General features: G+C 70.0%; 61 protein-coding genes and 3 tRNA genes (2 of these 64 cut by a window edge). 31 read left to right on the forward strand and 33 right to left on the reverse strand.

Annotated features, from left to right (window positions below):
* From ACZ5VD_RS01075 to ACZ5VD_RS01135, 13 genes are all read right to left on the reverse strand, one after another.
* Positions 1-366, reverse strand: partial view of a DUF5403 family protein gene (locus tag ACZ5VD_RS01075; protein WP_468679938.1) — the 5' portion only. The gene continues 33 nt to the left of window position 1, outside the view; 366 of the gene's 399 nt are visible here — the first part of the coding sequence; the start codon lies at positions 364-366; the stop codon falls past the left edge of the window.
* A complete protein-coding gene (locus ACZ5VD_RS01080; RefSeq protein ID WP_468679940.1) occupies positions 366-701 on the reverse strand; it encodes a phage head-tail adapter protein in 336 nt (111 codons plus the stop codon). The genes ACZ5VD_RS01075 and ACZ5VD_RS01080 overlap by 1 nt, the downstream gene beginning before the upstream one ends.
* The gene (locus tag ACZ5VD_RS01085) at positions 698-1,159 is read right to left on the reverse strand and encodes a hypothetical protein (protein ID WP_468679941.1); all 462 of its coding nucleotides are present in this window, start codon (positions 1,157-1,159) and stop codon (positions 698-700) included. The genes ACZ5VD_RS01080 and ACZ5VD_RS01085 overlap by 4 nt, the downstream gene beginning before the upstream one ends.
* Positions 1,160-1,235: 76 nt before the next feature.
* On the reverse strand, positions 1,236-2,297 hold the full coding sequence (locus ACZ5VD_RS01090) for a hypothetical protein (RefSeq protein WP_468679942.1): 1,062 nt from the start codon (positions 2,295-2,297) through the stop codon (positions 1,236-1,238).
* Positions 2,298-2,374: 77 nt separating this feature from the next.
* Positions 2,375-2,893 (reverse strand): hypothetical protein, encoded by a 519-nt coding sequence (locus ACZ5VD_RS01095; protein WP_468679944.1) that lies wholly within the window; start codon positions 2,891-2,893, stop codon positions 2,375-2,377.
* Between the two features lies 1 nt (position 2,894).
* Positions 2,895-4,058 carry a VG15 protein gene (locus tag ACZ5VD_RS01100; RefSeq protein WP_468679946.1) on the reverse strand — a complete coding sequence of 388 codons (1,164 nt, stop codon included), beginning with the start codon at positions 4,056-4,058 and terminating at the stop codon, positions 2,895-2,897.
* Positions 4,055-5,482, reverse strand: a complete 1,428-nt coding sequence (locus ACZ5VD_RS01105) for a phage portal protein (RefSeq protein WP_468679947.1) — start codon at positions 5,480-5,482, stop codon at positions 4,055-4,057. The genes ACZ5VD_RS01100 and ACZ5VD_RS01105 overlap by 4 nt, the downstream gene beginning before the upstream one ends.
* Before the next feature lie 32 nt (positions 5,483-5,514).
* On the reverse strand, positions 5,515-7,158 hold the full coding sequence (locus tag ACZ5VD_RS01110) for a terminase (protein WP_468679949.1): 1,644 nt from the start codon (positions 7,156-7,158) through the stop codon (positions 5,515-5,517).
* A 19-nt stretch (positions 7,159-7,177) separates the two neighbouring features.
* A complete protein-coding gene (locus ACZ5VD_RS01115; protein ID WP_468679951.1) occupies positions 7,178-7,606 on the reverse strand; it encodes a phage terminase small subunit in 429 nt (142 codons plus the stop codon).
* Positions 7,607-7,623: 17 nt separating this feature from the next.
* Positions 7,624-7,788 carry a hypothetical protein gene (locus tag ACZ5VD_RS01120; protein WP_468679953.1) on the reverse strand — a complete coding sequence of 55 codons (165 nt, stop codon included), beginning with the start codon at positions 7,786-7,788 and terminating at the stop codon, positions 7,624-7,626.
* Positions 7,788-8,012 carry a hypothetical protein gene (locus ACZ5VD_RS01125; RefSeq protein ID WP_468679955.1) on the reverse strand — a complete coding sequence of 75 codons (225 nt, stop codon included), beginning with the start codon at positions 8,010-8,012 and terminating at the stop codon, positions 7,788-7,790. The genes ACZ5VD_RS01120 and ACZ5VD_RS01125 overlap by 1 nt, the downstream gene beginning before the upstream one ends.
* A gap of 323 nt (positions 8,013-8,335) precedes the next feature.
* Positions 8,336-8,623 carry a hypothetical protein gene (locus tag ACZ5VD_RS01130; protein ID WP_468679957.1) on the reverse strand — a complete coding sequence of 96 codons (288 nt, stop codon included), beginning with the start codon at positions 8,621-8,623 and terminating at the stop codon, positions 8,336-8,338.
* 127 nt (positions 8,624-8,750) lie between these two features.
* Positions 8,751-9,257, reverse strand: coding sequence for a DNA cytosine methyltransferase (locus tag ACZ5VD_RS01135; RefSeq protein ID WP_468679959.1), 507 nt, complete (start codon positions 9,255-9,257; stop codon positions 8,751-8,753).
* A 391-nt stretch (positions 9,258-9,648) separates the two neighbouring features.
* Here ACZ5VD_RS01135 and ACZ5VD_RS01140 point away from each other — a divergent pair, with 391 nt between their 5' ends.
* From ACZ5VD_RS01140 to thyX, 17 genes are all read left to right on the forward strand, one after another.
* A complete protein-coding gene (locus tag ACZ5VD_RS01140) occupies positions 9,649-10,107 on the forward strand; it encodes a hypothetical protein (RefSeq protein WP_468679964.1) in 459 nt (152 codons plus the stop codon).
* An 875-nt stretch (positions 10,108-10,982) separates the two neighbouring features.
* Positions 10,983-11,369, forward strand: a complete 387-nt coding sequence (locus tag ACZ5VD_RS01145) for a hypothetical protein (RefSeq protein WP_468679966.1) — start codon at positions 10,983-10,985, stop codon at positions 11,367-11,369.
* Positions 11,370-11,452: 83 nt separating this feature from the next.
* Positions 11,453-12,091: a hypothetical protein gene (locus tag ACZ5VD_RS01150; protein WP_468679968.1), complete on the forward strand. Its 639-nt coding sequence runs from the start codon at positions 11,453-11,455 to the stop codon at positions 12,089-12,091.
* A gap of 158 nt (positions 12,092-12,249) precedes the next feature.
* Positions 12,250-12,714, forward strand: coding sequence for a hypothetical protein (locus tag ACZ5VD_RS01155; RefSeq protein ID WP_468679971.1), 465 nt, complete (start codon positions 12,250-12,252; stop codon positions 12,712-12,714).
* A 32-nt stretch (positions 12,715-12,746) separates the two neighbouring features.
* Positions 12,747-12,992, forward strand: coding sequence for a hypothetical protein (locus ACZ5VD_RS01160; RefSeq protein WP_468679973.1), 246 nt, complete (start codon positions 12,747-12,749; stop codon positions 12,990-12,992).
* Between the two features lie 77 nt (positions 12,993-13,069).
* Positions 13,070-13,609 (forward strand): antirestriction protein ArdA, encoded by a 540-nt coding sequence (locus ACZ5VD_RS01165; RefSeq protein ID WP_468679976.1) that lies wholly within the window; start codon positions 13,070-13,072, stop codon positions 13,607-13,609.
* 57 nt (positions 13,610-13,666) lie between these two features.
* A complete protein-coding gene (locus ACZ5VD_RS01170) occupies positions 13,667-13,948 on the forward strand; it encodes a hypothetical protein (protein ID WP_468679980.1) in 282 nt (93 codons plus the stop codon).
* A 60-nt stretch (positions 13,949-14,008) separates the two neighbouring features.
* Positions 14,009-14,194, forward strand: a complete 186-nt coding sequence (locus ACZ5VD_RS01175; RefSeq protein WP_468679983.1) for a hypothetical protein — start codon at positions 14,009-14,011, stop codon at positions 14,192-14,194.
* 16 nt (positions 14,195-14,210) lie between these two features.
* Complete coding sequence (locus tag ACZ5VD_RS01180; RefSeq protein ID WP_468679985.1) at positions 14,211-14,435, forward strand: hypothetical protein; 225 nt, start codon at positions 14,211-14,213, stop codon at positions 14,433-14,435.
* 30 nt (positions 14,436-14,465) lie between these two features.
* Entirely contained in the window at positions 14,466-14,861 is a 396-nt protein-coding gene (locus ACZ5VD_RS01185; protein ID WP_468679987.1) for a hypothetical protein, read from the forward strand.
* A gap of 24 nt (positions 14,862-14,885) precedes the next feature.
* Complete coding sequence (locus tag ACZ5VD_RS01190; RefSeq protein ID WP_468679989.1) at positions 14,886-15,470, forward strand: hypothetical protein; 585 nt, start codon at positions 14,886-14,888, stop codon at positions 15,468-15,470.
* 78 nt (positions 15,471-15,548) lie between these two features.
* Complete coding sequence (locus ACZ5VD_RS01195) at positions 15,549-16,250, forward strand: hypothetical protein (RefSeq protein WP_468679990.1); 702 nt, start codon at positions 15,549-15,551, stop codon at positions 16,248-16,250.
* Positions 16,251-16,276: 26 nt separating this feature from the next.
* Positions 16,277-16,840 (forward strand): deoxynucleotide monophosphate kinase family protein, encoded by a 564-nt coding sequence (locus ACZ5VD_RS01200; protein WP_468679992.1) that lies wholly within the window; start codon positions 16,277-16,279, stop codon positions 16,838-16,840.
* Between the two features lie 29 nt (positions 16,841-16,869).
* Positions 16,870-17,301, forward strand: coding sequence for a hypothetical protein (locus tag ACZ5VD_RS01205; protein WP_468679994.1), 432 nt, complete (start codon positions 16,870-16,872; stop codon positions 17,299-17,301).
* Between the two features lie 19 nt (positions 17,302-17,320).
* Entirely contained in the window at positions 17,321-17,572 is a 252-nt protein-coding gene (locus ACZ5VD_RS01210; protein ID WP_468679997.1) for a hypothetical protein, read from the forward strand.
* Positions 17,573-17,592: 20 nt separating this feature from the next.
* Positions 17,593-17,835 (forward strand): hypothetical protein, encoded by a 243-nt coding sequence (locus tag ACZ5VD_RS01215; RefSeq protein WP_468680000.1) that lies wholly within the window; start codon positions 17,593-17,595, stop codon positions 17,833-17,835.
* A 24-nt stretch (positions 17,836-17,859) separates the two neighbouring features.
* Positions 17,860-18,579 carry an FAD-dependent thymidylate synthase gene (thyX, locus tag ACZ5VD_RS01220; protein ID WP_468680003.1) on the forward strand — a complete coding sequence of 240 codons (720 nt, stop codon included), beginning with the start codon at positions 17,860-17,862 and terminating at the stop codon, positions 18,577-18,579.
* Between the two features lie 116 nt (positions 18,580-18,695).
* Here thyX and ACZ5VD_RS01225 read toward each other — a convergent pair whose 3' ends face one another.
* Complete coding sequence (locus tag ACZ5VD_RS01225) at positions 18,696-20,210, reverse strand: recombinase family protein (RefSeq protein WP_468680005.1); 1,515 nt, start codon at positions 20,208-20,210, stop codon at positions 18,696-18,698.
* Positions 20,211-20,310: 100 nt separating this feature from the next.
* Here ACZ5VD_RS01225 and ACZ5VD_RS01230 point away from each other — a divergent pair, with 100 nt between their 5' ends.
* The 3 genes from ACZ5VD_RS01230 (at position 20,311) to ACZ5VD_RS01240 (ending at position 22,118) form a co-directional block, all read left to right on the forward strand.
* Positions 20,311-20,697: an HAD hydrolase-like protein gene (locus ACZ5VD_RS01230; protein ID WP_468680936.1), complete on the forward strand. Its 387-nt coding sequence runs from the start codon at positions 20,311-20,313 to the stop codon at positions 20,695-20,697.
* A 163-nt stretch (positions 20,698-20,860) separates the two neighbouring features.
* Positions 20,861-21,448 (forward strand): hypothetical protein, encoded by a 588-nt coding sequence (locus ACZ5VD_RS01235; RefSeq protein ID WP_468680006.1) that lies wholly within the window; start codon positions 20,861-20,863, stop codon positions 21,446-21,448.
* 4 nt (positions 21,449-21,452) lie between these two features.
* Positions 21,453-22,118 (forward strand): class F sortase, encoded by a 666-nt coding sequence (locus ACZ5VD_RS01240; protein WP_468550587.1) that lies wholly within the window; start codon positions 21,453-21,455, stop codon positions 22,116-22,118.
* Positions 22,119-22,379: 261 nt separating this feature from the next.
* Here ACZ5VD_RS01240 and ACZ5VD_RS01245 read toward each other — a convergent pair whose 3' ends face one another.
* Positions 22,380-23,171: a GAF and ANTAR domain-containing protein gene (locus ACZ5VD_RS01245; protein ID WP_468680008.1), complete on the reverse strand. Its 792-nt coding sequence runs from the start codon at positions 23,169-23,171 to the stop codon at positions 22,380-22,382.
* A 174-nt stretch (positions 23,172-23,345) separates the two neighbouring features.
* On the opposite strand from ACZ5VD_RS01245, the gene ACZ5VD_RS01250 reads away from it, so the two are divergent.
* The gene (locus ACZ5VD_RS01250) at positions 23,346-24,365 is read left to right on the forward strand and encodes a glycoside hydrolase family 6 protein (protein ID WP_468680010.1); all 1,020 of its coding nucleotides are present in this window, start codon (positions 23,346-23,348) and stop codon (positions 24,363-24,365) included.
* Positions 24,366-24,515: 150 nt separating this feature from the next.
* Here the strand turns inward: ACZ5VD_RS01250 and glxA are convergent, their stop codons facing one another.
* The 3 genes from glxA to ACZ5VD_RS01265 form a co-directional block, all read right to left on the reverse strand.
* On the reverse strand, positions 24,516-26,453 hold the full coding sequence (gene glxA, locus ACZ5VD_RS01255) for a radical copper oxidase GlxA (protein ID WP_468680012.1): 1,938 nt from the start codon (positions 26,451-26,453) through the stop codon (positions 24,516-24,518).
* A complete protein-coding gene (locus tag ACZ5VD_RS01260) occupies positions 26,450-28,450 on the reverse strand; it encodes a glycosyltransferase family 2 protein (RefSeq protein ID WP_468680014.1) in 2,001 nt (666 codons plus the stop codon). The genes glxA and ACZ5VD_RS01260 overlap by 4 nt, the downstream gene beginning before the upstream one ends.
* A gap of 439 nt (positions 28,451-28,889) precedes the next feature.
* Positions 28,890-28,963: transfer RNA gene (locus ACZ5VD_RS01265), tRNA-Lys, on the reverse strand.
* 188 nt (positions 28,964-29,151) lie between these two features.
* On the opposite strand from ACZ5VD_RS01265, the gene ACZ5VD_RS01270 reads away from it, so the two are divergent.
* The 5 genes from ACZ5VD_RS01270 to ACZ5VD_RS01290 all read left to right on the forward strand — a co-directional run bounded on the left by ACZ5VD_RS01270 (position 29,152) and on the right by ACZ5VD_RS01290 (position 34,640).
* Positions 29,152-30,477, forward strand: a complete 1,326-nt coding sequence (locus tag ACZ5VD_RS01270) for a peptidoglycan-binding protein (protein WP_468550582.1) — start codon at positions 29,152-29,154, stop codon at positions 30,475-30,477.
* A 69-nt stretch (positions 30,478-30,546) separates the two neighbouring features.
* Complete coding sequence (locus ACZ5VD_RS01275; protein WP_468550581.1) at positions 30,547-31,656, forward strand: SPFH domain-containing protein; 1,110 nt, start codon at positions 30,547-30,549, stop codon at positions 31,654-31,656.
* Positions 31,657-31,801: 145 nt separating this feature from the next.
* A complete protein-coding gene (locus ACZ5VD_RS01280) occupies positions 31,802-32,407 on the forward strand; it encodes a lytic polysaccharide monooxygenase auxiliary activity family 9 protein (RefSeq protein ID WP_468550580.1) in 606 nt (201 codons plus the stop codon).
* 116 nt (positions 32,408-32,523) lie between these two features.
* Positions 32,524-32,964, forward strand: coding sequence for a hypothetical protein (locus ACZ5VD_RS01285; protein WP_468550579.1), 441 nt, complete (start codon positions 32,524-32,526; stop codon positions 32,962-32,964).
* A 59-nt stretch (positions 32,965-33,023) separates the two neighbouring features.
* A complete protein-coding gene (locus ACZ5VD_RS01290; protein ID WP_468680016.1) occupies positions 33,024-34,640 on the forward strand; it encodes an AMP-binding protein in 1,617 nt (538 codons plus the stop codon).
* A gap of 103 nt (positions 34,641-34,743) precedes the next feature.
* Here the strand turns inward: ACZ5VD_RS01290 and ACZ5VD_RS01295 are convergent.
* The 6 genes from ACZ5VD_RS01295 to ehuB all read right to left on the reverse strand — a co-directional run bounded on the left by ACZ5VD_RS01295 (position 34,744) and on the right by ehuB (position 38,985).
* Positions 34,744-34,817 (reverse strand) — tRNA-Lys (locus ACZ5VD_RS01295).
* Positions 34,818-34,937: 120 nt separating this feature from the next.
* Entirely contained in the window at positions 34,938-35,696 is a 759-nt protein-coding gene (locus ACZ5VD_RS01300) for an IclR family transcriptional regulator (RefSeq protein WP_468550577.1), read from the reverse strand.
* A gap of 209 nt (positions 35,697-35,905) precedes the next feature.
* Positions 35,906-36,682, reverse strand: a complete 777-nt coding sequence (gene ehuA, locus ACZ5VD_RS01305; protein WP_468680938.1) for an ectoine/hydroxyectoine ABC transporter ATP-binding protein EhuA — start codon at positions 36,680-36,682, stop codon at positions 35,906-35,908.
* Positions 36,683-36,692: 10 nt separating this feature from the next.
* Entirely contained in the window at positions 36,693-37,343 is a 651-nt protein-coding gene (ehuD, locus tag ACZ5VD_RS01310; RefSeq protein ID WP_468550576.1) for an ectoine/hydroxyectoine ABC transporter permease subunit EhuD, read from the reverse strand.
* Positions 37,340-38,074, reverse strand: a complete 735-nt coding sequence (gene ehuC, locus ACZ5VD_RS01315; protein WP_468550575.1) for an ectoine/hydroxyectoine ABC transporter permease subunit EhuC — start codon at positions 38,072-38,074, stop codon at positions 37,340-37,342. The genes ehuD and ehuC overlap by 4 nt, the downstream gene beginning before the upstream one ends.
* Positions 38,071-38,985 (reverse strand): ectoine/hydroxyectoine ABC transporter substrate-binding protein EhuB, encoded by a 915-nt coding sequence (gene ehuB / locus ACZ5VD_RS01320; RefSeq protein WP_468680018.1) that lies wholly within the window; start codon positions 38,983-38,985, stop codon positions 38,071-38,073. Before ehuB ends, ehuC begins: the two co-directional genes overlap by 4 nt.
* A 97-nt stretch (positions 38,986-39,082) precedes the next feature.
* Here ehuB and ACZ5VD_RS01325 point away from each other — a divergent pair, with 97 nt between their 5' ends.
* Entirely contained in the window at positions 39,083-39,577 is a 495-nt protein-coding gene (locus tag ACZ5VD_RS01325; RefSeq protein WP_468680020.1) for a DUF3830 family protein, read from the forward strand.
* 3 nt (positions 39,578-39,580) lie between these two features.
* Here the strand turns inward: ACZ5VD_RS01325 and ACZ5VD_RS01330 are convergent, their stop codons facing one another.
* The gene (locus ACZ5VD_RS01330; RefSeq protein ID WP_468680022.1) at positions 39,581-41,020 is read right to left on the reverse strand and encodes an amidase; all 1,440 of its coding nucleotides are present in this window, start codon (positions 41,018-41,020) and stop codon (positions 39,581-39,583) included.
* A 22-nt stretch (positions 41,021-41,042) separates the two neighbouring features.
* Positions 41,043-42,050, reverse strand: coding sequence for a D-2-hydroxyacid dehydrogenase (locus ACZ5VD_RS01335; RefSeq protein ID WP_468550572.1), 1,008 nt, complete (start codon positions 42,048-42,050; stop codon positions 41,043-41,045).
* A gap of 185 nt (positions 42,051-42,235) precedes the next feature.
* Between ACZ5VD_RS01335 and ACZ5VD_RS01340 the strand changes: the two genes are divergently transcribed.
* From ACZ5VD_RS01340 to ACZ5VD_RS01350, 3 genes are all read left to right on the forward strand, one after another.
* Positions 42,236-43,111 carry a maleate cis-trans isomerase family protein gene (locus tag ACZ5VD_RS01340; RefSeq protein ID WP_468680940.1) on the forward strand — a complete coding sequence of 292 codons (876 nt, stop codon included), beginning with the start codon at positions 42,236-42,238 and terminating at the stop codon, positions 43,109-43,111.
* Positions 43,108-43,839, forward strand: coding sequence for a maleate cis-trans isomerase family protein (locus tag ACZ5VD_RS01345; RefSeq protein ID WP_468680024.1), 732 nt, complete (start codon positions 43,108-43,110; stop codon positions 43,837-43,839). Before ACZ5VD_RS01340 ends, ACZ5VD_RS01345 begins: the two co-directional genes overlap by 4 nt.
* A gap of 715 nt (positions 43,840-44,554) precedes the next feature.
* Positions 44,555-45,676 (forward strand): LLM class flavin-dependent oxidoreductase, encoded by a 1,122-nt coding sequence (locus ACZ5VD_RS01350; protein WP_468550570.1) that lies wholly within the window; start codon positions 44,555-44,557, stop codon positions 45,674-45,676.
* Positions 45,677-45,817: 141 nt separating this feature from the next.
* Here ACZ5VD_RS01350 and ACZ5VD_RS01355 read toward each other — a convergent pair whose 3' ends face one another.
* Entirely contained in the window at positions 45,818-47,638 is a 1,821-nt protein-coding gene (locus ACZ5VD_RS01355; protein WP_468680026.1) for a putative bifunctional diguanylate cyclase/phosphodiesterase, read from the reverse strand.
* A 312-nt stretch (positions 47,639-47,950) separates the two neighbouring features.
* On the opposite strand from ACZ5VD_RS01355, the gene ACZ5VD_RS01360 reads away from it, so the two are divergent.
* Positions 47,951-49,213 (forward strand): M6 family metalloprotease domain-containing protein, encoded by a 1,263-nt coding sequence (locus ACZ5VD_RS01360; protein ID WP_468550568.1) that lies wholly within the window; start codon positions 47,951-47,953, stop codon positions 49,211-49,213.
* A 60-nt stretch (positions 49,214-49,273) separates the two neighbouring features.
* Here ACZ5VD_RS01360 and ACZ5VD_RS01365 read toward each other — a convergent pair.
* The 6 genes from ACZ5VD_RS01365 to ACZ5VD_RS01390 all read right to left on the reverse strand — a co-directional run.
* A tRNA-Lys gene (locus ACZ5VD_RS01365) sits at positions 49,274-49,347 on the reverse strand.
* A complete protein-coding gene (locus ACZ5VD_RS01370) occupies positions 49,338-49,934 on the reverse strand; it encodes a bifunctional DNA primase/polymerase (RefSeq protein WP_468550567.1) in 597 nt (198 codons plus the stop codon). The genes ACZ5VD_RS01365 and ACZ5VD_RS01370 overlap by 10 nt, the downstream gene beginning before the upstream one ends.
* A 162-nt stretch (positions 49,935-50,096) precedes the next feature.
* On the reverse strand, positions 50,097-50,462 hold the full coding sequence (locus tag ACZ5VD_RS01375) for a hypothetical protein (protein ID WP_468550566.1): 366 nt from the start codon (positions 50,460-50,462) through the stop codon (positions 50,097-50,099).
* Positions 50,463-50,566: 104 nt separating this feature from the next.
* Entirely contained in the window at positions 50,567-51,904 is a 1,338-nt protein-coding gene (locus tag ACZ5VD_RS01380) for an AAA domain-containing protein (protein WP_468680028.1), read from the reverse strand.
* A complete protein-coding gene (locus ACZ5VD_RS01385; protein ID WP_468680031.1) occupies positions 51,901-53,511 on the reverse strand; it encodes a hypothetical protein in 1,611 nt (536 codons plus the stop codon). The genes ACZ5VD_RS01380 and ACZ5VD_RS01385 overlap by 4 nt, the downstream gene beginning before the upstream one ends.
* A gap of 4 nt (positions 53,512-53,515) precedes the next feature.
* Positions 53,516-54,114, reverse strand: the final stretch of a protein-coding gene (locus tag ACZ5VD_RS01390) for a hypothetical protein (protein ID WP_468680033.1). 643 nt of this gene lie beyond the right edge of the window; 599 of the gene's 1,242 nt are visible here — the last part of the coding sequence; its start codon lies beyond the right edge, outside the window; it ends in the stop codon at positions 53,516-53,518.

A 54,114-nucleotide genomic window follows, 5' to 3' on the forward strand; every position in this document is an offset into this window, starting at 1 on the left:
GGGCAGGTTCGCCGCGCGGGCCAGGATGAACAGGCCCTCGGTGGCGGGGATGAAGTCGAGGTAGGTCTGACCCTCCCCGTCGTCGCGAACGACGAACTGCTCGGCGCGGCCGTACTCGATCGACATGGCGGCAGCCTTGCCGCGCTCGTCGTCGAGGATCACGTACTTGTCCACGTCGCCGTCCGCTACGTCGATCGAGGAGTGCCCCTCGGAGTACGAGGAGGTCTGCCGGGCCTGAAGGAGTAGCTCCTCCGCCCGGACCTTCACCTTGAACCGCTCCTCGTCGAGGGCGTCTTGTACGCCAGGAAGGACCGCGACCACCCGTTCGAGCTTCCGCTTCCCCTTGTACTCGTAGATCTTTGCCATCAGGGCCGCTCCCGAATGTCGATCGACCAGTGCCGGGTGCGGCGCTCGCCGTGGTGGTAGGCGGGCGGCGTCACGATGTCCCACATGCGGCCCTGGTACTCGACGCGGGACCACAGGGTGACGCCCTCGACATGGGCGTCCACGATCATGCGTGTCACGTTGATCTGCTGCTGGCCGGGAACCTCGGCCTTGCCGCTTCGCTGCGGGATGAAGGCCGCCTTGACCGTGACGGGGTTGTCCTCGTCCACGGCGATCACGGTGTTGCCCCGGTTGTCGACGTACTCCGTCGTCCGCCACACGCGGGCCGTCTGGCCGCGCCTTCGCTGAACGCTCACCAGGGGCTCACCGCGTCACCGAACAGGGGGAAGGTGTCGCCGCCGTAGTCCACCGGTACGTGTCCGCCGGCACCACTGTCAGGCAGCTTGGTGCCCCACGCGGAGACGACCACGCTGGAGATGCCGCGCTTGCGCCCGGCCAGTTCTTCCAGGAGTCGTATCTCCTCGCGCATGAAGTAGACGGACCCGGCGTCGCGGCCGTGAGCGTCCGACCAGGCGAGCGTCTCGTCCCCGGCCCGGCTCTGCGTGTAGCCGTTGGGGTTGCGCATGTACCGTGCGACGGCCTTCAGGACCAGCGTGCGCACCAGGCGCGGCACGGTCTCTTCGGGCCACTCGCGGCCGTACGTGGCCGCCAGGTCGGACGCGTCTTCCAGCGCCCCGGCTGCGATCCGCAGCTCGTCGGCGTCGAGATCCCAGTCGAGACGGCCCTTCAGCTCGTCGAGAGTGGCATAAGCCAAGTCCCGACCTCCTTTCCGAAAGGCCGGGGGGCCGCGCTCCCGGTCTGCCCCAGGTGACGCGGCCCCCCGTTCAGGATCAGGCGTTGGCCGGGTCGGTCTCAGCCTTCATGCCGGTCGGGGTCCACACCTTGGCGTCCGTGACGCCGGTGATCTTGGCCAGCTCGGACGAGGCCGCCGGGTAGTTCGAGGCGCCGTCGAGGGTGAGCTTGATGCCCCGGACGAAGTGCTCGCCGGTCGAGACGATCTCCTTCTCGTTCACCGCGTCCCAGCCGACCAGGACATCCGTCACCGAGCGGAAGCCCGCGTAGGTGTTCACGACGGAGCGGTCCTGCATGTAGAGCGGGTCGTAGTCGCGGACCCACCGCAGGGCGATGGACTCGAACGAGGTGGTCGCGCCGTAGGGAACCGACTGCGGGACCGAGGGGGCGCCGGACAGGAAGATGAACGCCGAGGACGCGAAGGCGTACGCAGCATCCGCCGGGATGGTCTGGTCGACCACGATGCGGAAGCCGAAGCGCTCACCGATGGTGGCGGTGCGGAGCGCGGTCTCGGCCTCGCTGTCGCCGACGTTCTGCGCCAGGTTGAGCTTGTCGTCGTTCAGGAGCGCCGACTCGAACTCGGTACCGACCAGGAGGTAGCGGCCCTCCTTCGGAGCGTGGAAGGCGTTCAGGACGCGGCGGGCCTCGATCAGCGCGCCCCGAAGATTCTGCCCGGCGTTGCCGATGACGGCGTTGTACGTCTGGCCGGTCAGGAGGTTGACCGCCCGGCGCTGGAGACCGCGAGCGACCGCCTTGGACTGCGGGCGCAGGAGCTTCGACCAGTTGTCGATGTCGAAGTCGTTCTGCTCGTCGGTGAGCTTGACCGCCGAGTAGACGTTGCCGCCGAAGGTGACAGCGATGGTCCGCTCGCTGTACTCGTCGAAGACGATCGGCGAGGTTCGGTCGTTCCTCCACCCGTAGTCGTGGAACGGGAGGATTCCCTCGACCTTCATCGAGATCGTGTCGTTCTCGGCGCCCTTGAACTGGTCGACGCCCTGCTTCTGGAACAGGTTCGGGATGACGAGTTCCTGCTCCAGCATGCCGACTGCGGCGTTGACGAGCTTCTGCGGCTTAACGACCTGATGCTGAGGGGTGGGCAAGGTGCTACCTCCGGGGGCATGAAGAAACCCCCGGCCGAGTCAGCACGGGGGTTGAGTAAGGGGGGTCATCGGGGGCGCTAGAAGCGCCGCGAACGCCGCGCGAGCTTGCGCGGGTCCATCTCTCCGTCGTCCTCGTCGTCGGACGGAGTCAGGCCGCCACCCAGAGCGGGCGGGGCGGCCGGGGTGACGAGTGCCTGAAGGGCCTTGGCGTCGGCTTCCAGCTCCTCGGGGGTGGCGCCGCGCAGACGCCCGGCCAGCTCCTCGGGGAGGTCGTACTTCCGGGCCACGGACGCGACGACGAGCGAGCGTTCCAGCTCGGCGTTCTTCGCCTTCACGTCAGCGAGAGCGGCCTCGACTTCTTCCGGGGTCTTGGCCTCGGAGAGCTTCGTCTCGGCGTCACGCAGTCGCGTGCGGTATCCGGCCGCCTCGCCACGGACCTTGGCCAGCTCCTTGCGCGCCCAGTCGGGCAGCTCCTCTTCGGGGCTGGATTGTTCGCCGGCACCGGCCTTGTCGTCCGGCTTCTGCTCCTCGTCCGGCTTCTGGCCGGGCGGAGTCTCGCCGGTCGGCGGGGTCTGGTCAGGCTTCTCTTCGGGCACTTCACGCCTCCGGGGCTGTGTCAGTGGACTGCCGCGCCTCCTGGGCTGCGGCTCTCTGCTTGCTGCGGATGAAGCGGCGCCATACGGTCACCGCGGCCTTTCCGCTGTGGCCCTTCGTGACCTCCGGCCACAGGGCCTCGTACTGCCGCGAGAGGGCGGTCAGTTCGCTGGACTGGTACTGATCCCGGTTCCAGACCGGCATCGCGTAGCAGTTGCAGTTGTCGTGGTATTTGTCGCCGTCGTTGAACAGCGCGGACTCGCGGCTCTTGTAGACCGGGCCCCGGCTGATCAACATGGCGCACCAGCCGCACGGGGTTCCTGTACGGGACAGGCGCACGTACCCGAGCGCCCGCCGGTCGCGGCTCATGTGGTTCCAGTTCGTTGACCGGGCGCCGTTCATCGCGACACGCGAGGCGGCTGCCGCCTGCTGCGCGCCCGCCTGGCGGTGAGCCTCGTCGGGGTCGGCGTCTTCGAGGGTCATGCGCCGGTCGAGGTTCGCCGTGCCGAGGGCTTCCAGCGTGATGCGGAGTTCCTCTTCGGCCTGGCGCTCGATGCGCTCCTCCGCCTCGCGGAGCCCTTCCAGCTCCTCGACGAGGATGCGCTCCCAGCCCTCTTCGTCTTCGTCCTCGCCGTCGTCCGGCTCCTCGTTGCGGGTGCCGGCGTCCTCGAGAATTTCCTCGCCCTCGTCGTCGAGAGGCTCCCCCGAGTCACTGCCGGGCGCCTGGCCTGGCGTGTCCTGCGGGGCGTCGTCCTCGACTGGTCGGGCAGGCGAGGCTTCCCCGTCAGCGACGGTCGCGGCCTCGCCCCCCTGCTCGGTGGGCGGCTCGTACGTGCCTGCCAGTTCGGCGAACTCGCGCCGAAGGTCAGCCAGGGTCACGTACGACGGTTCAGGGTGATAGGGGTCGGCGACGGTCCGGCCGGTCTGGAGCGCTCGGGCGAGCCGGTAGTAGGCCCGCGCGAGATCCCGGCTCTGCCGACGACGGCTCATCACGAGCGTGATCGCCTTGCGGAGCCAGGCACCAGCCGTGGCCGCTCGCCGCTCGACCGGGACATCCGCCCACAGGGCGAGGGCGTCAGCCGTGGTCTGTGCGCCGATCTGCGTCAGCGCGACATGGAAGGCGGCCGAGACTTCGTCGGTCTCGGCCTGCCTCGTCGCCTTGCTCATGCAGCCACCGCGACGGAATCCGCGGTGACCGGCTCGGTATCAGCGGTCGCCCGCGTCAGCGCGGAAGCGAGCTGCCCCACGCTGTCTTCCTCGTCCGCGAGGTCGTCCCACTCGTCCAGCTCGGTCTGCGTCACGTTCGGGACGCGCTTCCACAAGCCCTTCGCGGGAATGCCGAGCTGCTCCCTCAGCTTGCCGAGGGCGTCAGCGGACTGGGCCAGCGAGCGCTGTTCCATGTCACGCCAGATGACCTCGCCCTTGAAGTCGTCGACACCGGCCGCGCTTCCCAGCTCTGCGGCCAACCGGAAGACTCGCTCCCAGGCTTCACCGAAGCCCGTACGAAACTCCTGGATCATGCGGCTGAGCGAGATCTCGGCGGCCTGGAGAGCCTCGGCCGACAAGTTGGCGATCTGGCCCAGCATCGCGTGGGGAGGCACCTGCGCAATGGCGCTCAGGTGCCGGATGCTCATGTCGATCGACTCGATGAACCCAGCGAGCGGCGTTTCATCGAGGCTGCCGAAACGAACGTCGGGGTCCTCGGCGAAGAGGAAGCGCTTGGCGTTGTGGTTGATCGGCAGGGGGATCGGGTTGCCCTGCTCGTCGTAGACGACCTCGCCTGTCTCCGGGTCGCGCTGGACCGGCGGGGCCATGCCCGTCACGGTCCTGACCTTCGTCGAGCCGTACGACTGCGCGAGCAACAGATCGAAGATCGTCTGGTTGATGCGGTTCTGGAGCGGGATCATCGGCTCGATCACGCCGACCGTCCGGCCTTCGAGGTCGACCGACGCCGCAAAGCGGGTGACCGGACACTCCGAAGCCCCGTGGCGCTTGCCCTTGGCGACCTTCACGCCGTCTGCGTCGTCGAGCGACTTGAAGCGGACCGCGTACTCGAAGCGGCCGTCCCACATGCGGGCGGTGCCGGCGGATTCACCCGAGGGCCAGGCCGTCACGGTCAGCGCCGCGTACGGGGTGTCGTCGTTCGCGGGGTCCTCGTACAGGGCGGCCGTCCGCAGGGCCGAGAGCCCCTTCGTCAGGACCACGCCCTTGACGCGCTCGGTCAGCGTGAACGAGTGGCCGTAGGTCAGCGCGCCCTTGTAGACGGCCGACTGGCGGGCGTCGAGGCGGGACCGCTGCCAGTGCTCCCACTGCGGGGAGGACAGGTCGGTCGCCGAGCCCTTGCCCTTGTCGTCACCCGCGCGATAGCCGTCCACATAGAGGGCCTGCGCAGGGGTGTTGACCAGGAGCGGCGTCCAGTTCGAGATGGCCCGCTTCGCGAGAAGCCGGTACTCGTCATCCGCCATCGCGGGCATGTACGGATCGTCGTGACGCCCGTGGAGGTAGTTGTCGATCCGGGTCAGCCGGTCTTTGTCCCGGCCAAGGATGGCGAGGAGCTGCACCGCCAAAGAGGCAGGCGTGGGGTCGGCCATGGTTCACCACCCTTGGTCCAAAGTTTACATCGCTACAGGAAGAACCCTCGGCCGGTCCGCTTGCGGACCTTCCTGCCTCGGGCGCGAAGGTCGAACAGGGCCTCGTGCGCCAACATGAGCGCGGCGTAGGCGTCGACCTTCTTAGGCGACTCCCGGCTTTCCTTGCCGAAGCTCACGCCGTAGTTGTTCGTCCGGCGTCGCGCATTGAGCACATGCCGGCGGAGCTTCCGGTCGCCGTCGTGGGCGAGCTTCCGATCGAAGATTGACCGCATCAGCCGCTCGTTCGCGAGGGTCGACGCCTTCAAGCTGGTACGCATGTCCCAGCCGATCGCGTCCTTGCCCGGAGCCTTCACGGCCAGGCCCTCGCCGTACGTCTCCGACCACTCGGAGATGTAGCTCTCCCAGAGCGCCACATCGGCGTAGAAGCCCTGCACCTCGAAGGCGCTGAAGGCTTCGTGGACCGCCGAGTCGACCTGCGCGCGGGGGACCTCCCAGTCCTTGCCCTGCGGGCCGTCCGGCTTCTCCCAGAGCCCGAGCACGAAGACGCACATGTCGCTGACGCGCAAAGCCACCAGGGCCGTGCTGTCGTCGCGGAGGCCGCCGTCGAACCCGAGCGTGATCTCGTCGCCAGGGCGGAGCTGCTTCTCGTGGTCCCGCAGGACATCCCACTCGGCTGGGCCGAAGAGGGCGTCCTCGGATGCAACGATCTGGTTCAGCCACATGCGCCGCGAGCGGCTGGGCGCGATGGTCGTGTCGAGGATCGACTGAAGGATCGTCTCGACCCGAAGCCATACCGCGTCACCGCGGATCTTCGGCAGCACGATGCGAATCGCCTCGGGCGTCAGCGGCGTAGCCGGATGCGCCTCGATCGAGTCGTACATGAAGCCGATGTCCGCAGCGCGGCCTTCGAGGATCTTCTCGAACGCCTCGCGCATCTTCTCGGCGACGCTGTCTTCGCCGGGCAGGTAGGCGTTCGTGATCGCGAGGTAGCGGCTGTCCTTCTTGGTGGCGTTACCGTCGATCGTTTCGTACATGCGGTCGCCGTTGTTGCCGCTCACCCAGTGGTGCGTTTCGTTCAGCACGGTGAAGGTGACTCGGCCGCCTTCGAGGGCGCGGAACGAGCTGGTGACCGCTTCGAGTCGCTGCCGGCCACCGTTCGCACGGATCAGCTCGGCCCCGGCCTTGATGCCGTACGTCTCGATGAGCTTGTCGCTCATGAGGCTCGGCATCAGGGTCATGGTGTTGCGGGTCTGGTCGCGGCTGACGGCCGCGATCTGAACCCAAGCCTGCGGGTGGGGGACGCCGACCGGCTGTCCGTCCTGCCAGTGCGAGAAGCGGGAAGGCCCGACGAACTCGACAAGGCTGACGACCGCCAAGAGGGGGTCCTTGCCCCACCCCTTGAGCCTCTGCAAGACGCCCTTGCGGTAGATGAAGCGGCCGTTCTCGTCGACCGCGTACCACCACAGCACCCACCGGAGCTGCTCGCGCGTGAACTTCCAGGGCCCGCCGTCTTCGGCCTTCAGGTACTCGGCGCACCAACCGGCGATCTGCCACCCGAGCGTGTGCTCGGGGAGCTTCCAGGCGCCGTCCGGCTCACGTAGCCAGGTCGGGCCGAGGAAGCTCGGTTCGAGGGCGTCGATCTCCTCGTCGGTCAGCTTCGGGGGAGCCTTCATCATGGCGGCTCACCCCCCGGCGTTACTCGGCGAGTCCGAGATCCTTCTTGTAGTCGGCGATGGCGAGTACGGACGCGGACTGTTCTTCGGACTCGGGCTCGTGCAGCTCGATGCGCACCCGGCGTCGGTCGCCCTCGGCGACGAGGAGCCGCTCGAAGGCGCTGTAGATGGTCTGAAGCATTTGGCCGCTGCGCTTCCCCGACTTCTTATAGAAGGAGAGGTCTTCGCACAGCGAGTAGGCGAGGGCCCAGTCGCTCGCCTGGTAGAAGTCGGCCTGGCCGGACTCCTTCAGGGAGTCCCACAGGCGCTTCGCGATCGGGTGCCAGTTGCGGTCACCGTTCGGCACCTTCGTGGGCCGGGCGACACCGCGCGTCACGGACTGGACATCGCTGCCCTTGCGCTCTCGGGGGCGGGCGAGGTCGGCCTCGCGGTTGGGTACGGGGCCGGGCATCAGCTCACCCCCTCGGGTCAAGCAACGAAGACGTACACGTAGCGGCCGAACGAGCCCACGGCGAAGCCGATAGCGGACCGCCAGGGGTGGGCGTTGTTGGTGTAGACGGGTCCGGCATGCAGGGGGAGCCACCTGCGCCAGGACTTCGAGGTCGAACGGAAGGTGCCGGCGTGCAGCCACATCAGAAGGTGCCTCCCGTCAGGAAGTGGATGGAGACCCAGGCGAGGCCGCAGGCCAGGACGGCGCGGCGAAGCCGGGTGGTGCCGTCCGGCACGGTGCCCTTCGCGGTGTGGAACCAGGCCCACACGTGCTCGGACAGAGTGTCGCCGGGCTGGCGCCGGTAGAGGGCCACGCCCTCGATCACGCAGAAGGCGGCGATCCATCCGACCCATGCGGCAGTGAACACTGGCACCCCCTACATCAGGCCCGGATGGGCCTCCGTCCGCTTGAAGCGCTTGTCGATCCGGCGCCGCTTTGCGGCGAGCGCGAGGGCTCCCTCGCGAGAGGACTTGGCCTGGTGATGAAACCCGCAGAGCGCTCGTAGGTTGGTCTCTCGATGGTCATCACCAGGCACGATGTGGTCCACGTCCGTAGCCGGTTCCTCGCAGCGCACCCCGTACTGGTCGCGGTGAGTGCAGCGGTTTCCGTCTCTGCGCAGGACGCGAAGTCGGATCTTCGGCCAGTCCGCCGGCAACCTCTCGCGCCGGTCGGATGAAGCCCAGTTCGGCACTACGCCCCCTTGTCGAGGAGAGCCGCGAACGCGGTCGATGCCTGCTGGGGCACGACGCCGTTGCCGAGGATCTGGAGCTGCTGTCCGCGCGTCAGGCCGGGGACGCCGGTCACATGACCGAGGGGGAGGCCCATGAGCCACTCGACCCACTCGACGGTTACGCGGGGTCCGCCCTTGCGGCCCGGCTCGGTAGGAGGCGGAGCGGCGCGGCCGGTCACTTCCTCCCACTGCCGGATGGCCGGGAGGTACTCACCCCACCAATGAGCGGGGGAGCGCGGACCGTCCATCGCGGATTCCGGCTCGCGGCCTTCGCGGATCGCTTCCGAGTACGGAAGGAGGTAGCACGCCTCGTCATCGAGCGTGGGGCCGTGACCACCAGCTCGGCGTTCGTCAGGATGGCGAGCGCCGCCGTTACTACCCAGGTTCGCGGTCGGAGTCTTCAGGGGTCGCGATACAGAACCAGCGGTCACGGAGGTGAGGGGCTTGAGCTGCGGTAGCTCGTACGCACACCCACCGCGCGCTATACCCGATCTCGGCCAGGTCACCGAGGACGACTTCGAGCCCGCGCGTCCGGATGTTCGAGACGTTCTCCAAGAAGACGAGCTTCGGTCGAATGACGCGAACTGCGTCAAGGACGTTGACCCAGACTCCAGAGCGAGCACCTCGAATTCCAACGCGGCTCCCTGCAATGCTGATGTCCTGGCAGGGGAACCCCGCTGTGATCACGTCGACCAGGCCGACAAGCTCGGCCCAGTGGATCTCTCGGATGTCGCCGAGGTTCGGTGCGTCCGGGTGCCTCTCGGCGAGGACTGCACTCGGGCCCGGCGCGGTCTCAGCGACGTACGCCACGTGTCCGCCGACCAGGGGAGCTACAGCCATGCCCAGGCCGCCGTAACCCGCGCAGAGTTCGAGGATCTTCAAGCAGACCCCCCAGGGCGAAGTACGTACTTACGTACTCCGTCTTCACCAGGTGGCCCCTCCGGGGCCCAGCCTGCAATTCGCATGTGCGCAAGGCGTCTTCATGCTGGCGAGCCCCGCCAGGGGCTCAAGCCTCGCGAGCCTTGCGACTTACGTACTTACACTTATAAGTCGCTAGTTGATCTTGATTCCGGAAAGACGAAAGGCAGTGACGTGCGTCACGCTTCGGCGGCGCCCGAAGGGCGACGGCGGAGAAGTGCAGCGGCGAAGGGGCGATGCCGCCCGGAGGGCGGACAGCATGAAGACGGCAAGCGGCTGTAGCGGCCGTAGGCCGCCCCTGTGTGAAGACGCGAAGACGTACTTCAGCCGGGCGAGCGCCGATAAAGTCGGCGCCATGGACGAGAGCGAGACCATCTTCAGGTATGAGCTGCGTGTGCCGGCGGCAGCCAACGCCGACGAGGGCTGGGAGAAGCCTGCGCACAGTGGTGAGATGACCACCTGGGGCGGCACGGCTCACGATCTCGGCCGCCTGGTCCTCGCCCGCTGGCGCGAGACGTGCCCGGCGAAATACGAGGGCCTTCCCTCTGTCGTCGAGGTGCACAGCGAGAACGGGCGTCACGCGGTGATCGACGACCCGACACCGGTTCACGGGCCGACGCTCGCCCTTGAGTGCGCGATCGAAGAGGCGCAGATGGCCGACCTCGCCCACGACGTGAAGCGCCAGGAGCTTGCCGAGGCAATGCAGGACGCGAGGCGGTTCGACGGCCTGTCCGACCGGAACATCGAGCACCGCGTGCGCCATGTCCTGACCCCGAACGAGGCGCGCGGCATCCTCGGCGACGGCAAGAGCTGACCTCGCCGCGGCCTGCATTCCTGTGCAGTGCCGGCGGAGGCGCTGCAGAACGGTCATAGCGGCGCTGACCTGCGGATACGTGCATCGCGTGGGGGCGCGCGCTAGCGGTCACGTCGACCCTGGAACCGTGGCAGAATCCGAGCTGCTAAGACGGGGCGGCCAGGAAAAGATCGGCGGAAGGGTCATACCCCCACCCCCCTGCCCGAGCCTGACGGAATGGACTCCGAGGACCAGGCCGGCGAATGCGGCGCGAAACGGACAGCATGACATCAGGTCGGGCATCTACGGCCATAAGCGAACATGCATGCACGCATACGCGCATCGATCGCATGTCAGTGCGCATGACCACGTGAGCACGCAGCAACGCACACACAGGGCAGAGAGCGCACAAGGGCACAGGGCAGGGCCAAGCAGAACACACAGCACACACCAGGCCAGAGCGGGCAGGCGCGTACGCGCGTAAAGAGGCTAAGGACTGCGGCCCCCACAGAGGGCGGGCCCAACACGGGGGGTTGTGGTGCGGCCGGTCGGTCGTGTTAAGGTGTGACCACACCACGACGAACGGCCCGGCAACGGGGCGGACGGGTGACACGCAGGACAGGGAAAACCGCAGCTCACGCAAGGGGTTGCGGATCTCCCCGAGAAGCGTGTAAGGTTTGGACCACGCCGAACGGACCGCAAGGTTCGGGAGGGGTAGCGCAACCGGCCACACGGTCCGGGCGGTAGGACAATGGGAGTGCCTACCGCTGACCAGGCCAAACGCGAAACTCCACCAGAAAGCGTGCTAAGATTGGACCACGCCGAACCAGCCCGGTTCGGCGAAAAAAACCGGCTAGTGTAAACTTTGGACTAGTCCACACGGAAGACCGGGTCACATGACCGAGTACGTGTTCAGCGACGCCGACCGCGAGTACGGCAAGCGCGTCGGAGTCAAGAAGTCGGACGGCGACTTCAGGTGCTACCAGTGCATCGACTTCTCGTTCTACGAGCGGGAGGTCACCGAGGGGGACGCGGAGGAGAGGTGCACCTACTGTGCCGGCTTCGTCTTCATCGCTCCCCAGGTGATCGCCCAGATGGAGGCCCCGAAGCCGGTCCGTCCGGTCAACCTCGCCAAGCGCGAGGTCCAGCGGTTCGACCTGCTGACCATCGCCTACAACCTCGGCCGTCGCGTCGAAGAGGTGTCGTACGCCTACGACAAGGCCCGTCAGCGGATCGCGGAGCTGGAAGCTCAGCTCGCCGAGCGCGAGACCGTCGATCTCTAAGCACCGCATGTAAATTTTGTACCGGCCGCCCCTGCTCAGACAGGGAGTGGGAGGGGCGGCCCCTCTCTCGAATGCGAGGACACATGTCTGCGATCGTCGCCCCCTCCGAAGCCTGCTGGTACCTGATGCTGATCGTCGAGGACGCCGAAGGCGAGACGACGTACATCGATCACTACCTCGACGACGAGCCCGACGACGTGTGGGAGTTCATCCCCGAGGGCTGGGACCTGCTCGAAGACGAGTCCCAGGAGATCATCCGAGGCGCGCATGACTGCGAGTGCTGCGGGATGCACATCATGAACGCCCACGAGTGCGAAGCCTGCCGCAACGAAGACTGCGACCCTGCCAACTCGTGGCACTGCTTCACCGGGTACTGCGACGGCTCCGGGTGCGCCTTCGAGGGCGAGTGCGAGCCGAACCACGAGGTCCGGGTCTGGCGTGAGAACGGCGACCTGGTGGGCCTGTGGGAGGTCGAGGCCCAGGCGACAGGCCGAGTCCTGGTGACGCAGCGCGAGGGATACGAGCGCGACGCCGAGGCCCGCTTCACCTCGCTGTGGTCTGCCTGGCAGTACGCCCAGGGCTGCGCCGAGATGCACGCACAGATGCTCCGCGAGGAGTGCGCCGAGGCGGGTTACTGCGAGGGCGACGACTGCGGCGTGATCCACCCGCACGGGATCTCTGTCCAGGAGGTCACGACGAACAGCGACCTGCGCCGGGCCTAACCCCTCGACTGCCGCCCCTCCCTGACTCCCCTCTCGGGGAGGGGCGGCCACCACAGCGCAAAGGCGAAACGCCCTCCGGGCGTCAGCGACAGGCGGGCCCTGTCCTCTGAACGAGCCATCCAGCGCCGTCAGTTCACACCTCCAGCCGTGAGGATCACATGAGCACCCTTCCCGAAGCGATCAAGGCTGCCGCCGGCATGGTGGACCAGCACCGCGGAGTGGTCTGTCTCGCCCTGTCGACCGACAGCGAGGAGCTGCGTCTCGCCGCCCTGAAGTTCCGCAGCCGCTCGATTCACAACCTGGCCAACGAGCGCGACGACGAGTCGGGCCTCGCCGGTCACATCGCTACCGCACTGGCGAACTTCGCCAACACCCCGGCCCACTGGGTCGAGCACCACTGGCAGGCGATCTTGGCCGCCGTGGTCCGCCGTGAGGCCGCAGACCTCGCCCACCGACAGTCGATCTTGAAGTGGCTGGGCGGATACGAGGGCCCGACCGATGCGCCGGTCTTCAAGGTCCAGTCCTGGCAGTACAAGGCGGCCGGACAGCGTGCCGAAGCGCTCGCCGAGGTCAAGACCGCGCTCACCGCCGTACGCGACGCCTCCCGCGTCGCCACCGCCTGACCCTCTCCCCTCACACGAAAGCGAGTCCCAACATGATCAAGCCCGACGACCAGATCGCCTTCTTCGCCCCCGACTGCGGCGCGCTGTCCCTCCTCGTCCGGATCGGTGACGTGGTGATCGCGGGGTTCTTCGAGCCGCTCGAAGTCCTCCCCACCGCCCAGGCGGTCATGTCCTTCGACCTCCCGACGTACGAGGAGCGCGAGGCCGCAGCGAAGGCCCGAATCGACGAGGCCGCCATCGGCCACATCCTCGACGGCTGGGACCTGATCTCCGCCTGACACCCCGCACATCGGCCGCCCCTTCCCACACAGGGAGAGGGCAGGGGCGGCCACCCCTACCGCGAAAGCGAGGACACATGATCACGGCCCGTAAGGTCGACCCGCAAGTCTGGATCGGCTGCCTGGCCTGCTACAACGCCGGGCGCCTGGTGGGGGATTGGTACTCCGCCGACACGGCCGATCTGGTCACCCCGGCCGACCTGCACAAGCGGGAGACCTCCCACGAGGAACTGTGGGTGATGGACCACGAGGGGTTCTGCGGCGCACTCGACGGTGAGTGCTCGCCGTCCGAAGCGGCCGAGATCGCCGAGGTGCTGTCGGAGCTGAGCGAGGACGAGGCCGGAGCGTTCGCCTGCTGGGTCGAGGTGTTCGGCGGGCAGTCTGACCGCGCCCACTGGGTCGACAAGTTCCGCGACGCCTACCGGGGCTTCTACGACGACGAGGCGACCTACGCCCAGGAGTGGGCCGAGATGACCTCTTCGGACGAGGACAAGGAGCGCATGACGCGCTGGCCCTTCAACGAGATCGACTGGACGAGGGCGGCCGAGGAGCTGTTCAGCGGCGGTCTGCACGCCGAAGAGGTGCTCGGCGGAATCCACGTCTTCTGGTCCGACTGACCCGGCCTCTTTCTCACAGCCCGCAATGTAAACATGGGACCACAGAGGGATATGCGCATGATGCCGTCCATCCGGAACGCCGAGTCGATCGCGTTCAGCCGGATCAAGCTCCTCGTCGCCGACGTGCTGAAGGCCGCGCGAGAGGTCACTCGACGAGACGACGCCCCCGACACCCAGGAGGCGTACGCGCTCCTGAACCTCGCCCAGACCGCCGAGAGCCTGGCCCTCTCATTGCCGGTCGAGATGCTCCCCGACGAGGAGTGGCGCTACGTCAGCGACGCCGAGTACGCGGCCTGCGACGAGCTGCTCGCGATCCTCGCGGACCTCCCGAAGGACTGACCCCACGCAAGCGGCCCCTCCTCACAGGGAGCGAGGAGGGGCCACCCCGAAAGGCTACCAATGATCACGATCATCTGTGCCGAGTGCAGCAAGGCCCCGTTCGGGGTGACGGTCTCCGGTCTCTTCCGCTGCGACCACTGCGCCTCCGAGATCACCACCCGCGATCTGGTCCTCGACCCCGGCGAGGTCTGGGCCGTCGACTCCGCCGGCACCCTCGGCTACCTCCCCGCCCCCGACCACTCCTGAACCCGAGGACACCCCCGTGAAGAACCTCCGCGACCACATCGACCTGACCGCCGAGAAGGCGCAGATCGACGCCGACATGAAGTACGCCGTGACCTTGGACTTCGGCCCGTACCTCGGCTACCTCGCCCACTACGGCCAGACCCTCGCCGCCATGGCAGGGGAGTACCGACAGCACGAGATCGCCCGCCGAATCCTCACCGAGTACGCCGACGAGGCCCTCGACCGCGCCAACGGCAACTGACCTCCCCAACTCCACTGAAAGGCAGGGCACATGACCGCCCCGTTCCTCTCCTCCTTCCTGCGCCCCAACCCGCGCAACCTGGAAAGCCTCCAAGCGGCCTGGGCCCGGATGCTCGAACTCGGCTACACCACCCGCGCCGAGCCGGTCGACGAGCCCGAGGGGTGCACCCGCACCCGATGCGCTGGAGTCCACGAGGGCTACCCCGGCAGTGAACACCGATGGGCCCTGCACTGCCTGCTGTGCTCCGTCGACATCGAGGTCTTCTACAGCCACATGCGGGAGCGCAAGGGCAAGAACCCGGCCCCGCCCCGCCGTCACAAGGGCTGCAAGTTCTCTGGCCCCAGCAGGGCCCAGGCCCGCGCCGCCCGGTACGCCGAACTCGGCCTCGCCCTCCCCGCCTGGGACGCCGACGCCCACACCGCCTGACCAACCCTCCTGAAGGAGAGCAACATGTCCGACGTACTCGCCACCACCGACGACGGCCGCTTCCGCGTGCGCCTGGTCCTCGACGAGCACCCCGAGAACCCCCGCAACGACGACGAGAACCTCGTCCACGTCATCACGATCGACACTCACCTCGGGCAGTACCACCCCGTCGACAAGGACGGCGGCCCCCTCGCCGAGGCGTGGGAGCGCCTGAAGTGGAACCGCTGGCAGGGCGTGGACATCTTCACCCGCTACGTCTCGATCATGCACGGCGGGATCGTGCTGGAGTCCAGCCCGGAGCGGGGCCCGCGCTCCCTCTGGTACATGACCGGCGAGGAGATCCTCGACCTCGACAACGGGCTCCTTAGCGAGGGGTACATCGAGGCCGAGATGCAGGAGTACGAGGCATGGGCCACGGGTGACGTGTGGGGCTTCGTGGTCGAGGAGCGCGTCGGCTGGACCCGCGACGACGACCCCGACGAGTCCATGGAGACCTGGGAGACCGTCGACTCCTGCTTCGGCTTCTACGGCAAGCCGTACGCCCGGAGCCAGGCCCGCGAGGCGCTCGCCTTCTATGCCGGGCGATCCGCCGCCAATCTCGCCGCCTGACCACCCACCCAGCATCAAGGCCGCCCCGTCCACACAGGGAGAGGGCAGGGCGGCCACCTCACAGAGAGCAGAGAGACCATGAGCGAGACCGAGTTCGAGTACGCCGGACACGTCGGCCTGTCCTTCGGGACCGTCTACTTCGAGCGCCTGGCCGTCGAGCCCAACGACAAGCCGTGGGCCACCACCGACCGGCCCTGGGTGACCGCCTACCGCGTGACTGGCCCCCGAATCCGCGGGACGGTCCGGATCATGCCGAAGTACGACGAGCCGCTCGTCACCTGGCACACCAACGGCCCGAATGAGAACGCCTGGGAGTTCCTCCCGTCCGGCTTCTACGTCGGGTACGGCCGGGCCCACTACGCGGACTGCGAGGGCGACCTCGAAGTGTGGGGGTCGACCCTGGCCGAAGGTGTGCACATCTACACCAAGCGCGAGATGGACTGGAACTTCTCGGTGCGCCGCAGGGAAGGCGGCATCGACGACTACCCGGCCCCGAGGGGAACGCGCGACAAGACGCGCGAGCTGATCAAGGCCCTGGTCGAGTTGCACCAGGAGGACGCCGCGCTCGTCCACGAGAAGGCCGTCTCGCTCGCCCGCGAGAAGCGCGCCAAGCGCACGGCCGCGCTCCGTGAGGAGTACCGCGAGGTCGACCGGATGCTCCGCGAACTCCAGGGCCGTCACGCCGAACTTCAGTTGCGCCGCAGCCTCATGGAAGGCGAGTGGTCCTTCGAGACCGCCATCGACGAGGCGGCCCCGGCCGCCGACGTACAGACCGCCTGACCGACCCAACCGAAGGAGCCAGACAGATGAACGCCCCCCTGATCGGACTTGCCGGCGCCGCGCGCTCGGGCAAGGACACCGCAGCTCAGGCCCTCCTCGACATGGGCTGGACTCGCCGGGCCTTCGCGGACAAGGTGCGCGAGGTGCTGTACGCCCTCGACCCGGTACTGATCGAGCCCATCTACAAGGAGGGGACCACCACCCTTCGGTACGAGGTCGACACCTACGGCTGGGAGGACGTGAAGGACATGTACCCCGTCGTGCGCGGCTATCAGCAGCGACTCGGCACCGAGGGCGGCCGGACGGCTCTCGGCGAGGACGTGTGGGTTGACGCCCTGCTCCGAGACTTCGCGACCTGGGGCCCGACCGTCATCACGGACGTACGCTTCCCCAACGAGGCCGACGCCATCCGGGCCCGTGGTGGTCTCGTCGTCGCCATCCAGCGGCCCGGCCAGACGCTCATCCGCGAAGCCGACCACGTCAGCGAGAACGCGCTCGCCGGGTACCTGTTCGACGACGTGATCCTCAACGACGGCCCCGTATCCCAGCTCCACGACCGTGTGAGGCAGCTCATCCCGCTCACGGTGTAAATATGGGACCGCAGTGTTAAGGTTGGTCCATGCGATTGACCCCCCGAAAGGAAGAGGTCGAGGCGATTAAGGCGCTCCTGGAGGACCCCACCTTCGAGAGCGCCGACCAGATGGCGAAGGCCGTCTACAAGGAAGCCGCCGACCTCATCCAGATGCGCAACACCCTGGCCCTCGTCCACACCTGGGCGGACGGTCACCGCGGCCTGAATTTTGGCCCCTTCGGCAGCGAGGCGGAGATCAAGACCTTCGCCTCGAAGATGGCCTTCGGAGGCACGGGCCGCCTCGTCCAACTCCACAGCCCCGGCGTGATGTTGGCCAACGTGGACGGCAAGAAGGGGTGGAAGGGCTACTGCTTCCACCCCGAATGCGGCCACGCCCCCTTCGCTCACTCCGCAGCAGGCGCCGGCAGAGGCGCCTGCCAGCTACCCACCTGCCCGTGCGACAAGTTCCGGGCGAAATGACTCCAGAACGGATGCCACCATGACTGACGCCCTCCGCACCCCCCAGATGACCGACGCCGAGATCGACGAGCTGCGAGCCCTCCGCGAGGGATACCACGTCACCGACGCCTTCCTCGTCCGCCTCGCCACCCACTTCGTGCAGGCCGAGATCGACGGCGTACTCAACCCGGCCCGCCACCTCGCCGACTACCTCGGGGTCCAGCGTCAGACCGTCCTCACCTACATGCGCATGGCCCGCCGTAAGGGCTTCGTCGCGAAGAACCGTCCCTGACCCGCCGAAGGAGAACCCTCATGAAGACCGTCGACTTCCACCTCTGCGACTGCTCCGACAAGCGGGCCTTCCCCGACAAGCGCTCTGCCGAGAAGGCTCTCGGCCGCGCCCAGGCCAAGCGCGACCGTCAGGCCCAGGGCATCCGAGGTCGCGGCCCCATCAACCGCGAGAACCGCGTCTACGAGTGCGAGTTCGGCATGTGGCACCTGACGAAGCAGTCCCGCCGCTCGTACGAGGACTACGCCGCCAACTACGCGGCCTGAATGTAAACTTTGTACCGAAGGAAGATGGCCGTGACCAGTCTCCAGCTCCGCTCCGACATGACCGTGCAGCTTGTCGACCACAACCTCTCGGACAAGGCCGTCGTACGAGCCGCCCGCGTCTCCACGGTCGGCCAGACCCACGAGCGCACCGAGGAGAACACCAACCGCGACAAGGGCCTGATCGGCTACCTCATGCGCGAGCGGCACGGGAGCCCCTTCGAGCACGGCAGCCTGACCCTGTACGTCGAGGCTCCGATCTTCGTCTTCCGCGAGTGGCAGCGTCACCGCATCGCCTCGTACAACGAGGAGTCCGCCCGCTACCGCGAGCTGCGGCCCTCCTTCTACCTCCCGGCTGTCGACCGCAACCTCGTCCAGGTTGGCAAGGCGGGGGCGTACAGGTTCGAGCCCGGCACAGCCGAACAGCTCGCCGTGGTGGACGGCGCTCTCGTCACCGCCTACGAGACCGCCTACGAGGCGTACGAGCGCATGCTGTCTGCCGGCGTCGCCCGCGAGATCGCCCGCGCCGCCCTGCCTGTCGGCATCTACAGCTCGATGTACGTCACCATGAATCCGCGGGGCTTGATGAACTTCCTCAGCCTCCGCACACACCGCGAGGACGCCGCCTTCGTCTCCAACCCTCAGCGCGAGATCGAGATGTGCGCCGAGAAGGCCGAGCGAATCTTCGCTGAGCTGATGCCCGTCACGCACGTGGCCTTCGAGGCGAATGGGCGAGTCGCCCCGTGACCACCGAGGAGTGGATCGCCCGTGAACTCGCCAAGGCGCCCGCCCCCAAGCCCGAGGACATCGAGTGGGTGCGCCAGCGCTTCAGGCTCGAAGCCGACGACTGACGCACCCCCCGCTCACTTCTTCCAGAAGATCTCGATCAGGTCCGGCCGGAAGGCGTGGTTACCCCCTCGCGGCTGCTTCTTGATCACCACGGCCTCGATGAACCGCTGAATCACAGCGCGCTTCATCGGGGCCGTATACGTCTCCCACTCGCGGATGATCCGCTCAGCGGCCGAGGCGCCCGTCTGCGGACCCATGGCGTTCAGGCCCGCCACCTTCACGGACAGCTCGTCCCGCTTGCCTTCGAGGCGCTTGATCTCGCGCACGAACTCGCCGAGCGGGAACTCGCCCGCCTCGCGGAGCTGCCGGGCCTCGATCATGTCTGCCTCGACCTGGGCCAGTTCCGCGCGGGCCTTGATCAGCTCGGGGTCGTCTTCGGCCTGCCCAGGTCGCGAGTCCTTCGCAAGGTTGGCCAGGTGAGCCAAGAGCACGCGCTCGACGTGCTCCTCGACCGGCGGCCCGGACCGCGAGACGCTCCCGCACCCTCCCTCGGGCTTCCGGCACAGGTAGAAGTACACGTACCTCTCGTAGCTCACGGTGCCCCGCGTGTAGATCGCGGAGTTCAGCCCCCGGCCACACTCGCCGCACCGTGCGATGCCGGTCAACATGCGCTTCGAGACGGTCGACCCCTTCTTGCGGCCCCGCCCCTCAGTCTTGCGCGCCTTCAGTACGTCCCGCACGGCCCGCCACTCGTCAGGGGTGCAGATCGGCTCCCACGACCCGATGATCGGCGTCCCGTCCGTGCGCTCAAGCAGGAACTCGGCCAGGTCGACCCTCCCGCGCCGCTCGCGCTCTTGCTGCGGCACGTAGGCCCGGTAACCGCACAGGCGAGGGTTCGTGACGATGTAGCCAACGCTCGTGAACGAGATCGAGTTGCCGGCGGGAGTCTGCGGGCTGACGACACCCAGCTCCACCCACTCGGCATGCACCTCCGACAGGAGCTTCCCGTTCAGGATGTCCCGGTGAGCCTTCCGGATCAGCTCGGCCTCGAACGGCTCGGTCTTCTCCCCGCCGGTCTGCCAGCCGAAGGGCCGCTGGCCCCTGTGAGGCTTCCCCTGCATCGCCTCGGCCTTCTTCTGCCGGGCCACTCGCCGGGCCGCATCCGCCGAGAACTTGTTCGCGATCATCACGTACAGCCGGGCATTGAACCGGCCGTCATCAGTCGCGAGGTCGTAGTCACCGGCGGTCGTCGCGAACACCATCGGACGGCGGGCCGTCGCGTAGATGTCGATGAGCTGCTCCAGCTCGCGCGGCTGCCTGGTGATGCGGTCGATGTTGTAGGCCGCGACACCCGAGATGACCGCCGTCTCCAGGTCGCTCACGAGTTCCTGGAAGTCCGGCCGGACAACCCTCCGCTTGAAGGCGGACAGATCGTTGTCCACGTACATCCGGTGCAAGGTCAGATCGCGGACCCGTACGAGGTCGTGCACGTCGTCCTTCTGGCGGGTGACGCCTTCCTCGCCGTCTCGGCCGTCGCCGAGTTCTCCTACGTCGCTGATGCGCGCGTAGCCGCCGACTACTATCCCCATGTGGACTCTCTCGTTCCGGTTCAGGGGTCAGGGTAATCGAACCTGTTCGAACTACGTTTTGGTCGTGCGGGGCGAGACCCGGACCTACTCCTTCGAGGCGATGACCAAGGCCGTACGGCTCATCGAGGCCGGTGCCCGTTTCATCGCCACCAACCCGGACGAGACGGGCCCCTCGACCGAGGGCCCGCTGCCCGCGACCGGTGCCGTCGCCGCGCTGATCACCAAGGCGACCGGCAGGCAGCCCTACTTCGCGGGCAAGCCCAACCCGCTGATGATGCGGACCGGGCTCAACGCGATCGGCGCGCACTCCGAGACCAGCGCGATGATCGGCGACCGGATGGACACCGACGTGCTGGCCGGCATCGAGGCCGGCATGCAGACGTTCCTGGTGCTCACCGGCCTGACCCGCCCCGACCAGGTCGAGAACTTCCCGTACCGCCCCTCCAGGATCGTCGACTCCATCGCGGACCTCGTCGACCGGATCTGAACCGACCGGATCTGATCCGACGGGACCCGCGGCGACCGAATGCGGGCCGACCGGATCCGAAACCCGGCGAGGGCGGAACGTACCCCGTACGGAGCAGTGCGGCCCCGCCGGGGATGCGGGGCCGTGGCCCCGGGGGGAGGCTCCAGGTATCTGGAGGTTCACGATGGGTTCCCTACGTCTCACTCTCTGTACCGGCCTCATGATGGTCACCGTCCTCACCCCGGCGGCCTACGCGGCGGACGGAGGCGGCGGCATCGCGGTGAGCCCCTCGTCCCCCGCCCCCGGCACCGACATCGCGCTGAAGGTCACCGGCTGCACGGCCAGGACCGCCACGGCGGCCTCCGCGGCCTTCGTCGCGGACGCCCGCCTCACCGTCACCGACGGCGCGCTCATGGGCGAGACCCGCGTCCGCACCTCGATCGAGGCGGGGTCCTACGACGTGAAGGTCACCTGCGGCGGCGTCGAACGCAAGGCCGCGCTGACGATCGTGGACAAGACCGAGGCCAAGGACGAGGGCGGGGTGCCGGAGTCCGGTCGGCCCGAGCACCGGCCGACCGCCCCCTCGTCCCCCGTCGCCCCCGTGCACGCGGGCGGTGGCGGTACCGCGCACCTGGCCGGCGTGGACGCCGCCGAGGACGCCCGGGCCGCCGGCCCCGGCACCGGGCACACCGTGATCGGGCTGATCCTCGCCGCGGCCGCCGCGGTGGCCGTCGTACTCCGGAGTGTCCGCCGGAGCCGCGGGACGGACTGACGCCATGTCCGACCACGAACGTTCCTCCGGCAGCGGACGCCTGCTCACCGGCGTCGCCTGGGCCCTGCTGCTGCTCGGGCTGTGGCTGTGGGGGCGCGAGGTGACCGACGTACGCCACGGGATATCCGCGCCCACCACGGGCGACGTGGCGGCGGTCGGACGGCCGCCGGACGTACGGCTGCCGCCCGCGCACCGGCCGCTCGGCGCGGCCCTGCCGCAGCGCGTCGACATACCCGACCTCGGGGTGCAGGCGCCGGTGGTGGCGCGGGGCCTCGACGGGGAAGGGGCGATCGACCCGCCGCCGTTCGACCAGGAGGGGGTCGTGGGGTGGTACGCGGGGGGTGCGCGGCCGGGGGCGGCCGGGACCGCGCTGATGGTCGGGCACGTCGACACCGAGACCCGGCCCGCGGTCTTCTACAAGCTCAGCTCGCTCAAGCCGGGCCAGACGGTCCGAGTGATCCGCGACGACGCCAAGGTCGCCGAGTTCACCGTCGACGACGTCCAGGTCGTCGCCCGCGACCACTTCGACGCCCAACAGGCGTACGGCACCCGCGAGACCGGCCGGGCCGAGCTGCGACTGATCACCTGCGGCGGCACCTTCGACCGGGCGAGCCGCGGCTACACCGCGAACGTGATCGTCTCCGCCTACCTCACCGGAACCGGCCTCTGAAAGCACCTGGCCCGGTCGACGACCCGCTCCCCCCCAAAGCCGTCGACCGGGCCTGGTCCTCGACCGCGCGCGCACGGATTGCGGGAGTAACCCGGCGTCGCAGCGGGAGGCTTGGAAACCACGGTGGGTGAAAGGCTGGCCAGGGGCTGGGGCCGTACAGAAGACTCTAGAACGGATGTGCGCCGAGGCCTAGAGGTCAAATGACGCCAAGTCCCGCTCCGGTGGCTCTGCGTCATCCACGCTGGTGATACATGCTCCCGCCTACGGCGTCCTGCCGGGCGTCCGCTCCAGCTCCCGGCGGAGTGCGGCGTCGTCCGCGAGCCCCTGCATGACCGCGCCCGCGACCCGGTCCAGCGGCAGCCGGTGCCGCCGGGCGTGCCGGCGGAGCGCCTCGAAGGCCTGGTCGGCGGCGACCTGCCAGCGTTCGGCGAGCATGCCCTTGGCCTGCTCGATGCGCACCCTGCTGGACAGGGCCTGCTGCAACTGCCCGGACAGGGTGCGGTACCGGCTGTAGGTGCGGTGGTTCTGCAGACCGACGGCCGCCGCGTCCGCCAGCGCCTGCGCCACCAGCAGGTCCGCCCCGTTGCCCCCGGGCCCTCCAGCGTCCCCGGGCCGGACGGGCGGTGTCGGCACGAACACGTTGAGCGCGCCCAGGAGCGTCTTGTGGCGGCGCAGCGGCACCGCGTACGTCGTCACGATGTCGTGCCGCAGGGCCCGCTCGGTGAAGGACGGCCAGCGGGCCTGCGCGTGGGCCGCCCGGACCGACACCGGTGGCACCGGCTTCCCGGAGCCGTAACTCTCCAGGCAGGGGCCGCCGCCGTGCTGTGCCTCCAGCAGGTCGAGCGCCAGCTCCGGATGCCCGCTGCTGCCGGCCAGCGACACCGGCCGGTCGCCGTCGATGAGCATGACCCCGGCCGCCCGCGCGGCCAGCAGCTCCACGCAGTGGTCGGACATCCGTTGCAGGTAGGGCGCCGCCTCGAAGCCGTCGGTGAGCGTGTCCGCCGCCTCCACCAGCGCCGCGGCCAGCCGGATCTCCCTGGTGGTGTAGCGCATGCCGGAGCACTCCCCTTCTCGTGACGAGTGTGCTGAGCGCCGTTCTACAGGCGCGCGCGTACCCCTGCCCGCGGGGCCGTAACAGCTCTCGGACAAGGCTTCGACGACCTCGTGGGCGGTGCGAGGGGTGTGTCAGGATTGAGACTTGGAACGGTGCACCCAAGGGGGAGTTGGATGTACGTCAGCAGGGGGGCCGGAACACGGGCCTGCGCGGCGGTGCTGGGGGCGGCACTGCTGATCGCGGGCTGTTCCTCGGGCGACGGGGAGGGCAAGGACGACGAGGGCGCGGGCGCCGGAATCACCCAGCAGCCCAAGGGAACAGACCCCTTCTGGGTGAACCCGGACGGCAACGCGGCGGCACAGGTGGCCGCCTACGAGAAGTCCGGGAAGAAGACGGACGCCGAGCAGATCCGCAAGATCGCCGAGCAGCCGACCGGCGAGTGGGTCGGAGTGGAGAGCCCCGAACAGGAGGCGCGCGGTTTCACCGAGGCCGCCGAGAAGGCCGACCGCACGGCCCTGTTGGTCCTCTACAACATCCCGCACCGCGACTGCGGCCAGTACTCGCAGGGCGGTGCCGCCGACGGCGACGCGTACCGTGCCTGGATCGACGGCGTGGCCAAGGGCATCGGCAACCGGTCCGCCACGGTCGTCCTGGAACCCGACGCCGTACTGCACCTCGTCGACGGCTGCACCGGCGACGAGTTCCACGAGGAGCGCTACGCCCTCCTCAGCGAGGCCGTCGGCAAGCTCAAGGCCCTGAAGAACACCAAGGTCTACATCGACGCGGGCAACGCCGGCTGGGGCAACCCCGACGAGATCTTCGAGCCCTTGCGGCGCGCGGGCGTCGAACAGGCCGACGGCTTCTCGGTCAACGTCTCCAACTTCTACTCCACCGAGGACTCCATCGCCTACGGCAAGGACCTCTCCTCGAAGGTCGGCGACAAGCCCTTCGTCATCGACACCAGCCGCAACGGCAACGGCCCCTACGACGGCGGCGACGCCGACGAACGCTGGTGCAACCCGCCGGGCAGGGCGCTGGGGGAGAGCCCGACGACCAAGACGGCCGATCCCCTGGTGGACGCCTACGTCTGGGTCAAGCGCCCGGGGGAGTCGGACGGCGAGTGCAAGGGCGGCCCGAAGGCGGGCGAGTGGTGGGCGGAGTACGCGCTGAAGCTGGCGAAGGCCTCCGACTAGCGACCACATGACTGAGGGCGCCCTCCGCGACGGAGAGCGCCCTCAGTCACGTACGGAGAGCGCCCTCAAGCACGTACGGACTCGACCGCGCACAGCTTCGACCGCGCACAGCGTCGATCTCGACCACCTGCACCCGCACCCGCGTACGGACTAGGGCACCCTGACCCACTGCGCCTTGCTCGGTGTGCCCTGGTCGTCGTTCACGAACAGCATGTACCAGCCGGACTGGACCAGGTTCTTGTTCTTCGGCAGGGTCACCGTGATCCTGTCGCCGGAGACCTTGTAGTCCAGCGCGATGGAACGCTGGTCGACGTCCGTGACATGGGTCGAGGCGCTGGGCCGCATCAGCCGCACCGACTTGACCGTCGAGGCGTGCTGCGAGGTGAACGTCCCGGACTCGCCGCGCTCGATGGTCTGCGGCCCGCCGGAGAGCGTGGGCCGCGCGCCCTGGTACAGATACGGCGGCGTATAGATCTCGATCCGCTGCTCGAAGACGCCCGGCTTGGTGTTCGCCTTGTCCTCGTACAGCGAGTCCGACCCGAAGAACATCACCCGTCCGTCCGGCAGCAGCAGCGAACCGGAGTGGTAGTTCCGGCCCACCAGCGGATCGGCGACCTCGTCGAACGTGTTGGTGTCCGGGTGGTACATCCGCGCCTGGAGGATGTTGGAGTCACCGCGCCCCCGGTAGTCCTCGGAGCCGCCCGACACCAGCACGGTGTCGTCCGGCAGGACCGAGGCCTGCGCGTACCGGGTGCCCTTCTCCAGCGTCGGCCCGTCCACGAACCTCGGGCTGTCCGCCTTCAGATCGATGATCCGCGTCCTGGCGGTGGCGAGCTTCGACTCGCCGACCCCGCCGCCGCCGATCACCATGTACTTCTCGTCCTGCGCCGGCGGCAGCAGCACGGTCCCGGACGTCTCCAGCATGTTCGGGTCGCTCAGCCCGGGCAGCTTGCTGAACTTGTTGCTGTCCACGTCCCAGACGCCCGGGTCGCGGCCCACGTCGTCCGGCCCGTACCCCGCGTTCGAACCCGAGTAGAAGATCTTGCCGTTCTGCATCAGGAACAGCGCGGGGTAGGTCGGGAACTGGCGGACCTTGTCCAGGTACGTCCACTTCTTGGTCTTCGGGTCGAAGACCTCGTTCTTGCCCGGGACCAGCTGGCCGATGTCGTCGAGCCCGGAGACGCTGAGGATCCTGCCGTCGCTCAGGGTGGTGAGCGTCGGGTACCAGCGGGCCTCCTTCATCGGGTCGACCTTGATGTACTTCTCGGCGATCGGGTCGAACTCGAAGGCGTCCCGGATGCCCTGGAAGTCCTTCTTGTCGAGGGCGAGTTTCTGCGCGATGCCGTACGTGTTCTTGGCGTCGGCGCCGGACAGGCCCTGGACGGCGTAGTTGTCCTGGGTGCCCGTCTCGTACTTCGCGCCGCTCTTCTGCGCCTCGACGTAGATACGGCCGAGCCCCGGGGTGTTGCCCAGGAACGCGCCGGTGTTCTTGTCGAAGTTCTTCGTGGCCCGCTCGACGACGACCGGGTCCTTCGACACGAAGGTCCTGCCGTTCTCCTTGCCCACGAAGCGGGTGCCCGCGGGGAGGGTGATCGGCTTGTCCGGGTTCTCGTTGTGGACGATCATCAGGCCGCCGGCCTTGGTGACGTCACCCTTGAGCTTCTCGTACCGCTTGGTGCCGCCGGCGATCAGCAGATTGCCGTTGGCGAGCTGCGTGTGGCCGGTGCAGAACAGGTCCTTGGGCGTGGGGATCTTCTTGATGGTGCCCTTGACCGGGTCCCAGATCCGGGTGTCGAACTTCTTGTTGTCGAAGTTCTCCTGGTTGTTGCCGGACCCCGCGACGAGCAGCACCTTGCCGGTGCGCAGCACCGCCGCGTGGATGGTGTTCAGCCGGTCGCCCTTCGGGAACTCCAGGACGTCCCACTTGCCGTTCTCGGCTTTGTACTCGGGTCTGTTGATTTGGTACTGGTGGTATTTCTCGGTCCCGAAGCGGTAGAGCCACGGGCCGTTCATCCCGGCCAGCGCGAGCACCACCGCCGTGCCGATCGCGAGTCGACGGGCGCGGCGGCGGCCTGCACGGTCGTTCATTCCTTACGTCCCCCAAGTCCACCAAGGGCGATCTGCATGGTCTGGTCGCCCGTTTCGTTCGAGGCGGCCCAGCTCGGTTTGTGCTGGGGGGCGTGCGGGGCGGGCGTGCGCTGCGCGGGCAGCGGCTGCGGCTCGTAGGGCCCCGCGGGAGCGGCGGGCCGGTCGGTGGGGGGAGCGGGGTGCTGCCGCTCCGGCTCGGGCGCGGCGGGCTTCTTCCGCTCCTGGCGCAGCATGTGGCGCCAGGCGAAGATCGGCGTCGCGGTGATCAGCGTGGCGAACGACGCCCAGATGATCATCGCGGGGTGCGAGTGACCGAAGACGAACCCGGCGCCGATCGAGGCCGTGAAGAGGGCGATGAAGTACCAGTGGTAGCGGAAGGTGCCGAACCACCGGTCCGGGCTCGCCGAGTCGCCCTTGGGCGTGACCACGAACTTGCTCTTGCGCCGCAGCGCCGAGTCGACCAGCGCCTTCGCGTAGAGCGGCGCGGACAGCGCGGACATGACCATGCCGGCCACACCGCCGGAGCCCTCCGGCTCGTGCGGGGAGACGTTGTGACGGCGGTTCCAGACGTACAGGCCGATCTGGAGCGCGGACGCGTTGCCGTAGAGCATCAGCCACACGGTCGGGTCGATGTTCACGCCCGACGCGCCCAGGCCCAGGAACAGCGCGCAACTGACGGCCGCGAGGATCCAGTTGAGGGCGGACATCGGGTAGAAGATGATCATCATCGTGTAGTTGAAGAGCTTGCTCGGCGGCAGCGAGTACCAGCCCTTCCAGTACTGCTTGAGGATCGTCTCGTACGTCCCCCGCGACCAGCGCATCTGCTGGGTGAAGAAGTCCGTCCAGGCGCTGGGGCCCTCGCCGACCGCGAGGACGTCCGGGGTGTAGACCGAGCGCCACTTCTTGCCCGTCGCCGGGTTCTTGTGGCGGTGGATCTCGAAGCCGGTCGCCATGTCCTCGGTGATCGAGTCGTACAGCCCGCCGATCTGCTTCAGCGTCTTGATCCGCACGGCGTTGCTGGTCCCCACGAACATCGGGGAGCCGTAGGCGTTGCCGGCGCGCTGGATCAGCGCGTGGAAGAGGAACTGCTGCGACTCGGCGGCCTTGGTGACGAAGTTGTCGTAGTTGCCGTAGACCTGCGGGCCGATGACGAACCCGATGTTCGGGTCGCGGAAGAAGCCGAGCATCCGCTCCAGGTAGTTGGGCAGCGGTACGTGGTCGGTGTCGACGGAGGCGAAGAAGTCGTAGTGGTCGCCGTGCGCGTCCAGCCAGGCGTTGTAGTTGCCGTGCTTGGTCTTGGCGCGGTGCGGGCCCTTGGCCTGGTTCCACTGCGCGACGCCCTTGCGGGAGAAGTGGTACACGCCGAGGCGCCGGCAGACGGCTTTCACGTCGGGGTCGTCGCCCTCGTCGAGGAGCCAGACATGCATGAGGCCGCGGTGCCGGATCCGGACCGCGGCTTCCAGGGTCTTCGTCACCATCTCCAACGGCTCCTTGCCGGGCACGAAGGAGGTGAGGAAGGCCACTCTGGTGCCGGTCTCGGGCACCACCGGGATCGGGTCGCGGGCGACCAGGGTGGCATGCGCGTTCGACAGCACGTTCATGCAGCGGAAGAACTCGATCAGGCCGATCGACACGAGCATCACGATGTCGAGCGCCGGCAGCCAGGCGAACTCCACGTAGTCGCGCTCGGTCCAGTGCTCGGGCTGGAGCAGCCAGGCCAGCAGGACCAGCGAGAGCAGCGGCGCGGCGGCCAGCATCAGCGCGACCCTGATGCGGTGCGGTTCCTGCGAGATCAGCGAGCGGTACTGGACCCGGTACGGCTTGTCCGGATCCGGCTGTGTGAGGGGACCGGCCAGTCTGCTGTAGTGCTCGTAGTCGTACTTCGGAAGCGTTTTCTTGATACGGCGGAACGCACCGGTCCGGTGCGAAGGCACCCTGAGCTGGGTGGTTCGGGACGGGTCGAAGTCCTGCCGGGCGCCCGTCGGCGTCGACGTCATGAGTCATCCCCCCACACGCGGGAACGCCGCGTGTTTCGTCGGTTCCTTACGCCTGCTCGGATCCCCCTCGACCTTCACAGGCGTATCAGCGGTGGGTCGCAGTCACCACGTGCTCCACACTAACCAGACACGGAACTGCGACGTTCCGGTTGCATGATGCCCCCCTCGGCATCCGGTCACGAACGGGCCCCTTTCCCCGTACCAACCGGGCAACCGGCTCCTTGCCCCCCAACTACCGCGTATCGGCAGCATCTTGAAATCCAGGGTTCTACGGTGCTCATCATGATCGCAAGATGCGAAACGCAGTGTTTACCGGTCATACGCGTTCATTGTGGCGCCTGTGGGGACCTTGTGGAGTCATTGTGGACGGCGAACCGGTCGCCGGTCCGTCCGGAAAAGCGACAGGCCCCCCGCCTGGGCGGAGGGCCTGTCGTGTCGGTGCGCCGCCAGGGACTCGAACCCCGGACCCGCTGATTAAGAGTCAGCTGCTCTAACCAACTGAGCTAGCGGCGCGCGCTGACCTGCACAACCCTACCGGACCCCGCGGAGTGCTCAGGACCACCGGCGAGGCTCCGGGACCGGCCCGGGGCGGGCCGGCGTACATCATTCGGACCGTCAGCATGCGCGTCGGGACGACAGTTGAGAAACTGGCGAACGTGTACAGGTGCGGACATTTCCGTCTGGAAGGTGAAGGGAATCGGATGACGACTCCGGTCTTCGAGGAATTCGATCCCGTCGGCGACTGCGACTGCCCCGGATGCGTCCACTGGCGGCGGGTCCTGCCGGCCTCCCCGTCCTTCCCGGCCGGCCGTCACCCCGCCGCGCACCGGGCGGTGATCCTCGCCACAGCGGCTTCCGCTTTGCTCGTCTCCGGCCATGTGGCACCGGCCTTCGCGGCCCCCCACGCACCCGCCCGGCCGGGTGTTCCCACCGGCGACGAGCCCGAGACCCCGCAGGGCGGCAAGACCCAGCTGCACGGCCCGGTCGGCCGCCCGGCGGGGCCGGTGCGGACGCCCGAGACCACCCGGGCGGAGATCATCAGACGGGCCAAGCAGTGGGTCGCCGCGAAGGTGCCGTACAGCATGAGCGGCTACTGGTCCGACGGGTACCGGCAGGACTGCTCGGGCTTCGTGTCGATGGCCTGGAACCTGCCCGGAAACGAATGGACGGGCAGCCTCGACCAGTACGGCGTGCGGATCGCCAAGGACGATCTGCAGCCCGGCGACATCCTCCTCTTCCACAACCCCTCGGACCCCGAGCAGGGATCCCACGTCGTCATCTTCGGCGGCTGGACGGACTACACGCACACCTACTACACGGCCTACGAGGAGACCCGGCCCCACGCCCGCCGGCAGGCCACCCCGTACGCCTACTGGAGCCACTCCGACCGGTATCTCGCCTACCGGTACAAGGGGCTCGCGGGCGGTGCGCCGGGCACCGAACCGGACACCGCGAAACCGGCCGCCCCGGTGGCGACGCCGTTCCCGGGGGCGGCGTACTTCGGCCCGGGCGCCAACAACAAGCACGTCACCGAGCTCGGCCGGATGCTCGTCGAGCGCGGTGCCGGGCGCTACTACACCACCGGTCCCGGACCGCGCTGGTCGGACGCCGACCGCAGGGCGACCCAGGCCTTCCAGCAGGCCCAGGGGTGGCGGGGCAAGGACGCCGACGGGCTGCCGGGCGCGCAGACCTGGACGCTGCTGGTGACCGGGCAGGGCCGGGACGTCACGACCGGGGCGGCCGGCCCGCCGGCACCCTCCTCGCACGGAACGCCCTCCTCGCACGGCGTGCCCGGCTATCCCGGGCGGGCGCTGTTCCGGCCCGGGGCGAGCAACCCGTACGTCACCAGGCTCGGGAAACAGCTGGTGAAGAAGGGGTTCGGCAAGCACTACACGACCGGGCCCGGACCGCGCTGGGGCGAGGCGGACCGGCGAGGCGTCGAGGCCTTCCAGCGGGCTCAGGGCTGGCGGGGCGGCGCGGCCGACGGCTACCCGGGTCCCGAGACCTGGCGCCGGCTCTTCTCGTAGGCCCACCCATCGGCGTGGGGCCACCCACGCACCGTCATGGCGTATCTGGCGCGGAGGCTGGAGGCACGCATGAGCACGACCACGTCACACACCCCGGAGTCCGAGGGACCTTCCCGTCCCGCCCGGCTCATCCAGAACGAGGCGACCACCGAGATCCCGGTCCATCTGCTGTTCCGCGACGAACCCGACCCGGTGTCGGTCCCGCTGAAGCCGGCGGTCGTGGCACGGCGGCAGGGCACGGGGGAGCAGCCCCGCTTCCGGCGACAGCTGCCCGCCCCGCCCCGGCCGGTCGCGGAGGTCGACCCCGCGCTGACGGAACGGCCCGCGCGGGTGCTGCCCGGCACGGTCGGGGTGCTCGCCGGCGCCTGCGGGGCGGTCGGCTGCGTCGCCACCTCATGGTGGGCGGGCGCGCTGCCGCCACTCGTGGTGGAGGCGCTCGGGCTGCCGTCGTACGCCGGGGCGGGCCTGGGTCCCGCGCAGTGGGCGGCGTACGCGGGGGCGGGCGCCCTCGGGCTGTTCGGCTTCGGCGGGCTGGCCCGCGGGCGGACCGGACGGGCCTGGGTGCTCGGCCTGTTCGGCCGCTACCGGGGCACGGTCCGGCGCACCGGCCTGATGTGGGTCAACCCGCTGCTGCTGCGCCGCCGGGTGGACGTACGGCTGCGGCACTGGCGCAGCGAGCCGATGCCCGCGGCCGACGCGGGCGGGGTCGCGCTCCGGTCGGTGGTCCTGGTGGTGTGGCGGGTGCGGGACACCGCGCGGGCCACGCTGGGCGTCGAGGACCACGAGACGTATCTGCGCGAGTGCGTGGAGGCCGCGCTCGCCCGGGTGCCGGTGGAGATGCCCGGGTCCGCGCGGGGGCCCGCGGAGGCGGCGGGGGACGCGCTGACCCGGCTGGTCGCCGCGGACGCGGCCCCGATCGGCGTCGAGGTGTTCTCGGTACGGCCGGTCCGGGTGGAGTACGCCCCCGAGGTCGCGTCCGCGATGCACCGCCGGCGGATCGCGGCGCTGGACGCCCAGCACCGGTCCAGCGTGCTCACCTCGGTCGTCGACTCGGTGGAGGACACGGTGACGCGGCTGACCATGCGGGGCCTGGTGGAGCTGGACGACTACGAACGCAAGGCGCTGGTGAAGGACTTGACGGTTGCGTTCTGTGCGGGGCGAGGAGATCAGGGCCCCTGAGCCGGGCCGGGCGGGTGTACCGGGCCGGTGAACCGGTCTACGTGATTGGTATGGACATGTCCAACGGACGGCCATAATCTGGGGCTTGGTCTAGACCTACCTGCACTGCACCTGCACCTCCCCCACGTTCCCCAGGAGCGGCAGCATGCGCAAAAAGACCAAGTGGTACGCCGCCGCGCTCGGCCTCACGACGACCGGAGCCCTCGTGCTCTCGTCCCAGGGCGCGAGCGGACACGGCTACACCGACCTCCCCGTCAGCCGCCAGAAGCTCTGCCAGAACGGCTCCGTGACGAACTGCGGCAACATCCAGTGGGAGCCGCAGAGCGTCGAGGGCCCCAAGGGCTTCCCCTCGTCCGGGCCGGCCGACGGGCGGATATGTTCCGCGAACAACACGCCCTTCGCGCAGCTCGACAGCCCGAAGACGCCGTCCGGCGGCGCCTGGCCGACCACGAAGGTGTCGGGCGGCCAGAGCTACACGTTCCGCTGGCAGTTCACGGCCATGCACGCCACCACCGACTTCAAGTACTACGTCACCAGGGCGGGCTGGAACCAGAACCACAACCTGGCCCGCTCCGACCTCAACCTCACCCCGTTCCTCACGGTTCCCTACAACAACCAGCGGCCCCCGGCCACGCTCTCCCACAGCGGCACCCTGCCGTCCGGCCTGAGCGGCCGGCACGTCGTCGTCGCGGTGTGGACGATCGCGGACACGGCCAACGCGTTCTACGCCTGCTCCGACGTCACGTTCTGAGCTGCCCCGTGGGGGTGCCGGAACTCTGAGCCTTACTTGAGACAGGCCGGCACCCCCGGCGGGTACGTTCCCCACACGCCGCCGAACGTGACGGTGTACGAACTTCGGGGGACACCATGGAAGCGATCTTCTTCCTCGCGCCGATGCTCATGATCGGGATCGTGGGCTTCGCCGCGTTCGCGGTGATCCGTCGCGCCCAGGACGTCAGCAGAGCCTGGAACAGCGGCCTGACGGCCCAGGCGCGCTGTCTGCGGGCGTACACGACGACCAGCGGCGGCGGCGACACCTCCGTGAGGACGACCCTGCACCACGTCTACGAGTTCGTCACGTGGGAGGGCCGCGCCGTCCGGTTCGACGAGCCGGGCGGCTCAAGGACGACCGTCGAGGGCGACATCGTCATCGTGCACTACGCGGCAGACCGCCCGGAGCGGGCCACGGCCAAGCCGCCGGCCCGCGGGCAGCTGGCGGCAAGCACCGGCTGCCTGCTGGCGCTCCTCGGAGTGATCGCCCTGTTCTCCCTCGGCTTCATGGCCGTGGCGCTGGTGGCGTTCGTCTGACGGACGACTTCACGACCTGGGCTCCACATCTGACGGTATGTCAACTACCGTGCGCGGCCATGGAGTCCAAGGCGCGCACGGTGGCCGAGCTCGTCGCCGCCCGGTGGGGGGACCACCGGCCGGGACTGTGGTGCGGGGAGCGGGTGCTCACGCACCACGAGGCGGCGGCCGGCGCGGCGGCCCGCGCGGCCCTGCTGGCCGATCTGCTGCCGCCCCGCCCCCACCTCGGCATCCTGCTCGACAACACGCCCGAATACCCGCTGTGGCTGGGCGCCGCCGCCCTCGCACGCGCCGCCGTCGCCGGGATCAACCCCACCCGCCGCGGCCCCGAACTCGCCCGCGACATCCTGCACACCGAGTGCCGGATCCTGCTCACCGAACGCACCCACCTGCCCCTCCTCACCGGCCTCGACCTGCCCGGCGTGCACATCCTGGCGACCGACACACCGGAGTACGAGGACCTCCTCACCCCCTATGCGGACGCGCGGCCCGACGCCTTGCGGGCGCTGCCCGGCGACCTGCTGCTCCTCTACTTCACCTCGGGCTCGACCGGCGCCCCGAAGGCCGCGCTCTGCTCCCAGGGCCGGCTGGCCGCCGCCGGCCGCTCACTGGCCGACCAGTTCGCGGTCGGGCAGGACGACGTCCACTACGTCTGCATGCCGATGTTCCACGGCAACGCGGTCATCGCCGACTGGGCCCCCGCCCTCGCGGCCGGGGCGGGCGTGGCGCTGCGCCCGCGGTTCTCGGCGTCCCGGTTCCTGGCGGACGTACGGGCGTACCGGGCGACGTACTTCACCTACGTGGGCCGGGCGATCCAGTACCTCCTCGCCACCGAGCCACGCCCCGACGACCGGGACCATCCGCTGCGACTGGGCTTCGGCACCGAGGCGGGGGCGGTGGACGCGGCGGCCTTCGAGCGGCGGTTCGGGGTGCGGCTGGTGGAGGGATACGGCTCCTCGGAGGGCGGTGCGGCGATCCAGTGGCGGCCCGGCACCCCGCCCGGCGCGGTCGGCCCGGCCGCACCCGGACTCGCCGTACTGGATCCGGCCACCCGTGAGGAGTGCCCGCCGGCGCTCTTCGACCCGGCCGGGCGGCTGCTGAACGCCGACGAGGCCATCGGGGAACTGGTCAACCGCGGGCCCAGCCCCTTCGAGGGCTACTGGCGCAACCCGGACGCGGACGCGGCCCGGCTGCGGGACGACGGCTGGTACTGGACCGGCGACCTCTTCTACCGCGACCCCGACGGCTACCTCTACTTCGCCGGCCGCACCGACGACCGGCTGCGCGTCGACAGCGAGAACCTGGCCGCCGCGATGATCGAGAACATCCTCGCCCGGTACGAGGGCGCGGTCGCCGTCGCCGTGTACGCGGTGCCGGATCCGGTCACCGGGGACCAGGTGATGGCGGCGGTCGCCGGGGACTTCGAGCCGCGGGCCTTCGCGGAGTTCCTGCTCGCCCAGCCGGACCTGGGGACGAAGATGGCGCCCCGGTTCGTGCGGGTGGTGGAGCGGATGCCGGTCACGGCCACCAACAAGATCCACCGGGCGCGGCTCAGGAAGGAGGGCGTCCGGTGCGCCGACCCGGTCTGGTGGCGGCCACCGGGGGAGGAGACGTACCGGAGACTGACCCCACAGGACGTCGAAGGGCCCCTCGTTTCCACGAGAGGCCCCGCTTGAGGGGTGGGTGGCGAAGCCCCCACACCGCGCGGCATAGCCGCGAAGAACGACGAAGGCGAGGCCGGTTCGCGCTTTCCGCGAACACGCCTCGCCCTCGACACCGTGCGCCGCCAGGGACTCGAACCCCGGACCCGCTGATTAAGAGTCAGCTGCTCTAACCAACTGAGCTAGCGGCGCATGACTCTCGCCGACCACTCTCGGCGGTCGGCGACAGAGAAAATACTACCCGGTCCGTGGGAGTGCTCCGGACCATTTGTCGGGCGTCCGGAGCGTGCCCGGCCGACGCCCGGAACGGGGCTAGATCACCAGGGACAGCAGGACCGGAGCCGCCTCCCGGTTCAGCCGGTCCGCGGCCTGGCGCAGCCGGTGGGCGTGCTCGACCGGCAGGGACAGGGCCAGGCAGCCGACCGAGGAGCCCGCGGTGATCGGGACGGCCGCGCAGACCGTGCCGACGGCGTACTCCTGGAGGTCCAGGTGGGGCACGGTCGCCGGCTGGGTCTCCAGCCGGGAGAGCAGCAGCTTGTCGCTGGTGATGGTGCGCGAGGTGAGCCGGGCCATCTTGTGACGGGAGAGGTGGTCCCGGCGGCCGTTGTGGTCGAGCTGGCCGAGCAGGCTCTTGCCGAGCGCGGTGGCGTGGGCGGAGTAGCGGAAGTCGACCCACTCGTTGACCGAGGGGGTGCCGGGGCCGTCGGCGTACTGGCCGATGGTGACCTCGCCGTCCACGTACCGGCTGATGTAGACGGCGGCGCCGATCGAGTCGCGCAGCCGGTCGAGGGCGTGCTGGAGCCGCTCGCGCAGCGCCTCCTCGCGCTCCTGGGCGGAGCCGAGGCGGTTGAGGGCGGCTCCGGTGACGTAGGCCCCGTCGGTGACCTGTTCGACGTATCCCTCCCGGCGCAGCATCCTCAGGAGCGCGGTCAGTCGCTCCGGGCCGATGCCGGTCAGGCGGGCGAGACGGATGTCGGTGACTCCGGTGGTGTACCGCGCCACGGTCTCCAGGACACGCAGGGCGTCCTGGGCCGAGTGGTAGGGCGCGGTCGGCTCGTGCATCAGCGCCACGGTGTTCCCCCTGCGCTCGCTTCTTGGGCCGTAATCCGGACAGCGAATCACCTCCACGATAAGGGGCAAGAGGCTTGTAGTGAGCGGCCGTTGACGAGATTCCGCCGGTCGCGCAGCCCTCCCAGCAGGGGCTCGGGCGCCCTGGCATATGTCAGGGTCACGACCCGAGCCCCGGACCTCGGAGATTGAACGACGGTCACTTTTCGAGGTCAGAGCACCGCGCTCAGAAATTCGCGCGTCCGGTCCTTCTCCGGCTCGCTGAAGATCTTCTCCGGCGGTCCCGACTCGATGACCCGGCCCGAGTCGAACATCAGGACCTGGTCGGAGATGTCCCGGGCGAAGTTCATCTCGTGGGTCACGCAGAGCATCGTGATGTCGGTGGTGCGGGCGATGTCCCGCAGCACGTCCAGGACGCCCGCGACCAGCTCCGGGTCCAGCGCGGAGGTCACCTCGTCCAGGAGCAGCACCTGCGGCCGCATCGCCAGCGCCCGCGCGATGGCCACCCGCTGCTGCTGGCCGCCGGAGAGCTGGCTGGGGCGGGCGTCCCACTTGTCGGCCAGGCCCACCAGGTCCAGCAGCTCGCGGGCCCGCTCCTCCGCCTCGTCCTTGGACAGGCCGAGGACGGTGACCGGGGCCTCGGTGATGTTCCTCAGGGCCGACATGTTCGGGAACAGGTTGAACTGCTGGAAGACCATGCCGATCTTCTTGCGGATCTCGCGGACCTGCTTCTCCGGCGCCGGGAACAGCTGCTGTCCGTCGACGGTGATCGTGCCCTCGTCGGGCTTCGTCAGCGTCATCAGCAGCCGCAGGATCGTGGTCTTGCCCGATCCGGACGGCCCGATCAGCGTGACGTGCTTGCCCGCGTCGACGGAGAAGTCGAGGTGGTCGAGGACCGTGTTGTCCCCGAACCGCTTGGTCACCTGCTCCAGGCGGATCAGCTCGCTGCCGTCCACCGGCGGGTTGGCCCGGGCGTCGGGATCCTTCATGAGGGGGGAGTCAGTGGACAAGACGTCGCTCCAGGGCTCGCAGGAGAAGGGAGGCCAGATAGGACATGACGATGAAGGCCACGCCGATCACGGTCAGGGGCTCGGTGAACTGGAAGTGCTGCTGGGAGTAGAGCCGCGCCTGGCCGAGCATGTCCATCACGGTGATCACCATGAGGATCGGCGTGTCCTTGAGCATGGCGATGACGTAGTTGCCGAGCGCCGGCACCACGCGGCGGATCGCCTGCGGCAGGATCACCACCCGCCAGGTCCGGGCCACCGGCAGGTTGAGGGCGGTGGCCGCCTCCCACTGACCGGGGGGCACGGCCTCGATACCGGCCCGGTAGACCTGCATCGTGTACGTCGAGTAGTGCAGCCCGATGCCGATCACACCGGTGGTCAGCGCGGAGAGGGTCACGCCCCACTCGGGCAGCACGTAGAAGAGGAAGAACAGCTGCACCAGCAGCGGGGTGTTGCGGATGAACTCCGTGACCGCGCCGACCGGCCAGCGCACCCAGCGCGAGGGCGTGCGCATCAACAGCGCCCACACCAGGCCGACGACGAACGAGATCAGCGAGCCGAGGACCAGCGCCTGGAGGGTGACCTCCAGACCGTCCCAGAAGTACGGCATGAAGTCGCTGACGGCATCCCAGTCCCACTTCACGAGGCACCTCCGACTCCGACGCCGCCGCCGACCCCGGTCGTCTCGGCGCGCTTGGGCTCATCCGCGTCCGCCGCGCGCCGGGGCGCCTTCCCGACTCCTGCCTTCAACTTCTTCTCCAGTCCCCGCATCACCCGGGTGAGCAGGAAGGCGATCACGAAGTAGATCACCAGCAGATACGTGTAGATCTCCGCGCTCTCCTGGAGCGCGAGGCGCACCAGGTTGCCGCTGAACGCCAGGTCGCCCATGCCCATGACGGACACCAGGGCGGTGCCCTTGAGCAGTTCGATCAGCAGGTTGGAGAACGGCGGGATCATCTCCGGCACCGCCTGCGGCAGCAGGATCAGCCGCAGCCGCTGCCAGGGCGTGAAGCTGAGCGCGATCCCGCCCTCCTGCTGCGCCGGATCGACGGCTCCCAGCGCACCGCGCACGATCTCCGAGCCGTACGCCCCGTAGGTCAGTCCCAGCGCGAGCGTGCCCGCCCACATCGGCACCAGCTGCCAGCCGAAGGCGATCGGCAGCACGAAGAACGTCCAGAAGATCATGACCAGCGCGGACGTCCCGCGGAACACCTCGGTGTAGACCCCCGCGAGGAAGCGGACGATCCACAGCCGGTGGGTGCGGGCGACGCCGGCGACGAAGGCCACGGCCGTGGCGAGCAGCGAGCTGAACACCAGGAGCTGGACGGTGGTCCAGATCCCCTTGAGTACGAGTTCCCAGAGTCCCGAGGTCATCCGCTCGTCCCTCCGCACAGGTCCTTCGCGGTGAGGTCGGTCATCTCGGCCTCGGTGAACCCGAAGGGCTTGAGGATCCGGAACAGCTCGCCGCTCTTCTTCAGCTTCCGCAGCTCCACGTTGAACGCGTCCCGCAGATTGGTCTCGGTGGGCCGGAACGCGAACGCGCCCCCGTCCACGTGCGGTTTCCCGTCGACGAGCGGGGTGAAGGCCTTGGTGGCCTCGGTCTTGGCCGACTTCTTCACCACCTCGCGGGTGGTGAGCGCGGTCCCGGCGAAGACGTCGACGCGCCCCGCCTCGACGGCGTTCAGCCCGGCGACCTGGTCCGGCACGATCAGGATGTCGCCCTCCTTGTACCCCGCCTCGACGGCGTACTGGATCTCGGCGTACCCGGTGCCGGTGGCGAACTTCGCCTTCTTCTCGACGACGTCCTTGTAGTCGTGCAGGCCCTTCGGATTGCCCTTGCGCACGATGAACGAGTCGAGCATCTGGTAGTCGGGGTCGGAGAAGATCACCTGCTCGCAGCGCTCGGGATTGACGTACATCCCGGCGGCGACGACATCGAACTGCTGCGAGTTCAGACCCGGGATGAGTGAGCCGAACTCGGTGGGCACGGGCTGCACCTTGTCGATGCCGAGCCGCTTGAAGATCACCCGCGCCAGTTCCGGCGCCTCACCGGTCAGATTGCCGTCGCGGTCGATGTACCCGAAGGGAATCTCACCGGCGATTCCCAGCCGTACGACACCCTGCGCCTTCAGCCGGTCGAGGAGATCCCCGCCCTTCGTGGTCGATGCGGTGGCCACCCGCGAGCACCCGGCGGCGCCCAGCGCGCCGAGCGCCGCTACCCCCGCGAGCAGCGACCGGCGTGTGGTCCCGGACGTGTGTGTCCCATGTTCCAGTGGTGGAGCCATGGCGGCGCGGCTACCCGACCCCATGGGAGTTATTCCGATCGATTTCGGCCCCGATCCGTGACCAGGCCCCCTTGACCGACGAGAGACCATGGAACGCATGGCTGATCGCTACATCGAAATCTCGCTGGTCAAGCGCGGAATCACCGCCACGGCAAAGCTGCTCGACGATCGCGCCCCGATCACCTGCGCGATCGTCTGGGACGCTCTCCCCCTGGCCGGTGACGTCTATCACGCGAAATACGCACGAAACGAGATCTACGCCCTTTTCCCGCCCTTCGCGGCAAACGAACCACCGCTGGAGAATCCGACGGTCACCCCCATTCCGGGCGATCTCTGCTACTTCTCCTTCGCGGGCGCGGAACTGGGCACCGGGGCCTACGGCTACGACCGTGAGGTGCGCCCCGGCACGACCGTCGTCGACCTCGCCCTCTTCTACGAACGCAACAACCTGCTGCTCAACGGCGACGTGGGGTGGGTGCCCGGCATCGTCTGGGGACAGATCACCGAGGGCCTGCCGGAACTGGCGGAGGCCTGCAACGACCTGTGGCGGACCGGGGCGGCGGGCGAGACGCTCAGCTTCCGGAGGGCGTGACCCTCAGCCTCCGGAACCGGAGGGCGTGGCCCTCGCGCTCCCGGAGGACGTGGCGCCCGCCTCGTACAGCGTGTGCGCCGCCCGTAGCACCAGGTCGTCCCGGTGCCGGGCCGCCACCAGTTGCAACCCCACCGGCAGCCCGTCGCCGTCCGTCCCGACCGGGACGGACGCGGCGGGCTGCTGCGTCATGTTGAAGGGGTAGGTGAAGGGCGTCCAGCCCGTCCAGCGGCGGTGGCCCGAACCCTTGGGGACCTCGATGCCCGCCTCGAAGGCCGTGATCGGGAGGGTGGGGGTCACCAGCAGGTCGTAGGACTCGTGGAAGAGGCCCATCCGGCGGCCGAGTTCCATCCGGACGTCGACGGCGGCCAGATAGTCGAGAGCGGTACGGCGGGCGCCCTGGTCGCAGATCTCCCGCAGCCCCGGATCGAGCAACTCCCGCTGCTGCGGGCCGAGATGCTGGGTCACCCGGGCCGCGCCGCTGAACCACAGGGTGTGGAAGGCGTCCACCGGGTCGGTGAAGTCGGGGTCGGCCTCCGTGACATACGCGCCCAGGTCGGCGAGCCGCTCCACCGCCCGCCGGACCGCCGCCGCGACCGCCGGCCGCACGGCGACCTGGCCGCCCAGGGAGGGGGAGTAGGCGATGCGCAGGCCCCGTACCCCGCCCGCCAGGCCCGCCGTGAAGGAGCCCGGCGGCGGGGCGAGCGCCGACCAGTCGCGGGAGTCCGGGGCGCCGATGACGTCGAGCAGCAGGGCCGCGTCCGCCGCGTCCCGGGTCATCGGGCCCACATGGGCCAGGGTGCCGAACGCGCTCGCGGGATAGAGGGGCACCCGGCCGTACGTCGGCTTCAGCGCGAAGATCCCGCAGAACGCCGCCGGGATACGGACACTGCCGCCGCCGTCCGTGCCGAGGGCCAGCGGCCCCGCGCCCCGCGCCACGGCCGCCGCCGCGCCACCGCTGGAACCGCCCGCCGTACGGGTCGGGTCGTGCGGATTGCGGGTCACGCCGGACGACGGCGAGTCCGTCACGCCCTTCCAGCCGAACTCGGGGGTCGTCGTCTTGCCGAGGAACACCGCGCCGTGCTCGCGCAGCCGGGCCACGGACGGGGCGTCCTCGTTCCAACGGCCCTGCTCGGAAAGGGTCCTGGACCCCTTCAGGGTGGGCGCCCCGCGCAGCAGCAGGATGTCCTTCACCGTGACCGGCACCCCGTCGACCAGGCCGGCGGGCTCGCCTCGCCGCCACCGGTCCTCCGACGCCCGGGCCTGGGCGAGGGCCTCGTCCGCGGTGAGCCGTACGAACGCGTTCACCTCCGGCTGGATCCGCTCGGCCCGTTCCAGGGCCGCCCGGGTCGCGTCGACGGGGCTGAACTCACCCTTGCGGTAGCCGTCGAGGAGTTGTACGGCGGTCAGCCCGGTGAGGTCGCGATCCTGGCCCTGCTGCGTCATGCGCTCTCCAGCCGTGGGGAGTTCAGCGTCCGGGGACGTAGCCCCGCTTCTTGTCGACGACGTTCGTCAGTGCTCTGCCCGCCTCCCAGCGCCCGTACAACTCCACGAACTGGGAACCGAGTTCATCTCGCCAGCCGACCGTGTCGCCGCTCATGTGCGGGGACACGATCAGGTTCGGGACCTGCCACAACGGGCTGTCGGGGGTGAGGGGTTCGTCGACGAAGACATCCAGCGCGGCGCCGGCGATCCACCGCTTGGACAGCGCCTCGGCGAGCGCCTCCTCGACGACCAGCTGCCCCCGGCCCACGTTGACGAACCGTGCGGAGGGCTGCATGACACCGAAACGGCGGGCGTCGAACATGCCGTACGTCTGCTCCGTCAGCGGCGCCGCCGCGATCACCCAGTCGGCGCGGGCCATCAGCCGGTCCAGCTCCTCGGGACCGTGGATACCGGTGCGAGGGGTGCGCCCGACGAGCGCCGAGGTGATGCCGAGCGCCTTGAGGGTGGCGACGATCGCCCGCCCGATGGGCCCCGACCCCACGACGCACGCGCGGGTTCCGGCCACCCGTTGCGACTCGCGGTGCCGCCAGGTCCGCTGCCGCTGCAACTCCAGCGTCCGGGGCAGGTCCTTGGCCATCGCCAGCACCAGCGCGGCGACGTACTCGGCGATCGGCTGGTCGAAGACGCCCCGGGCGTTCGTCACCACCGTGTCGGAGTCGGCCAGTTCAGGACACATCAGATGGTCCACTCCCGCGCTCGCCGTGTGCACCCAGCGGGGCCGCGGCCCCTCGCCCGGCCAGGCCGAGCGCACCGCGTGCGAGGCGAAGTCCCAGACCAGCAGCACATCCGCGGACGGCAGCCGCTCGGCCAGCGTCGCCGGGCTCGCGTGCTCGATCCGCGCCCGGCCGGTCAGTCTGCCCAGACGCGGCAACGGATCGGCGTCGAGAACCAGGACGGTGGGCGAGGAACCGGACAGGGAGGGCAGGGAGGACGGGGAGGACGAGGAGGAGGGGGAATCGGATGCGGTCATTCTGGAGCCGTTTCTTCGACGGAGACAGCCGTCCGACATGGGCGGACATGAGCGGGTGACCGGGGTGTGACCTGGGCGTCACGAGGGCGGATTGACCACGCTCGCACCCGAACCTACCTTCGTCAACACGGGCTCGCGCACGGTCCGTTCCCCTCCCGCTTCCCACAGTGAGGCCGGTGCCTGCCATGGACGTTACTTTTCTCGGTGGCCCCCGTCCCCAGCGCGGCATCGGTGTCGTCGCTCCCTTCGATTTCGCCCTCGACCGCGAACTGTGGCGTTGGGTACCCGACGAGGTGTCCCTGCATCTGACCAGGACGCCGTACGTTCCCGTGGAGGTCAGCCTCGACCTCGCCCGCCTGGTCAGCGAGCACGAGACCCTGCACAACGCCGTCCGCACCCTCACCGCCATCGCCCCCGAGGTCGTCGCGTACGCCTGCACCTCCGGCAGCTTCGTCGGCGGGATCGTCGGCGAGCGGGCGATGTGCGGCGCGATGACCCGCGCGGGCGAACTGCCCTCGGTGACGACGTCCGGCGCCCTCCTGGAGGCACTGGCCGAACTCGACGTACGGCGGGTGGCGCTGGTGACGCCCTACACGGTGTCCGTCACCCGGGCCCTGGAGGAGTACGTGGCGGAGGCGGGCGTCTCCGTCGCCGGATGCGCGTACATGGGCCTGACCAGGCACATCTGGAAGGTTCCGTACCGGGACGTGGCCGACATGGCGCGCAGCGCGATGGGCGAGGGCGCCGAGGCGCTGTTCATCAGCTGCACCAACCTGCCGACGTACGACGTGATCCCCCAGCTGGAGGCGGAACTGCGGATCCCGGTGATCTCGGCCAACCAGGTCACGATGTGGGCAGCGCTGCGTCGACTGGGTACCCGGGCTGTGGGGCCGTACCAGGCGCTGATCGATCCGGCGGCACGGACCGGCCCCGTGATGCCCGACGTGCCGGGGCTGCCGGACACGGCGAGTCTGCCGCACACGGCGGCCCTCCCGGACACGGCGGGCCTGCCGGACGTGCCGGGGCTACCGGACGAAGAACAGCAGGAAGGCTGGACATGACCGCACTGGGATTCCTCTATCCGGGCCACTCCGCCGAGGACGACTACCCGCGCATCGAACAACTCCTCGGCAGCGACATCCGGCTGGAGCTGGTCCACACCGACATCGGTGAGGACGCCCACCGGGTCGACGCCCTGCTGGAGATGGGCTCGGCGTCCCGGCTAGCCGCCGGCGTCGAGGAGCTGCGCATGTCGGGCGCCGAGGCGGTGGTCTGGGCGTGCACCAGCGGCAGCTTCGTCTACGGCTGGGAGGGCGCCCACGACCAGGTGCGCGCCCTCGCCCGGGCGGCGGGCCTGCCGGCCTCCTCCACGTCCTTCGCCTTCGCGCACGCGCTACGGGAGATCGGGGTGGGCCGGGTCGCCGTGGGCGCGACCTATCCGGACGACGTGGCCACGCTGTTCGCGGAGTTCCTCACGGCGGCCGGCGCGGAGGTCGTGGGGGTTCGCGGGTCCGGGATCATCACCGCGGCGGAGGTCGGGACGTGGGAGGAGGAGGAGGTCTTCGCGCTGGCCCGCGCGGCGGACTCCGACGACGCGGAGGCGGTGCTCCTGCCCGACACCGCCCTCCACACCGCGGCCCACATTCCCTCCCTGGAGAAGGAACTGGGCAAGCCGGTCCTCACGGCGAACCAGGTCACGGTGTGGGAGGCCCTACGCCTGGCCGACCGACGGGTGAACGCCCCCGCCCTGGGAGCCCTCTTCACCCGAGAACCCCTAATCCAGTCCTGACCCTCCCCATCCGCCCCCCAGGGACCCCTGGGGGGCGCCCCTGGCCTTGGCCCTCGCCCCCACCCCCTGGGGCTCCGCCCCAGACCCCGACCCATGCCCACCCACCCCCGACTCAGTCGGCCGACCCCCCTGGGGCTCCGCCCCAGACCCCGGACCTATGCCCACCCACCACCCGCCTCGCCACCTCAAGAGGCGCACGACAAGGCCAAGCCCCACCCCTCGCCCTACCGAGCCGGGAGGCACGACGAGCTGCACGTCTGACCGTGCCGGTAGGCGGGGCTACTTCGGGTTTCCCCGGGCCGGGAGGCACGACGAGCTTCGCATCTGACCGTGCCGGTCGGTGGGGGTACTTCGGGTTTCCCTGGGCTGGGAGGCACGACGAGCTTCGCGTCTGACCGTGCCGGTAGGCGGGGCTACTTCGGGTTTCCCCGGGCCGGGAGCCAAGCCGAGCATTGCGTTCGACCGACGGTCGCTCCGGGAGGCAAGCCTCGCCTCTTGTCCGGCCGGGTCGGAAGCTCGGGAGGAGTGGAGCCGACGGTCACTTCTCGGTCGGCCGAGGTGGAGGCGAGGGTTGCCTCTTGGTTGGCCGAGTCGGGTGGTGGGTGGGCATAGGTCGGGGGGCCGGGGGCGGAGCCCCCGGTCGCGGGCCGCACCGGCGCCGGGCTCCCAGGAATAAACGGGGACAGCCTCCTGTTAACCCAGCGCAGGACAGCGCATGGTCGAACAACAGGAGGCAGCCACCGTGACCGCAACGGCAGACGAGACCCGGGGAACAGCCCACGGCACCGCCCCCACCCCCCTCTCCGTACTGGACCTGGTCACCGTCGGCGCAGGCCGCACCGCCACCGACGCCCTCCGCACCAGCGTCGACATCGCCCGCCTCGCCGAGTCCCGCGGCTACCACCGCTACTGGGTCGCCGAACACCACTCCATGCCGGGCGTGGCGTCGAGTTCACCCGCGGTGATCCTCGCCCACCTCGCCGCCCACACCACCCGCATCCGCCTCGGCTCAGGCGGCGTGATGCTCCCGAACCACGCCCCACTGGTGATCGCGGAGCAGTTCGGCACGCTGGAAGCGATGGCCCCGGGCCGGGTAGACCTCGGCCTCGGCCGCGCCCCCGGCACCGACGGCGCCACCGCCGCCGCCCTCCGCCGCACCGAACGCCTGAACGAAGGCGCCGACGACTTCCCCGAGCAGCTCGCCGAGCTGATCCGCTTCCTGGACGACGACTTCCCGGACGGCCACCGCTACCGCCGTATCCACGCGGTACCCGGCCCGATCCAGGCGACCTCCCCGGGCGGCGTCCAGGATCCGCACCGGCCGCCCGTCTGGCTGCTCGGCTCCTCCGGCTTCAGCGCCCGCCTGGCCGGCTCCCTCGGTCTGCCCTTCGCCTTCGCGCACCACTTCTCGGCGCAGAACACCATCCCCGCGCTGGACCTGTACCGGGAGTCGTTCCGGCCGTCAGCGGCCCTGGCCGAGCCGTACGCCCTCATCGGCGTCTCCGCCCTCGCCACCGAGGACGAGAAGGAGGCCCGCCGCCAGGTGAAGGCCGCCGCGCTCAACATGATCCGGCTCCGCACCGGCCGTCCCGGGCTCGTCCCCACTCCGGAGGAGGCCGAGGCGTACGAGTTCAGCGCGATGGAGCGCGACTTCATGGACTCCTGGAACGCCAACGTCATCCACGGCACCCCCGACGAGGTCCGCTCCGGCCTCGACGACCTCCACAAGCGCACCGGCGCCGACGAGCTGATGATCACGGGCAACGCCCACAGCGGCGACGTACGCCTGCGCTCGTACGAACTCATCGCCGACGCGTACGGACTCCCGAAGGCCTGAGCGAGGGGGACCCTCAGCGGCTGAGGCCCTCAGGACCGGAGCGCTGACGGCCTCAGTGCCCCGGCGAAAGCGACTCAGCGACTCAGCGCCCCGGCGGCAGCGACTCAGTCCTGCCGCGCCTCCGTCAGACCCGTACCCCCGTCAGACCCGTACCCCCAGCAACCCGGAGATCCGGTCCGGCGACACTGGTCGCGAGTACAGCCACCCCTGGCCGGTGTCGCACCCGATCCGCCGCAGCCGGGAAGCCTGCGCGGACGTCTCCACGCACTCCGCGGTGACCGTCAGGCCGAGCCGGTGGGCGAGCTGGATCATCGCCTCCACGACGACCTCGTCGGCCGGATTCGGCGGGACGCCCTCCCCCTCGTACTGGAAGCCCCGGACGAACGACCCGTCCAGCTTCAGCACCGACACCGGCAGCCGGCTCAGATACGCCAGGTTCGAGTAGCCGGTGCCGAAGTCGTCGATCGCGATGCCCACGCCCATGTCGCTGAGGGCCTGGAGGGCCTGGAGGGGGCGGCCCGCCGAGCCCATCACCGCCGACTCGGTCAGTTCCAGTTGCAGCAGCCGCGGTTCCAGCCCCGTCTCCGCGAGGATCTGCGCCACGTCCGCGACCAGGTCCGAGTCCCAGACCTGACGGACCGCCACGTTCACGCTCACGAAGATCGGCGGCTCGTCCGGGTGGTCCAGCTGCCACTGCCGTGCCTGACGGCAGGCGGTGGCCAGCACCCAGCGGCCGAGCTGCACGATCGAGCCGTCCTCCTCGGCCAGTCCGATGAACCGATTCGGCGTCAGCATGCCGAACTGCGGGTGATTCCAGCGGACCAGGGCCTCGACACCGCGCAGCCGGCCGTCCTCCATGCAGACCAGCGGCTGGTACTCCAGCACGAACTCGTCGCGCTCGATCGCCGGGCGGAGTGTGGAGGCGAGGGCCTGGCGGGTGACGCGGTGGGCGTTGCGCTCCGGGTCGAAGAGGGTCCAGCGGGCCTTGCCGTCGGCCTTCGCCCAGTACAGCGTGGTGTCGGCGGCCTGCATCAGTCCGGTGGCCGAGGTCCCGGCCGCCTGGCGTTCCACCACGCCGATCGAGGCCGACACCGACATCCGCTGCCCCGAGAGGTCGAAGGGGGCCTGGACCGCCTCCAGTACGGCCTCGGCGAGGTCGGCGAGCTGCTCCGTGCCGGTGGAGTCCTCGACGAGCAGGGCGAACTCGTCGCCGCCGAGCCGGGCGACCAGCGGGGCGGTGGCCCTGCCGTAGCCGGCCTCGTCGGCACAGCGCGTGAGGCGTTCGGCGACGGCGGCCAGCAGCCGGTCGCCGACGCGGTGGCCGAGGGTGTCGTTGACGGCCTTGAATCCGTCCAGGTCCAGGTAGCACAGCCCGATCCGGCCGGTGCCGCTCTGCTCGTACGAGTCGGCCTCCAGCGCGGCCGAAAGTCGCTCGAAGAACAGGGTGCGGTTGGGCAGCCGGGTCACCGGGTCGTGCATCTGCAAGTGCCGCAGCCGCGCCTGGAGTTCCCGCCGGGCGCTGATGTCGGCGACCGACACCAGGACCCCGGGCTCGCCCCCCACCAGGGGGGAGACGGTGACCTGCACCCACAGGGAGTGCCCGTCGGGGTGCTTGAGGCGGCGGGTGCAGCGCAGTTTCGCCTGACGGCCGCGCAGCACCTCGCGGTAGGCGTGCCAGGTGCGGGCGTCCGAGGCCAGGTCGACCAGGTCGGCGGCGGCCCGGCCGGTCAACGACGCGGCACCGGTGCCGAGCAGCGTGCCGAACGGCTCGTTGGCGTCGAGCACCAGGCCCGCGGGGTCGACGACCGCCATCGCCAGGGGCGCCGCGGCGAACGCCGAACGGTAGGAGACGGCCTCGCCGGACGGGTCTCCCGTACCGGGAGACGTGCGGACATCACTCTCTGTTACGGCTGACCCGTCGGCGTCTGCCGCGGGCGTCGGCCCTTCGGACGTTCCGCTCACCGCTCGCTCCCGCAGTGCATTCGATCGCTGTCCGCCAGGAAAGTGTGCCGATCATAGAGGCTGGCCCCGGGCCCTTCCAGCCACTGTCCAGTGTCCCGGAACAACCGGCCTTTCTGACAGATCGTTTCTGCACGCGTCTGGACAGGTGTTTTTGGCACCTGACCAGTTGTGACGTTCCGTGAGCGATTCGGGGGTGTCGATCCTGACGGTTCTTCACTCCTCTCACTCGTCTGGTGCAGACAAACAAGGCGTAGTACGACAATTGCCCACAGTCTGGGTGCGGTGTCCCGTGAACCGCACCCGGAGGTCCCTGTGCCGCGTCCGTTCCCGCGCCCCCGACTGCGCAGTACGGCGGCCGTGTTCACCACCCTGTCGGCGCTCGCCGCCACCTCCCTGGTGACCGGGCCCTCGGTCGCCGAACCCTTCGCGGCGACTTCGTGTGCCCTCGCCCGCACCGGGGCCCACCACTCGGAGGGCCTCGACACCTGGAACGCCGCCTATCCGCGCCCGGCCCGCTCGCTGGACGCGGTGATGGTGTTCCTGTCCTTCCCGGACTCTGTCCCGCTGACCACGCCCGACGAACTGACCGCCGACCACTTCCCGGCCACCAGCCGCTTCTTCGAGCGGGCCTCCTACGGCAGGTTCGCCCTGCGCCCGCACCCGCTGCGGGACTGGATCCAGATGCCGCAGCCCTCGACGGCGTACGCCATGCAGCGCGACTGGAGTGCCGCGCACCGCGCCGCCTATCTGCGGGACGCCCTCGCGGCGGTGGACGGCCAGGTCGACTTCTCGCGCTACGACATCGTCTACCTCGTCGCCGACCCGGACGCGCCCGGCGTGGACTCCGACGCGACGAAGGTCGTCAACCTCGACACCCCGCTGCGGGCCGACGGCACCGACATCCGACGGGTCGTCACGGTGTTCGAGCAGCATCCGCCGGACCGGCTGGTGCTGGCCCACGAGACCGGGCACGTCTTCGACCTGCCCGACCTCTACCACCGCCCGGTGGACGGCAAGGGCGACTGGGACACCTACGTCGGCGACTGGGACCTGATGGGCAGCCAGTTCGCGCTGGCGCCGGACCTGTTCGGCTGGCACAAGTGGAAGCTCGGCTGGCTGGAGTCCCGCCAGGTGGCGTGCGTACGGGGGCCCGGGCCGACCCGGCTGACCATGGAGCCCCTCGGCGCCGGACCGGGCGTCCCGGCCGTGGGCGCCGCCGGGGCGCCGGCCTTCGGACTGGGCCGGGGCACCAAGCTCGCGGTCGTCCGCACCGGGACCGACAGCGCGCTCGCCTTCGAGGCGCGCGGGCCGGTCGGCAACGACACCGGGGTGTGCGCACCCGGCATCCTCGTCTACCGGGTGCGCAGCGGCGCCGCGTCCGGCGGAGGGCCGGTCGAGGTGATCGACGCCCACCCGCGCAGCGAGGCCTGCTGGGAGACGTCCGTCTACCCGCCGCTCGCGGACGCCCCGGTCGGCGTCGGCGAGAGCTTCACGGTGCCGGGCGAGGGCGTACGGGTGGAGGTGGAGGGGCGGACCGTCTCGGGGGCGTGGACCGTGAAGATCACGGCCGGCTAACCGCGGACAGGCGCCCACGCGAAAGGCCCCTCGCTCGCGCGAGAGGCCTTTTCGTGTCGGTGCGCCGCCAGGGACTCGAACCCCGGACCCGCTGATTAAGAGTCAGCTGCTCTAACCAACTGAGCTAGCGGCGCCTGCTGACGTCGTAGACCTTAGCACCCTGATCGGCGGGAGGAAAAATCGATATCCGCACGGCCGCACGGGCCGCCCGGACGGCCGCCCAGAGCAGGATCTCGGGGCCCGGCAGCCAGGGGCGACGGGTGTCCGGGGCGACCAGCCAGCGGCAGCCGGACGGGGTGTCGGAGCCCGTCGCGCCCATGGGTGCGGGGAGGGTCACCGCGTCGCCGGTGCCGTGGCACAGCAGGGGCGGGACGATCCCCGTGCGCCCCGGCTCCTCCCAGTGCAGCAGCGAGGGCAGCCGCTGGGCCGTGCCGGGGGCGGCGAACAGCAGCATCCGGCCCCGGAGCGCCGCGACCGGCCCCGATCCCGGCCCCTCGTCCCACAGCCGGTCGAGGATCCGGCGGCCGAAGATCGCGGGGGCGCTGACGATGTCGAAGGCGGTGCCGCAGGGCAGCACGACCGGGGCGTCGGGCCGTTCCTCCCAGAGGGCCAGGGTGCTCCGCGGATACGTTCCTGCCGAGGCCAGCCAGGCGGCGCCCTCGGCGGTGACGCCGGCGACGTCGAAGCGAGCGGAGTCGGTCTCTTCGCGCATGCTGCTCATGGCATCTACATCTACGGGCTGTGAGCGGGTGGTATCCCAGGGTTGCCGGAAACGGGGACGGGGAAGGACGGGAGGGAGTATCTTGCCCACCTGGCATATGCCGGGTGGTGAATGCTCGGGGAAAGCGCCGTGAGTGCGCCGGGTGCGCGCCCGCGCCCGTGTCTACACCGGGTCGGCGTGCCCCGGGCCCTCGGCGCCGCGCAGCAGATCCCGGCCGAACTCCACCATCTTCTTCGCGTAGTCCTCGGTCCACTCGGCCCGCGCGGCGATGTCCGCCGACGTCAACCGGTCGAAGCGGCGCGGGTCGGCCAGCTGGGCCGCCGCGATGGCCTGGAACTCCACGGCCCGGTCGGTCGCCGCACGGAACGCCTGCGTCAGCTCCGTCGCCCGGGCCAGCAGATCGCGCGGATCGTCGATCGACTCCAGATCGAAGAAGTGCTCGGGGTCGTCGGCGACCTGAGCGGGCTCGAAGAGCAGGGGCGCGGGGCGTAGCCGCGATTCGTTCCGACGCGGCGTGGGCTCCGCCATGTCTTCTCCTCCTCGTACGTCACGGACGACCCGTGGGTGAGCGGGCCACCGTCCATTGTCCCGTGCCCGCGCAAGAGGGCCCGGGACACATGCCTCCGGCGCTCTCAAGGTCTCCAGGCCACGCGATGTTCCCCGAGATGCGCCAGCACCGCGTGATTCGCCTCCCAGCCGTCCGGGAACTTCACGACCGTGCCCAGCTGGACGGGTTCCGTCGACGGGTAGTCGTCGAGGAGGTCGGTGACTCCCGCGCGGCAGACCACGATGCAGGCGTGCCGGTGGCGGGAGGTCAGGACGCACAGGCGGCCCGTCTCCAGGTGGAAGGCGGTGGCGTCGGGGCGGCCGGAGAGCGGGTGGAGGACGACCGTGACGTCGTACTCGCGGCCCTGGAGGCGGTTCGCGGTGTCGACGGTGACGTCCGTGACACCCAGGTCGGCCAGCGCCGCGCGGACCGCCGCCGCCTGGTCCCGGTGGGCCGTGCCGACGGCGACGCGGTCGGCGGTCAGGGGCGTGGGATCGGGGGAGCGCTCCGAGGTGGCCGCCCCGCCCCGGTCGAGCAGCCGCCGTACGACCGTCGCCACCGCCCGCACCGCCTCCGGGTCCGTGCGCGGGGTGTGCCGGGCGGGCAGCTCCAGCAGGCCCCAGCCGGACACGGCGGCCTCGTCGATCACCCGGTCGGGGCCGGAGCCGTCGCCGGGGACGGCGAGGGTGAGCCGCCGGTCGCCGTGGCCCGTGCCGCTGCGGAAGGGTGTGTACGGGTAGAAGGCGTCGGAGACCAGGGGCGCGGCCGAGGCCGGGAGCCGCCAGGACACCGGCAGGCGGTGCTGCGGCAGCTCGGGGTTGTGCGCGAGCAGGGTCGTCACGGCGGAGCCCGAGGGGTCGTACGACAGGCCCGCCCACTGCTCGCTGCCGACGATCGCGAACGGGTCCAGCTGGCCCGGGTCGCCCACGAACAGCGCCCGTTCGAACAGCCCGGCCACGGCCAGCAGCGCGTCCGAGCGCATCTGGTAGGCCTCGTCGACGATCGCGTGCCGCCACGGTTCGTCGACCTTGACGTGCCCCCACTTGGCGGCCGTGGAGATCACGACCGAGAGGCCGGTGAGGTCGCCGGCTTTCGCCGACTTCCGGACGTTCGGCAGGTCGTCCAGCGCCTTGTCGTACGGGTCGGCGTCACTGCTGTGCAGGCGGCCCACCGGCAGGTCGGGGTTCTTCTCCGCGAGCCGCAGCACCAGGTCGTCGACCTGGGCGTTGGTCTGCGCGACCACCATCAACGGGCGCCCCGCCTCGGCCAGTTCCAGCGCCGCGCGGACCACGAGCGTGGACTTGCCGGCACCGGGCGGGGAGTCGACGACGACACCGCGCGCCGAGCCGTGCAGGGTGTCGTGCAGGATCGCCCCGGTGGCGCGGGCGGCCTCGGCACCGGGGTCGAAGGGCCGGGCGGTCACAGGACGTCCTCGTCGGTCGGGGGGTCGGCGATCTCGGGCACGGCGGCCGTCCCGCCCACCGGCTCACCGGGGGGTCCGCCGTGGGTCCACGGGGTGTCCTCCGGGTCGGGGAGCTTCGCGCCGCCGCGCTGCTCGTGTTCGAAGAGCGTGAAGCAGACCGGGTCGCCCTTCTCGGGCACGGATCCGGCCTCGGGCTCCTTGCCGCGGCCCATCTTGTCGACGATCCGCAGCACCAGCAGGGCACCCTCCTCCTCGTGCGCCACGAACTCGGCGGCCTGCGGCTTGCCGCCCAGCGAGCGGTACACCTTGACCCGCTCGGCCAGGTGCGGCCGGTCGTCCGTGCGCACGGTGACCAGGGGGCGGGGGCTGGGCCGCTTGCCCTCGCTGTACGCCATGACGACATCGGTGACCTCGCCCGCGAACGCCTCCCCGGCCAGCCGCCGGCCGGCCATCACCAGCGGGTCGTCCAGGGCCTCCTGCGCCTCCAGGCGGGCCTGTTCGCGCTCGCGCGCGGCGAGCTTGTTCGCGGCGGTGACCGCGTCGTCCCGGCGCGGCTGCGGGGGCTCGCCCGCCAGCACCCGGTCACGGTGGCCGGTGAACGACCAGCGGTCGCGCGTCCACCGCTCCTCTACGTGTGCACCCGCGGGCAGCGCCCGCAGCAGGTCCAGGCCGCGCCACACGGCGTCCCAGGTGGGCCGCGTACGGCTCGCCACCAGGGCGCGGATCTCCTGTTCGGCGGCGGTGAGGACGCCCAGCCGGTCGTCCGCCTGCAGTCCGTCCTCGGCGGCGGCGAGGGCGGTGCGGGCACGGTCGTAGCGCTCGATCGCGGGCGCGAGCAGCTTGTTGTCGAACGCCGGGTCGGTGGCCGGGCCCGCGGGCGGGCACAGCAGCTGGCCCCGGGTGTCCCGGAGCAGCTCGGCCCGGAGCGCGGTCTCCGCGCCGGACATCCCCTCCGGCGGATCGATCCAGGCGAGCAGCGCGCCCAGATGCTGGTCCTCCAGGGTGGACTGACCGGTCGCCCAGTGCCGGGCCAGCAGGTCCGTCATGGCCGGCAGCAGGGAGGAGCCGGGCACCCGGGCACGCTCCCCGAAGTGGGTCAGCCAGCGGCCGAGCAACGGCAGCGCGGGCGGCGCGGGATACGGGTTCTCCGGGTCCTGTTCCGCCGTACGCCGAAAGCGCATGGAGCGGCCGAGCAGCCGGACGAACTCGATGCCCGCGCGGCTCGGCAGGATCAGCTGCGGGGCGTCCGCGCACAGTTCGACCTCGACCTTGACCCGCTTGCCGGTCTCCGGGTCGGTCTCGGTGCGCTCGGCCGCCTCCACGGCCCCGGCGAACGAGTCGATGTACGGCAGGACGACATCGGCCAGTTCGGCGAGGAACGCGAACCGCAGGTCACGGTCGCGGGGCTGGGACACGGCCAGCAGGTGCGGGGCGTCCCGGTCGGTGCCGACCAGCGCGCCGAGCGGGGCGCCGGCCTCACCGGCGGTGGTGAGCGGCACGAGGACGAGGGGATGTGCGGACAGCCGCCGGTGCCGGACGGTGGCCGCGGGCTGGGCGCGGCCGGTGCTGACGGCTTCGAGGCGGGCGAGGGTGGAGATCAGCGACATGTGCTCAGACCCCCGTGCCGAAGGGGTCGGCGCTGCCGAGGGGCCCGGCCGCGGCCCCGGCGAGCGCCGCCGCCCGGCCCAGTGCCTCCGACCGCAGCTCCGCCGCCCGGCGCAGCGCCGCCACCGTCGGATCGGCCGGGTCGCCGCGCTTGCCGCGGGCCGCCGCCAGGACGTCCTCGACCGTCGTCAGACCGCCGAGTTCGGCGCGCACCGAGCGGCCCAGGGACGTCACCGCGCCCTCGGCGCGGGAGCGGTCCCGGCAGTGGAAGGCCAGCTCGCACGCGGACAGGCACTCGGGCGCATAGGTCGCCGGGACCGATTGGACCGCGGCCGTCAGCTCGTCGGCGGGCAGGTCGGGGGAGAAGCAGGTGCCCTCGGGGAGCGCGTCGGCGATGTCCTGGACGCGGGTGAGGCGGGCCAGCTGACGGGAGGTCACCGCGCGCTGCTTGCGGACGTCGACGGCGGACGCGGTGGCGAGGTTGGAGAAGTCCTTGGGGCAGACCAGGAGGACGTGGTGCCGTACGCGCGGGGCGGGGGCCGCCTCCTGGGCGAGGCGCGCGGCCACGTCCTCCAGGGCCAGCACGTACACCGCCGCCTGCCGGG

The organism is Streptomyces sp. NPDC032822 (assembly GCF_055578825.1).

Excerpts from the sequence above, each read along its gene's own strand:
- ACZ5VD_RS01100 (WP_468679946.1), bottom strand. The coding sequence starts at position 4,058 with ATGAGCAAGGCGACGAGGCAGGCCGAGACCGACGAAGTCTCGGCCGCC.
- ACZ5VD_RS01105 (WP_468679947.1), bottom strand. The coding sequence starts at position 5,482 with ATGGCCGACCCCACGCCTGCCTCTTTGGCGGTGCAGCTCCTCGCCATC.
- ACZ5VD_RS01110 (WP_468679949.1), bottom strand. The coding sequence starts at position 7,158 with ATGATGAAGGCTCCCCCGAAGCTGACCGACGAGGAGATCGACGCCCTC.
- ACZ5VD_RS01115 (WP_468679951.1), bottom strand. The coding sequence starts at position 7,606 with ATGCCCGGCCCCGTACCCAACCGCGAGGCCGACCTCGCCCGCCCCCGA.
- ACZ5VD_RS01120 (WP_468679953.1), bottom strand. The coding sequence starts at position 7,788 with ATGTGGCTGCACGCCGGCACCTTCCGTTCGACCTCGAAGTCCTGGCGC.
- ACZ5VD_RS01130 (WP_468679957.1), bottom strand. The coding sequence starts at position 8,623 with ATGGACGGTCCGCGCTCCCCCGCTCATTGGTGGGGTGAGTACCTCCCG.
- ACZ5VD_RS01140 (WP_468679964.1), top strand. The coding sequence starts at position 9,649 with ATGGACGAGAGCGAGACCATCTTCAGGTATGAGCTGCGTGTGCCGGCG.
- ACZ5VD_RS01145 (WP_468679966.1), top strand. The coding sequence starts at position 10,983 with ATGACCGAGTACGTGTTCAGCGACGCCGACCGCGAGTACGGCAAGCGC.
- ACZ5VD_RS01150 (WP_468679968.1), top strand. The coding sequence starts at position 11,453 with ATGTCTGCGATCGTCGCCCCCTCCGAAGCCTGCTGGTACCTGATGCTG.
- ACZ5VD_RS01155 (WP_468679971.1), top strand. The coding sequence starts at position 12,250 with ATGAGCACCCTTCCCGAAGCGATCAAGGCTGCCGCCGGCATGGTGGAC.
- ACZ5VD_RS01160 (WP_468679973.1), top strand. The coding sequence starts at position 12,747 with ATGATCAAGCCCGACGACCAGATCGCCTTCTTCGCCCCCGACTGCGGC.
- ACZ5VD_RS01165 (WP_468679976.1), top strand. The coding sequence starts at position 13,070 with ATGATCACGGCCCGTAAGGTCGACCCGCAAGTCTGGATCGGCTGCCTG.
- ACZ5VD_RS01170 (WP_468679980.1), top strand. The coding sequence starts at position 13,667 with ATGATGCCGTCCATCCGGAACGCCGAGTCGATCGCGTTCAGCCGGATC.
- ACZ5VD_RS01175 (WP_468679983.1), top strand. The coding sequence starts at position 14,009 with ATGATCACGATCATCTGTGCCGAGTGCAGCAAGGCCCCGTTCGGGGTG.
- ACZ5VD_RS01185 (WP_468679987.1), top strand. The coding sequence starts at position 14,466 with ATGACCGCCCCGTTCCTCTCCTCCTTCCTGCGCCCCAACCCGCGCAAC.
- ACZ5VD_RS01190 (WP_468679989.1), top strand. The coding sequence starts at position 14,886 with ATGTCCGACGTACTCGCCACCACCGACGACGGCCGCTTCCGCGTGCGC.
- ACZ5VD_RS01195 (WP_468679990.1), top strand. The coding sequence starts at position 15,549 with ATGAGCGAGACCGAGTTCGAGTACGCCGGACACGTCGGCCTGTCCTTC.
- ACZ5VD_RS01200 (WP_468679992.1), top strand. The coding sequence starts at position 16,277 with ATGAACGCCCCCCTGATCGGACTTGCCGGCGCCGCGCGCTCGGGCAAG.
- ACZ5VD_RS01205 (WP_468679994.1), top strand. The coding sequence starts at position 16,870 with ATGCGATTGACCCCCCGAAAGGAAGAGGTCGAGGCGATTAAGGCGCTC.
- ACZ5VD_RS01210 (WP_468679997.1), top strand. The coding sequence starts at position 17,321 with ATGACTGACGCCCTCCGCACCCCCCAGATGACCGACGCCGAGATCGAC.
- ACZ5VD_RS01215 (WP_468680000.1), top strand. The coding sequence starts at position 17,593 with ATGAAGACCGTCGACTTCCACCTCTGCGACTGCTCCGACAAGCGGGCC.
- thyX (WP_468680003.1), top strand. The coding sequence starts at position 17,860 with ATGGCCGTGACCAGTCTCCAGCTCCGCTCCGACATGACCGTGCAGCTT.
- ACZ5VD_RS01225 (WP_468680005.1), bottom strand. The coding sequence starts at position 20,210 with ATGGGGATAGTAGTCGGCGGCTACGCGCGCATCAGCGACGTAGGAGAA.
- ACZ5VD_RS01230 (WP_468680936.1), top strand. The coding sequence starts at position 20,311 with ATGACCAAGGCCGTACGGCTCATCGAGGCCGGTGCCCGTTTCATCGCC.
- ACZ5VD_RS01235 (WP_468680006.1), top strand. The coding sequence starts at position 20,861 with ATGGGTTCCCTACGTCTCACTCTCTGTACCGGCCTCATGATGGTCACC.
- ACZ5VD_RS01240 (WP_468550587.1), top strand. The coding sequence starts at position 21,453 with ATGTCCGACCACGAACGTTCCTCCGGCAGCGGACGCCTGCTCACCGGC.
- ACZ5VD_RS01245 (WP_468680008.1), bottom strand. The coding sequence starts at position 23,171 with ATGCGCTACACCACCAGGGAGATCCGGCTGGCCGCGGCGCTGGTGGAG.
- ACZ5VD_RS01250 (WP_468680010.1), top strand. The coding sequence starts at position 23,346 with ATGTACGTCAGCAGGGGGGCCGGAACACGGGCCTGCGCGGCGGTGCTG.
- glxA (WP_468680012.1), bottom strand. The coding sequence starts at position 26,453 with ATGAACGACCGTGCAGGCCGCCGCCGCGCCCGTCGACTCGCGATCGGC.
- ACZ5VD_RS01260 (WP_468680014.1), bottom strand. The coding sequence starts at position 28,450 with ATGACGTCGACGCCGACGGGCGCCCGGCAGGACTTCGACCCGTCCCGA.
- ACZ5VD_RS01270 (WP_468550582.1), top strand. The coding sequence starts at position 29,152 with ATGACGACTCCGGTCTTCGAGGAATTCGATCCCGTCGGCGACTGCGAC.
- ACZ5VD_RS01275 (WP_468550581.1), top strand. The coding sequence starts at position 30,547 with ATGAGCACGACCACGTCACACACCCCGGAGTCCGAGGGACCTTCCCGT.
- ACZ5VD_RS01280 (WP_468550580.1), top strand. The coding sequence starts at position 31,802 with ATGCGCAAAAAGACCAAGTGGTACGCCGCCGCGCTCGGCCTCACGACG.
- ACZ5VD_RS01285 (WP_468550579.1), top strand. The coding sequence starts at position 32,524 with ATGGAAGCGATCTTCTTCCTCGCGCCGATGCTCATGATCGGGATCGTG.
- ACZ5VD_RS01290 (WP_468680016.1), top strand. The coding sequence starts at position 33,024 with ATGGAGTCCAAGGCGCGCACGGTGGCCGAGCTCGTCGCCGCCCGGTGG.
- ehuA (WP_468680938.1), bottom strand. The coding sequence starts at position 36,682 with ATGAAGGATCCCGACGCCCGGGCCAACCCGCCGGTGGACGGCAGCGAG.
- ehuC (WP_468550575.1), bottom strand. The coding sequence starts at position 38,074 with ATGACCTCGGGACTCTGGGAACTCGTACTCAAGGGGATCTGGACCACC.
- ehuB (WP_468680018.1), bottom strand. The coding sequence starts at position 38,985 with ATGGCTCCACCACTGGAACATGGGACACACACGTCCGGGACCACACGC.
- ACZ5VD_RS01325 (WP_468680020.1), top strand. The coding sequence starts at position 39,083 with ATGGCTGATCGCTACATCGAAATCTCGCTGGTCAAGCGCGGAATCACC.
- ACZ5VD_RS01330 (WP_468680022.1), bottom strand. The coding sequence starts at position 41,020 with ATGACGCAGCAGGGCCAGGATCGCGACCTCACCGGGCTGACCGCCGTA.
- ACZ5VD_RS01335 (WP_468550572.1), bottom strand. The coding sequence starts at position 42,050 with ATGACCGCATCCGATTCCCCCTCCTCCTCGTCCTCCCCGTCCTCCCTG.
- ACZ5VD_RS01340 (WP_468680940.1), top strand. The coding sequence starts at position 42,236 with ATGGACGTTACTTTTCTCGGTGGCCCCCGTCCCCAGCGCGGCATCGGT.
- ACZ5VD_RS01345 (WP_468680024.1), top strand. The coding sequence starts at position 43,108 with ATGACCGCACTGGGATTCCTCTATCCGGGCCACTCCGCCGAGGACGAC.
- ACZ5VD_RS01350 (WP_468550570.1), top strand. The coding sequence starts at position 44,555 with ATGGTCGAACAACAGGAGGCAGCCACCGTGACCGCAACGGCAGACGAG.
- ACZ5VD_RS01370 (WP_468550567.1), bottom strand. The coding sequence starts at position 49,934 with ATGAGCAGCATGCGCGAAGAGACCGACTCCGCTCGCTTCGACGTCGCC.
- ACZ5VD_RS01375 (WP_468550566.1), bottom strand. The coding sequence starts at position 50,462 with ATGGCGGAGCCCACGCCGCGTCGGAACGAATCGCGGCTACGCCCCGCG.
- ACZ5VD_RS01385 (WP_468680031.1), bottom strand. The coding sequence starts at position 53,511 with ATGTCGCTGATCTCCACCCTCGCCCGCCTCGAAGCCGTCAGCACCGGC.